The sequence below is a fragment of the Streptomyces sp. NPDC007088 genome, assembly GCF_042869355.1.
Taxonomy (GTDB): Bacteria; Actinomycetota; Actinomycetes; order Streptomycetales; family Streptomycetaceae; genus Streptomyces.
Genome location: NZ_JBIAFO010000002.1, coordinates 451213 through 508883 on the forward strand (window position 1 = coordinate 451213; position 57671 = coordinate 508883).

Below are 57671 nucleotides of genomic sequence, written 5' to 3' on the forward strand. Positions count from 1 at the left end.
CCCAGTACGGCGGCGTCGACGCGGGCTACGACAAGTCCGGTCACGCGGTGGCCATCTCGTCGTTCAAGTCGGCCGACATCACCGACATGTGTCAGTCGGTCGTCACGCCCGACGTCCCGCTGGTCGGCACCATCACCCTGCAGCTCAAGGCGGGTGGCAAGGGCACTCCGGTGCACGCCGACAACCTGTACATCGACGTCGCCGACCTGAGCGCCGACGCCGAGTTCAGGAACATCGACATCGGCGTGGCGACCGGCGCCGCCAAGAAGGGCCCGGAGGTCCGGGATCAGGTCAACCCCAACGGTTTCGCGCAGCAGGCCGACGAGGCCACGCTGAAGAACGTGAAGCAGACCGCGTGGGCCACCACCGCCGGGACCTTCAAGCTGAGCGGGCTCAGCATGAAGCTGCACAAGGGCGTCAAGGAGTGCTACTGAGCACCCGCCCCCGGCGGACGCTCCCGGGCTTCCGCCCCGGGCCGACGGGCCGTTGAGCGGCCCCTCGCCCTCGGCGGGCCAGGAGCCCGCGGCGGCCTTCCCGGGCCTCATCTCCCGGGGAGGCGGCCGGGCGGCCGTCCGCCTCCCCTCCTTCTTCCACGCACAGCCGGTTCCAGGGAGCTGTTTTTCATGAGCGCCGAGTCCCCAGGGCTGAGCCACCGAATCCACCACTGGCGTCTCAGGTTCCGCGCCTGGCGCGGCACTCGCCCGTTCTGGGCGGGGCTGCTCACGCTGCTGGGCGGGATACCCATCGCCTACCTGCCCTACAACGACCTCAAGCTCGGGCAGCTCACCCTCAGGATGGCCACCACCGCGGGTGCGGGATCGCTGATCATCGGCATCCTGCTGATCACCCTCGGACTGACGATGTGGTACCACCACATCGTCCGGGTGTTCGCCGGGGTCGCGGCGATTCTGCTGGCCCTCATCTCCATCCCCGTCTCCAACCTCGGCGGGCTGTTCTTCGGCTTCCTGCTGGCCATGGTGGGCGGCGCGCTGTCGCTGTCCTGGGCGCCCGCGAAGCCCCCGTCCGACGAGGTCACCCCCGCCGGCCTGGCGGCGCCCGCTCCCGGCGGCACCCCCGGCCCGCCGCCCGGCACGCCCGGCGGCCCCGCGCCCACGGGCGGCGACCCCCTCCCCGGACCGGAGCGTGGCGGCCCCGCCGGGCCCGCGCCCGCCGGTGACGACGGCCGCCCGTTCGCGCAGGTGTCGGGTGACGGCGGGAGGCACCGTGCGGAATGAGGAACCGGTGGCCTCCGGGCCGGACCGGCCCGGCAGAACCGGCCCGCGCCACGCGGCGCCCAGGAAGTCCCTGCTGACCAAACTGCAGATACCCGCCGGCAAGGCGATGGCCCTGGCCGCGATGCCGACGGCCGTGTTCGTGGGGATCGGCCTCACGCCCCGGCTCGCCCTCGCCGACGACAAGGCGGAGCTGCCCTTCGCCCCCGGCCCCTGCGTCACCCGCTCCGACGAGCCCGCCACCGAGGAGCCCTCGGCGACCCCGAGCCCCTCGGCCTCCGCGTCCGCCTCCCCCTCCGCCTCGCCGAGCCCGGACGCGGGCGGTACGCCGAAGCCCTCGGCCACCCCGGACGCGCCCGCCGACGGCTCCGACGGGGCCACGGACGGTGCTGACCCGAAGGACACGAAGGACCCGAAGAGCCCCGAGGACGAGAAGGCCCCGGAGGACTCCGCGGCCTCCGCCCCCACCGGCGCGCAGGACTCCGGGCGGAGCGCCGGGCCGGAGACGAAGTCCGCCCCCCAGCCGTCCTCGACCCCCTCGCCCTCGGCCTCCGAGACGACGAACCCGCTCGACCCGCTGGGCGTGGGCAAGGCGCTCAAGGACCTCCTGACCCCCAAGGAGAAGAAGGAACAGGAGGAGAAGGAGGCGGCGGACAAGGCCGCCCAGGACAAGGCCGGGACCGACGAGAGCGCCGGCCCGACCGCCGAGGACGACAAGGCCGACCAGGCCGCCAAGGGCGAGAAGGCCGCCGAGGGCGAGAAGGGCGATCAGACCGCCAAGTCCGGCAAGGGCGACGAGAGCGGTACGGCGAAGGGCTCCGCGACCACCGCCCCCCGTACCCTCAAGGACGACATCACCGACGCCGCCCGCGGGGCCGGGGCCGCCGAGAAGGACATCGCCGAGGGCGCCCGCTCCGCCGCCGAGAAGAACGCGGCCGGACCGCGGGCGGAGAAGGCCGGGGAGGACGACCCGGAGGCCGGGGACCCCGAGCCCGACGGCACCGAGCCCTACCCCTGCCCCACCCATGACGCGAAGGCCCTCGCCGACGCCGACGTGGACGAGTCCTACCCGAGGGTCGCCGACGAGCCCTGGCGCCTGGAGACCACCAAGCTCAGCCTGCACGGGCTCGGCTACGACGGGATCGTCAAGGTCCGCACCTCCAGCGGCACGGTCAAGAACGTCCTGAAGTTCACCGCGACCGGACTCGACATCAAGGACCTGCACCAGCTGACCGTGGGTCCCGACGGGAAGACCGGCCACGTCAAGGGCGCTCCCGGCTCCACGTCGACGATCCGCGACGGAAAGATCACGATGTACACGGAGCGGCTCAAGGGGAACCTGCTGGGCCTGATCCCGGTGGACTTCACCCCCGACAGCCCGCCGCCGCTGACCCTGCCCGAGCTGTTCTTCACCAAGGTGACGGTCGTGCAGGCCGCGCAGTTCGGCGGAACCCTCAGCATCCCCGGACTGCGCAACTACTACGACACGGACGCCGGGTGACCGAACGCGTACGGCCGTAGGACGGAGGAACGGCGAGAGGGGCACCCCGCCCGGGGTGCCCCTCTCGCCGTTCCTCGTGTGCGCCGTGCCCCGGGGTCAGTCCCGGCGGCCGCCGCCCAGGTGGTGCACGCGCACCATGTTGGTCGTGCCCGGGACGCCGGGAGGCGAACCGGCCGTGATCACCACGGTGTCGCCGTCCTTCAGCTTGCCCATCTTGACGACCTCGGCGTCCACCAGCTCGACCATGTCGTCGGTGTTGTCCACGTGCGGGGCGAAGTGCGCCTCGACGCCCCAGCTCAGCGCGAGCTGGTTGCGGGACGCCTCGCTCGTCGTGAAGGCCACGACCGGCTGCGCCGTGCGGTAGCGGGAGAGCCGGCGGGCGGTGTCCCCGGACTCGGTGAAGGCGATGAGCGCCTTCGCGTCCAGGAAGTCGGCGATCTCGGCGGCCGCGCGGGCCACCGCACCGCCCTGCGTACGGGGCTTCTTGCCGGGCACGAGCGGCTGGAGGCCCTTGGAGAGCAGCTCCTCCTCGGCCGCCACGACGATCTTCGACATCGTCTTGACGGTCTCGATCGGGTAGGCGCCCACGCTCGACTCGGCGGAGAGCATGACCGCGTCCGCGCCGTCCAGGATCGCGTTCGCGACGTCGCTCGCCTCGGCGCGCGTCGGACGCGAGTTGGTGATCATCGACTCCATCATCTGGGTCGCCACGATCACCGGCTTGGCGTTGCGCCGGCACAGCTCCACGAGGCGCTTCTGCACCATCGGGACCTTCTCCAGCGGGTACTCGACGGCGAGGTCGCCACGGGCCACCATCACGCTGTCGAAGGCGAGGACCACGTCCTCCATGTTCGCGACGGCCTGCGGCTTCTCGACCTTGGCGATGACCGGGAGGCGGCGGCCCTCCTCGTCCATGACGCGGTGGACGTCCTTGACGTCGTTGGCGTCGCGCACGAAGGACAGCGCGATCATGTCGGCACCGACCCGCAGCGCGAAGCGCAGGTCCTCGATGTCCTTCTCGGACAGGGCCGGCACGTTGACGGCGGCACCGGGCAGGTTGATGCCCTTGTGGTCGGAGACCACGCCGCCCTCGATGACGATCGTGTGCACCTTCGGGCCCTCGACCGAGGTGACCTTCAGCTCGACGTTGCCGTCGTTGATGAGGATCGGGTCGCCCTTGACGACGTCACCCGGCAGGCCCTTGTAGGTCGTGCCGCAGATGCTGCGGTCACCGGCCACGTCCTCGGCGGTGATGGTGAACTCGTCACCGCGCACCAGCTCGACGGGGCCCTCGGCGAAGGTCTCCAGGCGGATCTTCGGCCCCTGGAGGTCGAAGAGCACCCCGACCGCGCGGCCGGTGTCCTCGGCGGCCTGGCGGACCCGGCGGTACCGCTGCTCGTGCTCCTCGTGGGAACCGTGGCTCATGTTGAAACGGGCCACGTTCATACCGGCCTCGATCAGAGCTTTGAGTTGCTCGTACGAGTCGACGGCGGGGCCGAGTGTGCAGACGATTTTGGAACGGCGCATGAGGCTGATCCTATCGGTTTGTTTCGGGGCGGGATTAACGGACTGTCGGAACATACAAATGGGCGCGGTGGTGCTCAGGTGGTGCCCTCCCGCACCGTGTCCTGACCGTTCACCAGCCCGTAGGTCTGCGTCGCGATCTCCAGTTCCTCGTCGGTCGGTACCACGGCCACCGCGACCCGCGACCCGGCCGGCGAGATCAGCCGGGGCGTCCTGTCGCGTACGGCGTTCAGCCGCGGGTCCACCACGAGACCAAGGCCCTCCAGGCCCTCCACGGCAGCCAGCCGCACCGCCGCCGCGTTCTCGCCGACCCCGGCCGTGAAGGTCACCGCGTCCACCCGGCCCAGCACCGCCGTGTAGGCGCCGATGTACTTCTTCAGCCGGTGCACGTACACCTCGAGGGCCAGCCGGGCGGCCGGGTCGCCCTCGTCGGACCTGCGGGTGACCTCCCGCATGTCGTTGTCCCCGCACAGGCCGAGCAGCCCGCTCCTCCGGTTGAGCAGCACATCCACATCCTGGGCCGACATGTCCGCGTTCCGCATCAGGTGGAAGACCACGGCGGGGTCGATGTCCCCCGACCGGGTGCCCATCACCAGCCCCTCCAGGGGGGTCAGCCCCATCGAGGTCTCCACGCTGCGCCCGCCCCGTACGGCGGCGGCCGAGGCCCCGTTGCCCAGGTGCAGCACGATCGTGTTCACCTCGTCGTAGGGACGCCCCAGCAGCCGCGCCGTGGCCCGCGAGACGAAGGCGTGCGAGGTGCCGTGCGCGCCGTAGCGGCGGATGTGGTGCGCGTCGGCCGTCTCGGCCTCCAGCGCGTAGCGCGCCGCCGCCTCCGGCATGTGCGCGTGGAAGGCGGTGTCGAACACGGCGACCTGCGGCAGGTCGGGGCGCAGCGCCCGCGCCGTGCGGATGCCCGCGAGCCCGGCCGGGTTGTGCAGCGGGGCGACCGGGGCGAGCCGCTCGATCTCCTTCTCGACCGCCGCGTCCACCAGGGTCGGCGCGTCGAACAGCCGACCCCCGTGCACGATGCGGTGGCCGACGGCGGCCAGCTCGGGGGAGTCGAGGCCGAGCCCGTCCGCGTCGAGTTCGGCGGCCACCGCCCGCAACGCCTCCTCGTGGCCGGCGATCCGCCCCTCGCGCTCCCGGGTCCGCGCCCCGTCCTCGGTGAGCCGGGTGTACTCGACGCGCGAGGTGCGCTCGCCGATCCGCTCGACCAGACCGGCCGCGAGCCTGGTGCGGTCGCGCATGTCGAGCAACTGGTACTTCACCGACGAGGAGCCGGAGTTCAGGACGAGCACACGGGTGCGGGCTTCAGCCACGGGTACGAGCACTTTCTACGCGGAGAGAGGGACGGGCGTACGGGGCGGCCGGGGGCGGGGACCCGGGGCGCCGGGAGGCCGCCGGCCGGGCCGGGGCGGGCACGGTACTCACTCCGCCTCCCCGGCCTGCGCCTGGATCGCGGTGATCGCGACGGTGTTCACGATGTCCTGCACGAGCGCCCCGCGCGACAGGTCGTTGACGGGCTTGCGCAGCCCCTGGAGGACCGGGCCGACCGCGACCGCCCCGGCCGAGCGCTGCACCGCCTTGTACGTGTTGTTGCCGGTGTTCAGGTCGGGGAAGATCAGCACGCTCGCCCGCCCCGCGACCTGCGAACCGGGCAGCTTGGTCGCCGCCACGGAGGGCTCGACGGCCGCGTCGTACTGGATGGGCCCCTCGATCAGCAGCTCCGGACGCTCCCGGCGCACCAGCGCGGTCGCGGCGCGGACCTTGTCCACGTCGGCGCCGCTGCCCGAGGTCCCCGTCGAGTACGAGAGCATCGCGATCCTCGGCTCCACCCCGAAGGCCGCCGCCGTCGTCGCCGACTGCGCCGCGATGTCCGCGAGCTGCTCGGCGTCCGGGTCCGGGTTGACCGCGCAGTCCGCGTACACCAGGACCTTGTCGGCCAGGCACATGAAGAAGGCCGAGGAGACCAGCCGCGCGTCCGGACGGGTCTTGATGATCTCGAAGGCCGGGCGGATCGTCGCCGCCGTCGAGTGCACCGCGCCCGAGACCATGCCGTCGGCGAGGCCCGCGCGCACCATGAGCGTGCCGAAGTAGTTGACGTCCGCGACCACGTCGTACGCCAGCTCCACCGTCACCCCCTTGTGGGCCCGCAGTCGCGCGTACTCCTCGGCGAATCCCTGACGCAGCTCCGAGTCCTGGGGGTCGACCAGCTGGGCGCCCGAGAGGTCCACGCCGAGGTCGGCGGCCTTCTTGCGGATCGTCCCGACCGGGCCCAGCAGGGTCAGCTCGCACACCGAGCGCCGCAGCAGGACGTCCGCCGCGCGCAGTACCCGCTCCTCGGTCCCCTCCGGCAGTACGACCCGGCGCGGCAGCGCCCGCGCCTGCTCCAGCAGCTTGTGGGCGAACATCATCGGCGTGACCCGCTCGCTGCCCGAGACCTGCACGCGGCTGAGCAGCCCGGGACCGTCGGCCCAGCGCTCGAACAGGCCGAGCGCCGTCTCCGCCTTGCGCGGGGTGGCCGCCCCGAGCCTGCCCTCCAGGGTGAACAGCTCGGCGGCGGTCGGGAAGCTGTTGCCCGGGACCGAGACCACCGGGGTGCCCGGCGCCAGCCGCCGGGCGAGCGCCAGCACCCCCGCGTCGGGACGCTCGCCCAGCGTCAGCAGCACCCCGGCCAGCGGCGGGGTGCCCGCCGCGTGCGCGGCCAGCGCCCCCACCACCAGATCGGCCCGGTCCCCGGGCGTGACGACGAGAGTGCCCGGGGTCAGCGCCTTCAGGAAGTTCGGCAGGGTCGCGCCGCCGAACACGAAGTCCAGCGCGTCGCGCGAGAGGCCCGCCTCGTCCCCGAGCAGGACCGTTCCCCCCAGGGTGTGGGTGATCTGCGCGACGGTCGGCGCGGACAGCGCCGGATCGTCCGGCAGGACGTAGCAGGGCACCGGCAGCCGGGCCGCGAGCCGCTCCTCGATCAGGTCCCGGTCGGCGGGCGCCACCCGGTTCACGACCATCGCGAGCACGTCGCAGCCGCGCGTGGCGTAGGCCCGGTACGCGTTGGCCGCCTCGTCCCCCACCGAGTCCGCCGACTGCTCGCGACCGCCGACCACCGGCAGCACGGCGGCCCCGAACTCGTTGGCCAGCCGCGCGTTCAGCCCGAGCTCGTCGGGCAGCTGGGTGTGCGCGAAGTCCGTCCCGATGACCAGCACCGCCTCGTAGGAGGCGGCGAGCCGGTGATAGCGGTCCACGAGGGCGGAGACGAGTTCGTCGGAGCCCTGCTCGGCCTGGAGGCTCGCGGCCTGCTCGTAGTGCATGCCGAAGACCGACTCCGCGGGCTGCGACAGGTGGTAGCGCTCGCGCAGCAGCTCGTACATCCGGTCGGGGCCGTCGTGCACGAGCGGGCGGAACACGGCGATCCGGTCGACCCGGCGGGTGAGGAGTTCCATCATCCCCAGCTCGACGACCTGACGCCCGTCGCCCCGGTCGATACCGGTCACGTAGACACTGCGCGCCACCTGATTTTCTCCGTTTCGACGCTCTTCGTCTCTCAGACGCTCTTCGTCACCCATAGGACAGAAACACCCGATCTGCTGAGCATTTCCTCTTGACACTACCCATGAGGATGGATAGTGCGCCCGTCCGTGGGGTAGGGGCGCGTCCGTGCGAGGCACACCCCTCGTGGGACGGGTGACCGCTCCCGGGAGGATCAACCCGGACGACCGCCCACGCGGGCCGCCGCGGCAGGGGCCGCCGGAGCCGCCCAAAGACCGTGACAGAATCGGCCACAGCTCACGCGCGGAACTAGTAGCGAGCAGGAGACCAGCACGATGCGCATCGGAATTCTCACCGCAGGCGGCGACTGCCCCGGCCTCAACGCAGTGATCCGGTCGGTCGTGCACCGTGCCGTCACGCATCACGGCGACGAGGTCATCGGCTTCGAGGACGGCTACAAGGGCCTGCTCGACCGGCGGTACCGCCCGCTCGACCTGGACGCCGTCAGCGGCATCCTGGCCCGCGGCGGCACCATCCTCGGTTCGGCCCGCCTGGAGCGCGGCCGGCTCGCGGAAGCCTGCGCGAACGCGCGGGAACTCTCCCGCGAACTCGGCATCGACGCCCTCATCCCGATCGGCGGCGAGGGCACGCTCACCGCGGCCCGGATGCTGTCCGACAGCGGGATGCCGGTGGTCGGCGTGCCGAAGACGATCGACAACGACATCTCCTCCACCGACCGCACCTTCGGCTTCGACACCGCCGTGGGCGTGGCCACCGAGGCCATCGACCGCCTCAAGACCACCGCCGAGTCCCACCAGCGCGTCATGGTCGTGGAGGTCATGGGCCGGCACGCGGGCTGGATCGCCCTGGAGTCCGGGATGGCGGGCGGCGCGCACGGCATCTGCCTGCCCGAGCGGCCCTTCGACCCGGCCGACCTCGCCAAGATGGTCGAGGAGCGCTTCGCGCGCGGCAAGAAGTTCGCCGTCATCTGCGTCGCCGAGGGCGCCCACCCGGCGGCCGGCACGATGGACTACGGCACGGGCGAGATCGACCAGTTCGGGCACGAGCGCTTCCTCGGCATCGGCACCGCCCTCGCCTACGAGCTGGAGTCCCGCCTCGGCAAGGAGGCCCGGCCCGTCATCCTCGGCCACGTCCAGCGCGGCGGCACCCCCACCGCGTACGACAGGGTGCTCGCGACCCGCTTCGGCTGGTACGCCGTCGAAGCCGTGCACCGCGGCGACTTCGGCAACATGACCGCCCTGCGCGGCACCGACGTCGTCATGGTCCCGCTCGCCGAGGCCGTCACCGAACTCAAGCGCGTCCCCAAGGAGCGCATGGACGAGGCCGAGTCGGTCTTCTGACCAACGGCTAACCAACGGCGCGACCAGGAGGGGCGACCGGCCCGGCACCCGCCGGCCGCCCCTCAGCCCCGCGCCGACCAGCGGTAGTGCAGTTCGGGGCGGCCCACCTGCCCGTACCGCGGCTCCTTCGTCACGAGCCCCTGCTCGACCAGATGCTCCAGATAGCGCCGGGCGGTGATGCGCGAGAGCCCCGCCGCCCCGGCGAGCGCCGCCGCCGTCAGCCCCCCGGGCGCCGCCCGCAACGCGCCCGTCACCCGGTCGAGGGTCGGCGCGCTCAGCCCCTTCGGCAACTGCGCCGGTCGCGGCGCGCGCAGCGCCGCGAGCGCCCGGTCCACGTCCTCCTGACCGGCCGCCTCGCCCGCCGTCGCACGGAACTGCGCGTACCGCACGAGCCGGTCCCGCAGCGTCGCGAAGGTGAAGGGCTTGAGCACATACTGCACCACCCCGAGCGAGACCCCCTCCCGCACGACGCCCAGATCCCGCGCCGAGGTCACCGCGATCACGTCGGCGCGGTGACCGGCCGAGCGCAGCGCCCGCACGAGTCCGAGACCGTGCCCGTCCGGCAGGTACAGGTCGAGCAGCAGCAGGTCCACCTCGACGCGTTCCAGTTCGCGGTGCGCCGCGGCGGCCGAGTGCGCGACGCCCGCGACCCGGAAGCCGGGCACCCGCTCGACGTACAGCCGGTGCGCGTCCGCCGCGACCGCCTCGTCCTCCACGACGAGCACCCGGACGGGGCCCGGCCCCGCGGTCGCCTCCCCGTTCTCCGTGCGGCCGTTGGTCATCCCGTCGTCACCCCTTCGTCCGCCGGGCCGCCCGCCCCGGCCGGGGCGGTGTCCAGCGGCAGCCGTACGGTGAACTCCGCGCCGCCCCCCTCGCCGGTGCGCGCCGTCACGCTGCCGCCCGCGCGCCGTACCGCCTGCTGTACGAGGGCGAGGCCCAGCCCGTGCGCGCCGGGCTCCGCCGACTTGGTGCTCCAGCCCTGCCGGAACACGTCCTGCGCGTGTGCGGGGGACAGGCCGGGGCCGTTGTCGGCGACCCGCAGCAGCAACTGCCCGCCGCCGTCCGCCCGAGCCGTGACGGTGACCCGCGCGCCCGGCGCCCCCTGCGCCGCGTCCACCGCGTTGTCGACGAGGTTGCCGAGCACCGTCACGAGATCACGGCCCGGCAGCGAGCGCGGCAACAACCCGTCGTCGATGCGGCTGTCCTCGCTCACGACGAGTTCGACGCCGTGCTCGTGCGCGTACGCCGTCTTGCCGAGCAGCAGCGCGGCGAGCATCGGTTCGTCGACCGCGCCCACCACCCGGTCGGTCAGCGTCTGCGCGAGCTCCAGTTCGGCCGTCGCGAACTCCACCGCCTCCTCGGCGCGGCCCAGCTCGATGAGCGACACCACCGTGTGCAGCCGGTTCGCCGCCTCGTGCGCCTGTGAGCGCAACGCCCGGGTGAACCCCCGCTCGGCGTCCAGCTCGCCCATCAACGACCGCAGTTCCGTGTGGTCCCGCAGGGTGACCACGGTCCCCGAGCGCTCCCCGCCGCGCACCGGCGAGGTGTTGACGACGAGCACCCGCTCCCGCGTGAGGTGCACCTCGTCCACGCGCGGCTCCGAGGCCAGCAAGGCGCCGGTCAGCCCGCGCGGCAGGCCCAGGGAGGCGACCGGGCGCCCCACGTGCCGGCCGGGCCCCAGCCCCAGCAACTCCCGCGCCCCGTCGTTGATCAGCGCGACCGCCCGGCCCCCGTCCAGCATGAGCAGCCCCTCGCGCACCGCGTGCAGCGTCGCCTCGTGGTAGTCGTGCACCCGGCTCAGCTCGGTCGCGTTCATGCCGTGCGTGTGACGGCGCAGCCGCGCGTTCACGACGTACGTCCCCGTACCGCCGAGGACCAGGGCGGCGGCGGCCACCGCGAACAGCGCCGCCATCTGCTCGCGCACCCGCTCGCTGATCGTCCCCACGTCGATCCCGGCGCTCACCAGACCCACGATCCGCCCGCCGTCCCTGACCGGCGTCACGACCCGCACCGAGGTGCCGAGCGTCCCCTTGTACGTCTCCGAGAAGGTCCGCCCGCGCAGCGCGGGGCCGGTGTGCCCGAGGAAGCGTTCGCCGATCAGGGCGGGTGTCGGGTGGGACCAGCGGATACCGGCCGGCGACATGATCGTGACGAAGGTGAGGTCCGCGTCCACCCGGACCCTCTCCGCGTACGGCTGGAGCCGCACCGTCGGCGCGGGGGTGCGGATCGCCTCGCGCACCGAGGGGGAGTCCGCGACGGCCCGCGCCGCGGCGGTCACCTGCTGCTGCGCGGAGCGGCGCGCCTGGGACCGGTCGCTCAGGTAGGTGAACAGCGCGCAGCCCGCCACGACGAGCGCCACCAGGACGACCTGCATGGCGAAGAGCTGGCCGGCCAGGCTGCGGGGACGGAACAGACGCATCCGCACAGTGTGCCCCCGGGCGCGCGCCGGGCGCCGCCCCGTCGTGAACTCAATGAACACAAGGGTGACGCGGCTCACAGGCTGCGGAATCATCGCGGCAGCCCGGGACGCGTGGATGCCAAGCCGCGATCACCACCAGCGTATCCGGGCGGACCGGACCGCCTCAGCCCTTCCGCCGAATCCGCCGGGTCCCACCGGCCGGGGGCGTGAGCGGGGTGGCCCGGTGAGCCGCAGAGCCGAAGAGCCGATGACGTCTTCAAGGAGGCACCCCGTGTCAGCAACCGAGGCACCCGAGGGACCGCGGGCGCCCGCTGCCCGGCGGGACCGGACCCACTACCTGTACCTGGCCGTGATCGGGGCCGTCGTCCTCGGGATCGTCCTCGGCTTCGCCGCCCCCGGCGTGGCCGTCGAGCTGAAGCCGCTGGGCACGGGGTTCGTGAACCTCATCAAGATGATGATCTCGCCGATCATCTTCTGCACGATCGTGCTGGGCATCGGTTCGGTGCGCAAGGCCGCGAAGGTCGGCGCGGTCGGCGGGCTCGCCCTCGTCTACTTCCTGGTGATGTCCACCGTCGCGCTCGCGATCGGCCTCCTGGTCGGCAACTTCCTGGAGCCGGGCCAGGGCCTGCACCTGACCGAGGCGGTGCGGCACGCCGGTGAGGCGCAGACGGCGGGCGACTCCGAATCGCTCACCGACTTCGCGCTCGGCATCATCCCGGCCACCATGGTCTCCGCCTTCACGAGCGGTGAGGTGCTCCAGACCCTGCTGATCGCGCTGCTCGTCGGCTTCGGCCTCCAGGCCCTCGGCCGCTCCGGCGAACCGGTCCTGCGCGGGGTGGGGCACCTCCAGCGGCTCGTCTTCCGGGTCCTCGCGATGATCATGTGGGCGGCCCCCGTCGGCGCGTTCGGCGCGATGGCCGCCGTGGTCGGCGAGACCGGCGTGGACGCGCTCAAATCGCTCGCCGTCATCATGATCGGCTTCTACGCGACCTGTCTGCTGTTCGTCCTCGTCGTCCTCGGCGCGATGCTGCGCTTCTTCGCGGGCGTCAACATCCTGCTGCTGCTGAAGTACCTGGGCCGTGAGTTCCTGCTCATCCTCTCCACCTCCTCCTCCGAGTCGGCGCTGCCCCGGCTCATCGCGAAGATGGAGCACCTCGGGGTGAGCCGTCCGGTCGTGGGCATCACCGTGCCGACCGGCTACTCCTTCAACCTCGACGGCACGGCGATCTACCTCACGATGGCCTCGATCTTCGTGGCCGAGGCGATGGACCAGCCGCTCTCGGTGGGCCAGCAGATCTCGCTGCTCGTCTTCATGATCATCGCCTCGAAGGGCGCGGCGGGCGTCACCGGCGCCGGCCTCGCGACCCTCGCGGGCGGCCTCCAGTCGCACCGGCCCGAACTGGTCGACGGCGTCGGCCTGATCGTCGGCATCGACCGCTTCATGAGCGAGGCCCGCGCCATGACCAACTTCGCCGGCAACGCGGTGGCCGCCGTCCTCATCGGCACCTGGACCAAGGAGATCGACAAGACCCAGGTCGACGAGGTCCTGGCCGGCCGCAGGCCCTTCGACGAGACGACCCTCGTCGACGACCACGGCCCGGCGGGGGAGCCCGAGGCCGATTCCGGGGTACCCGGGCAGCACGAGCGGACGCCCGTACCGGCCGTGGACACGCGGAAGGTCTGAGCCGGGCGGCACACGACCCCCGTCCCCAGGGAAGCGAGCGGCACCGGACAGACCGCGTCTGTCCGGTGCCGCTCGTCTTCCGGCGCCCCCCGTTCCCCCGCGCGGGCGTGCCGGGCCGTGGCCCGGGACAGGCGAGAGGGTGACGAGGACCGGGACCCACGAGAGGATGGTCCGGGCCCGCGAGCCGGCGGCCGGCCCCGCGTCGGGCCGACGGGCCGGTGGGCCGCCGGATCGGCGGGCCGCCGGATCGGCGGGCCGGCCGAGGGCGACTGCGACGACTACGACGACTGCGACGACGAGGAGGCAGCGCACCGATGAGGATCGCGCTCGCACAGCTCACCACGGGACCCGACCCGGCGCGGAACCTGGACCTGATCGAGGAGTACACGCGCCGCGCCGCCGACGGGGGCGCCCGGCTGGCCGTCTTCCCCGAGGCGTCGATGGCCTGCTTCGGCGTCCCGCTCGGCCCCCTCGCCCAGCCGCTGGACGGCCCCTGGGCCGAGCGGGTCCGCGCACTCGCGGCCCGGTACGGGATCGTCCTCGTCGTGGGCATGTTCACCCCGGCGCCGGACGGCCGGGTCACCAACACGCTGCTGGCCACGGGGCCGGGCGTCGAGGCGGCCTACGACAAGATCCACCTGTACGACGCCTTCGGCTTCCAGGAGTCGCGTACGGTCGCGCCCGGTTCCGAGGTCGTCACGATCGAGGTCGACGGTGTCCGTACCGGTCTCGCGACCTGCTACGACGTGCGCTTCCCCGAACTCTTCCGCGCGCACGCCGACGCGGGTGCCGCGCTGACCGTCCTGCCCGCCTCCTGGGGGGCCGGCCCCGGCAAGCGCGAGCAGTGGGAGCTGCTGGTGCGGGCACGGGCCCTGGACGCCACGCTGTGGGTGGCCGCCACCGGGCAGGCCGACCCGGCGCACGGCGCGCCCGGGGGGACCGCCACCTCCGGCGCGGCGCCCACCGGCATCGGGTACAGCCTCCTCGCGGGCCCCGACGGCACGGTGCGGGCCGCGGCGAAAGCCGCCCCCGAGCTGCTGTTCGCCGAGGTCGACCCGGGCGAGACGGAAGCGGTGCGCGAGGCGATCCCGGTCCTGGCCAACCGCCGCCTGCCGCGGGCCTGAGCGCCGTCCTTGCCCACCGCCCCCTCCGCCCCGAGCCGGGGCGCCGCGCTGGCCTTGACCCCGGCGTCAAGGACTACGTTCCTGTCATGCCAAGCGGTGAGATGCGTATCGGTGTACTGGCCGCGCGGGCCGGGACGACGACCCGGACCCTGCGCTACTACGAGGCGCGCGGACTGCTGCCCGCGCGCCGGGACGGCAACGGTTACCGGACCTACGGGGAGGAGGACCTGCGGCTCGTGCGGCAGATCCGGACCCTCCAGGACTTCGGCTTCGGGCTGGAGGAGACCCGGCCCTTCGTGGAGTGCCTGCGCGCCGGACACCCCGAGGGGGACTCGTGTCCGGCCTCGCTCGGGGTCTACCGGCGCAAGCTCGGCGAACTCGACGAGCTGATCGAGCGGCTGGTCGCCGTACGGGCGGCGGTCGGCGGTCAGCTGGAGCGCGCCGAGCGGGCGGTACGCACGCTCGCCGAGGACGTGGCCGGACCGGGAACCCCCGGCCCGCGATGCGAACTGACAGGAGAGGTGATCCCCACATGACGGCGACCCGGCTGAACGAGGTGCCCGAGGTGAGCGACGAGGACTTCGGGGCGGAGGTACTGCTGTCCCCCCGCCCGGTCCTGGTCGAGTTCACCGCCGACTGGTGCCCGCCGTGCCGGCAGATGGCGCCGGTGCTCTCCGCGCTCGCCGAGGCGGAGCGGGAGTGGCTCAAGGTGGTCCGGCTCGACGTGGACTCCAGCCCGGAGACGACCCTGGAGTACGGCGTCCTGTCCATGCCGACCCTCATGGTCTTCCGCGACGGGGAGCCGGCCGGCTCGGTCGTCGGCGCCCGCTCGGGCCGCAGGCTGCGCGAGGAACTGGACCGCTTCCTGGGCCGAGGAGCCGAGGGGCCGAGGAGCTGAGGGACTGAGGCGGAGAGCGAGGCCGAGCGACGGGCCCGCGCCGGCCGTCCGAGGTGACCGGCCGTCGGAGGTGAAGGGGAAGAGCGCACAAAAAATGCCCTGGCCGCTTGAGGCCGGGGCATGTGGCTGCGTATATTGGTCAGTTCTGTGTGTCGGATAATTCCTCACACAGCGACCTTCTCTTTACACTTTATCCGGCGAGGAGCTGCATTGTCAACCGAGGCACACGAGGCGACCGAGAACGGCGGCGGGGCCGCGGAACTGCGGGCCGAACAGGAGTACGTCGATCTTCTGCACGCCTGTCTCGACGCCCTGCGCGCCCGCGCCGAAGGCTCCGCCCAGGCCGCGCTCGGACAGGTCGGGCAGGGGCACCAGGCCAAGCTGGAACGCGACGTCGCCGCCTTCGAGTACCGCAGGACGGCCGCCGAACTCGGCGGGGTCGAGGACGGGCTCTGTTTCGGCCGCGTCGACCTGCGCGGCGGTGAGAGCCACCACATCGGGCGGATCGGCCTGCGCGCCGAGGACCGGGAACGCACCCCGCTGCTCATCGACTGGCGCGCCCCGGTCGCCCGCCCCTTCTACCTCGCCACCGGGCACACCCCGATGGGCGTGCGCAGGCGCCGGCACCTCACCACGAAGGGCCGTACCGTCACCGCCCTGCACGACGAGACGCTCGACCTCGACGGCGCGGTGCCCGGGGAGTTTGAGAACCCCAGCGGGGACGCCGTGCTGCTCGGCGCGCTCAACGCCGCCCGCACCGGCCGCATGAGCGACATCGTGCGCACCATCCAGGCCGAGCAGGACGAGATCATCCGCGCCCCGCACCAGGGCGTACTGGTCGTCGAGGGCGGCCCCGGCACCGGCAAGACCGCCGTGGCCCTGCACCGCGCCGCCTACCTGCTCTACACGCACCGCGAGCGGCTCTCCCGCAGCGCCGTCCTGATCGTCGGCCCCAACGGCGCCTTCCTCAACTACATCGGGGAGGTCCTGCCCTCCCTCGGCGAGACCGGCGTCTGGCTCGCGACCCCCGGCGAGCTGTACCCGGGCGTCCGCGCGACCGGTACCGACACCCCGCGCGCCGCCGCCGTCAAGGGCGCCGCCGCGATGGCCGGGGCGCTCGAACGGGCCCTCGCCGACCGCGAGGCGCTGCCCGACCCCGTCCTGGAGATCGCGCACGAGGACTACGGCATCCTCACCCTGGACCGGGCCACCGCGGCCGAGGCCAGGGACGGGGCCCGCGCCGCCCTGCTGCCGCACAACCTGGCCCGCCCGCACTTCGCCTTCCGGGTCATCGACGCGCTCACCGCCCAGCTCGCCGACCGCATCGGCGCCGACCCCTACGGCGGGCCCAACCTCCTCGACCCCACCGACATCGCGGAACTCGGCAAGGAGATCGCCGCGAGCCCCGCCGTCCAGGAGGCCATCGAGACGCTGTGGCCCCGGCTGAGCCCCGAACGCTTCCTGACCGACTACCTCGCCGAGCCCACCCACCTGCCCGACGCGGACGCCGACGCGATCCGCCGCGCCCCCGGCACTTGGTCCGGCTCCACCTTCACGCCCGCGCCCTGGACCCCCGCCGACGTACCGCTCCTGGACGAGGCCGCCGAACTCCTCGGCGAGGACGACAGCCTGCGCCGCGCCGAGACCGAACGGCGCCGCCGCGAGGACGTCGCCTTCGCGCAAGGCGTCCTGGACGTCGCGCACGCCTCCAGGACCTACGAGTTCGAGGACGAGGAGTCCGAGGTCCTCGGCGTCCAGGACCTCATCGACGCCGAACGCCTCGCCGAACGGCACGAGGAGGACGACCACCGCAGCGCCGCGGAACGCGCCGCCGAGGACCGCACCTGGGCCTTCGGGCACATCATCGTCGACGAGGCGCAGGAACTCTCCGCGATGACCTGGCGGCTCCTCATGCGCCGCAGCCCCAATCGCTCGATGACCCTGGTCGGCGACCCCGCGCAGACCGCCGACCCGGCCGGCCTCGGCACCTGGGACGCGATCCTCGCCCCCTACGTCGGCGACCGCTACGCCTTCCACCGGCTGGACGTCAACTACCGCACCCCCGCGGAGATCATGGACCTGGCCGCCGCCTTGCCGCGCTCCCGGAACCCCGCCTTCGAGCCCCCGCGCTCGGTGCGCTCCACCGGCGTACGGCCCTGGGCCCGTGCCCGCACCACGGAGACCCTCGCGGACGCCGTGGCCGAGGCGGTCGCCGAGGCCCTGCCCCGCGAGGGACGGCTCGCGGTCCTCGCCCCGCGCGCACTGCACCACACCCTGGTCACCCGGCTGCCCGAGGTGTCCGCCGGCACCTCGCCCGACCTCACGAGCCCCGTCGTCCTGCTCGACCCGCGCCAGGCCAAGGGCCTGGAGTTCGACGAGGTCCTGGTGGTCGAACCGCAGCGCTACGCCGACAGCGACCTGTACGTCGCGCTGACCCGCGCGACGCAGCGACTCGGCCTGCTCCACACCGAACCGCTCCCGGACGCGCTGGCCATAGCGCTGAAGGCGTAAGGGGAAGGGGGAACGGGGGACGGGGGCGGAGGTGACGGACCGCGGTCACGAGGCCGGTCCGTCACCTCCGTCCACCCGCACGAGGCCGCACTGGACGGGCCGCCCCTGGCAGGATGGGAAGCACCGGTCGACTCCTGGGAGCACACGTGCCGCACTTCGAGATCGTCACGGCCCTGTCGGCCCCGCCCGAGCGGGTGTTCGCCGCGTGCCTCGACGTGGAGGCGCACACCCGGTCGATGGCCTCCTCCGGCGAACAGGCCGTCGGCGGCACCACCTGGGGCGCCCTGACCCTCGGCCAGTCCGTCACCTTCCGGGCCCGGCACTTCGGCCTGACCTGGCGGCTCACCGCCCGCATCACCTCCTGGGAACCGCCGAGGCACTTCGTGGACGAGCAGGTGTCCGGCCCGTTCAGGAAATGGCGCCACGCCCACACCTTCGAGCCGGACGGCGGGGGCGGCACCGTCATGACCGACACCGTCGAGTTCGCCTCCCCCCTGGGCCTCCTCGGCCGCGTGGCCGACCGCGCCGTTCTCGGCTGGTACATGCCGCGGCTGATCACCTCGCGCAACACCTATCTGGCCGCGAGTCTCTGACTGGCTCCCCGCCAGAGGAACTACGCGTCCTGGTGGGACGACCTTCGTACGGCTCTCGGCAGTCTCGCAGCGGTACGGACCGACCGCATGGCCGTACGGCAGGCTTATCCGGACCGCGCGATGCCGCAGTACCTAGGCTTCCTGAGCGGCCCGGTGCCGACGACGCCGCCCGAGTGGTCCACCGCACACGGTGACCTGCACTGGGCGGACCTCGCCGGACCCGCACTCGTGATCCTGGACTGGGAGGGGCGGGGCATCGCCCCGGCCGGTTACGACGCCGCCCTCCTGCACGCCTACAGCCTCGCGGTGCCCGAGACCGCCGGGCGCGTCCGCCAGGAGCTGTCCGTGCATCTCGACACCGAGTCGGGGCGCTTCGCGGAGCCGGCGGTCATCCCGGGACTTCTCCGGAGCGCCGAACGAGGGGGCAGGCCCTGGGCTTGTACCGGCCCTCAAGGAGTGGGCTGCGACGGTGTGAAGCCGGCTGCGTCCCGCGTGATGAGAGGGCGGGCCGATGTCCGCGACCTGCCCGCCCTCTCACCTCATTCCCGCTCTCACACCGGCCGCAGCCACACCGTCGCGAGCGGCGGCAGGGTCAGGCGCAGGCTCGCCGGGCGGCCGTGGGCGCCCGTGGGTTCGGTCTTCACCGGCTGCGGGGCGGTGACGCCGGAGCCGCCGAAGCGTTCCGCGTCCGTGTTCAGGACCTCCTGCCAGGCGCCGAACTCCTCCGGTACGCCGAGCCGGTAGTCCTCGCGCACGACCGGGGAGAAGTGGCTGACCGCGAGCAGTGGGGCGCCCTCCTTGTCGTAGCGCAGGAAGGCCAGGACGTTGTCCTCGGCGGCGTCGCCCGCGATCCACGAGAAGCCGCCCGGGTCGGTGTCCCGCTGCCACAGGGCCGGCGCCGCCCGGTACACCGCGTTCAGTTCGCTCACCAGATCCTTGACGCCCCGGTGGTCGGCCTGGGCCGGGTAGTCGGGGTCCAGCAGCCACCAGTCCGGGCCGCTCGCCTCCGACCACTCCGAGCCCTGCGCGAACTCCTGCCCCATGAACAGGAGTTGCTTTCCGGGGTGGGCCCACATGAAGCCGAGGTAGGCGCGTACGGTGGCCCGCCGCTGCCACCAGTCGCCCGGGATCTTCGACACGAGCGATCCCTTGCCGTGCACGACCTCGTCGTGCGAGATGGGCAGCACGTAGTTCTCGCTGTACGCGTACACCATCGAGAAGGTCATCTCGTGGTGGTGGTACTTGCGGTGCACCGGCTCCTTCGCCACGTACTCCAGCGAGTCGTGCATCCAGCCCATGTTCCACTTCAGCCCGAAGCCGAGCCCGCCGAAACCGCCGGGGCCCGACTGGTCGGTGGGCCGGGTCACCCCGTCCCAGGCCGTGGACTCCTCGGCGACCGTCACGATCCCCGGGTTGCGGCGGTAGACCGTCGCGTTCATCTCCTGGAGGAAACGCACCGCGTCCAGGTCCTCCCGGCCGCCGTACACGTTCGGCGACCACTGGCCGTACTCGCGCGAGTAGTCGAGGTAGAGCATCGAGGCGACGGCGTCCACCCGCAGCCCGTCGATGTGGAACTCCTCGCACCAGTAAGTGGCGTTCGCGACGAGGAAGTTGCGCACCTCGGTGCGGCCGAAGTCGAAGACCAGCGTGCCCCAGTCGGGGTGCGCCGCGCGCCGTGGGTCGCCGTGCTCGTACAGCGGGAGCCCGTCGAACTCGGCGAGCGCCCACTCGTCGCGCGGGAAGTGCGCCGGCACCCAGTCCATGAGGACCCCGATGCCCGCGCGGTGCAGCGCGTCGACCAGGAAGCGGAAGTCGTCCGGGGTGCCCAGGCGCGAGGTCGGGGCGTAGAAACCGGTGACCTGATAGCCCCAGGAACCGCCGAAGGGGTGCTCGGCCACCGGCATCAGCTCGACGTGCGTGAAGCCCGTCTCCTTGACGTAGGCGGGCAGTTCCTCGGCGAGCTGCCGGTAGGTGAGCCCCGGCCGCCAGGACGCCAGGTGCACCTCGTACACCGAGAAGGGCGCCTCGTGCGGGGGCCGGTCCGCGCGGTGCGCGAGCCAGTCCGCGTCCTGCCACTCGTAGTGCGAGGCGTCCACCACGGAGGCCGTCGCGGGCGGCACCTCGGTCCTGCGCGCCATCGGGTCGGCCTTGCGGGAGAGGGAACCGTCCGGCCGGGTGATCTCGTACTTGTACAGCTCGCCCTCGCCGACCCCGGGCAGGAACAGCTCCCACACCCCGGTCGCGCCGAGCGAGCGCATCGGATGGCCCACGCCGTCCCAGTAGTTGAACCCGCCGATCACCCGCACACCCCGCGCGTTCGGCGCCCACACCGTGAACCGGGTGCCCGTCACCCCGTCGACCGTCATGATCCGCGCGCCCAGCGCCCGCCACAGCTCCTCGTGCCGGCCCTCGCCGATCAGGTGCAGGTCGAGGTCGCCGAGCGCGGGCAGGAAGCGGTACGGCTCCTCGCACAGCAGCGGCTCGTCCCGACCCGGGTAGGTCACGAGCAGCCGGTGGCGGGTGGGGCCGGGCAGCGCCGCCGAGAAGAAGCCGTCGCCGTCGGCGTGCAGCTCGATGCGGGTGCCGTCCTCGTCGACGGCCGCCACGGCGGTGGCGTGCGGCTTCAGCGCCCGTACGACGCAGCCCGTACCGTCCGGCGCGGGATGCGCGCCGAGCACCGCGTGCGGGTCGTGATGGGTCCCGGCCAGCAGCCGCCGCCGGTCCCCGTCCGGGACGGTGGCGGGCGAGGGGGCCCCGGCGGGCCCGGCGGTCGCGGCCGGGGTCAGGGCGAGCGCCGCTTCGCCGGGCTCCTCCTTGGGCGCGGGCAGAAAGGCCGGCGGCTTCTGCGGCTTGGCCTTCTTGGGGATCTTGCGGGAGGACGACGAGCGGGGGGTCACGGGAGAAACCTCCTCGGAGACGGGGCGGACGGACGGACAACAACGGGACGTACGGAACGGGACGGACAGCAGGGTGGGACAGACGCGGGGGCGCGGCGGGCCGGCCCCGGAGCGAGCCTGGCACGGACCGGCCGCCCCCGCCGCGCGGCCCGGCGCGAACGCTCCACGCGGCCCGGCACGAGCGCTCCGCGGGCCCGGCGCGAGCGCCTCGGGCCGCTCAGCGACAACGCCTCGGGCCGCTCAGCGAAAACGCGTCGGGCGGCGGCCAGGCCACGGTTCGCCGCGCGCCTCGGCCGCCTCCTCCCGGCCGCGGGTCCCCGGCCGGCCCGGGGCGGGGACGGGCTCCGGGGGGCCGCCGGGCGGCGAGAGCCGGCCCGTGCCGCCCGCGAGCCGCTCGATCGCCGCGAGCGGCACCGGCAGCCAGTCGGGGCGGTGCCGTGCCTCGTACAGCACCTCGTACACGGCCTTGTCGGTCTCGTAGGCGCGCAGCAGATCCGCGTCCTGACGCGGGTCCTGGCCCGAGACCTCCGCGTAGCCCGCGCAGTAGGCGGACCGGCAGTCGTTCGCCCACTCGGGTGCCCACGGCTCGTGCGAGCGGGCCGCGTAGTCGAAGGAGCGCAGCATTCCGGCCACGTCCCGCACCGGCGGGAAGGGCATCCGGCGTTCGGCGAGCGGCCGGGCCGGTTCGCCCTCGAAGTCGATGACCGACCAGTAGCCCTCGGCGGACCGCAGGCACTGGCCGAGATGCAGATCGCCGTGCACCCGCTGCGCCGTCCAGGTCCTGCCCTCCTCCCCGGCGCGGCCCAGCCGCGCGAAGGCGTCCCGCAGGCCGGGCACGTACGGGCGCAGCTGCGGTACGGCCGAAGCGGCGCTCTCCAGCCGCTGCTCCATGGCGGAGGCCAGCGCGGTGAGCTGCGCCCGGCCCAGGGTCACGGTGGGCAGCGCCTCGGCGAGCGCGGTGTGCACCTCGGCGGTCGCGCGGCCCAGGGCATGCGCGTCGGCGGTGAAGTCCTCGCCCGCCGCCAGCCTGCGCAGCGCCCTCTCCCAGCCGTCCTCGGAGCCCTTCAGGAAGGGCTGGAGCACCCCGAGGACGTACGGCTCGGCCTGCTGCCCGGCCGGCACGTCCCGCGGTTCCGCCTGCATCCAGGCGACCGGGGCCGGAACCCGGGCGCAGCCCTGACGGGCCAGCACCATCGGCAGTTCCAGATCCGGGTTGGCGCCCGGCACGACACGGCGGAACAACTTCAGGATGAGGGTGTCCCCGTAGATCAGGGAGGAGTTGGACTGCTCGGAGCCCAGGGCCCTCGGGGACAGGCCGACCGGGATGGCGGCCCGCGAGTCCCGGCCGAACCGCAGATCGCCCTGACGCCCCGGCAGCCGCATGCGTTCCAGCAGCAGCTCGGCCGGGCGCGGGTCCTGCAACGCCTCGTACACGGTGTACCCGGCGAGCGGGCCCTGCTCCAGGCGGCCGATCAGGGCGGACGCCAGCCGCGGGGGCAGTTCGCGGCGCACCCCCAGCAGCAGCTGGTAGCAGTCGGCGCTGAGGTCGCCCTTCAGCCCGGCGGCGGTCTCCGTGGAGTGCTGACCGGCGCGCACCAGCAGGTGCAGCAGCCCCGGCGTGCCCGAGTCGCCGCCGTGGGGCAGCAGTTCGGTGGCCGAGACGAGGTCGAAGCCGGTGACGGGGCGGCCCTTGCCCGCGAACCAGCGCTGCCGGGGCAGCCAGGCACGCAGTAAGGGGTCGAGGGAGGCGAGCAGTTCCCCCGGTTCCGGAGTGGGCTGGGGGGAAGGAACGAGCGTGCTGGGAGCATCCGACATGGCGGCGGTCGCGTCCTTTCCCCGGGTACACCTGCAGGATCGCGCGCCCGTGCCCCGGAATCGGCATCCGGCGAGCGGACAGTGCGCGCAGCCCCACGGTGACCGGCGGGGCAGTAGGGAAGTGGTCCGTACGGGCGACGAGCCGAAAAGAGATACGACCCGTCCGGTGGTACCGGTATCCGGGAGGGTGCCCAGGGTCGGACACAGTATGCGGGTCGGGGCCCATCGGACGTCCGGCTCGTGTACGGGATTTCCCTGGCCGAAACCATACGGGTACGCGGGGGACGGGGCGACCGCAGCCGCCCCGCCCGCCCGCGTGTCGCGGCCCCGGTGCACGGGCGGCGCGACGGCCGTACTACAGCGGCGCGGCGTCCTTGCGCAGCCGGAACCAGTAGAAGCCGTGGCCCGCCAGGGTCAGCAGGTACGGCAGCTCGCCGATGGCGGGGAAACGCACCCCGCCGATGAGTTCCACCGGATGGCGGCCCGCGAAGGACTGCAGGTCCAGCTCGGTCGGCTGCGCGAAGCGAGAGAAGTTGTGCACGCACAGCACGAGGTCGTCGCTCTGGCCGTCGGCCGAGGGCAGCTCGCGCAGGAACGCGAGCACCGCCGGGTTGGAGGACGGCAGTTCCGTATACGAGCCGAGGCCGAAAGCCGGGTTCTGCTTGCGGATCTCGATCATCCGGCGGGTCCAGTGCAGCAGCGAGGCCGGGGCCGACATCGCGGCCTCGACGTTCGTCACCTGATAGCCGTAGACCGGGTCCATGATGGTCGGCAGGTAGAGACGGCCCGGATCGCAGGAGGAGAACCCGGCGTTGCGGTCCGGGGTCCACTGCATCGGGGTGCGCACCGCGTCCCGGTCACCGAGCCAGATGTTGTCGCCCATGCCGATCTCGTCCCCGTAGTACAGGATGGGGGAGCCGGGCAGGGACAGCAGCAGCGCGGTGAACAGCTCGATCTGGTTGCGGTCGTTGTCGAGCAGCGGGGCCAGGCGCCTGCGGATGCCGATGTTGGCCCGCATCCTGGGGTCCTTGGCGTACTCGGAGTACATGTAGTCGCGCTCTTCGTCCGTCACCATTTCGAGCGTCAGCTCGTCGTGGTTGCGCAGGAAGATGCCCCACTGGCAGCCCGAGGGGATCGCCGGGGTCTTCGCGAGGATCTCCGAGACCGGGTAGCGCGACTCGCGCCGCACCGCCATGAAGATGCGGGGCATCACCGGGAAGTGGAAGGCCATGTGGCACTCGTCGCCCCCCTTCGAGAAGTCCCCGAAGTAGTCGACGACGTCCTCCGGCCACTGGTTGGCCTCGGCGAGGATCACCGTGTCCGGATAGTGCGCGTCGACCTCGGCCCGCACCCGCCGGAGCATCTCGTGGGTGCGCGGCAGGTTCTCGCAGTTCGTGCCCTCCTCCGCGTACAGGTAGGGCACGGCGTCCAGCCGGAAGCCGTCGATGCCGAGGTCCAGCCAGAACCGCAGCGCCGCGAGGATCTCCTCCTGCACCGCCGGGTTCTCGAAGTTGAGGTCGGGCTGGTGCGAGAAGAACCGGTGCCAGTAGTACTGCTTGCGCACCGGGTCGAAGGTCCAGTTGGACGCCTCCGTGTCGACGAAGATGATGCGCGCGTCCTTGTACGCCTTGTCGTCGTCGGCCCAGACGTAGTAGTCGCCGTACGGGCCGTCCGGGTCCTTGCGGGACTCCTGGAACCACATGTGCTGGTCGCTCGTGTGGTTCATGACGAAGTCGATGATCACACGCATCCCGCGCTGGTGCGCGGCGTCCACGAACTCCACGAAGTCCGCGAGGTCCCCGAACTCCGGCAGCACGGCCGTGTAGTCCGAGACGTCGTACCCGCCGTCACGCAGCGGGGACTGGAAGAAGGGGGGCAGCCACAGGCAGTCCACCCCCAGCCACTGGAGGTAGTCCAGCTTCGCCGTGATGCCCTTGAGGTCGCCGATTCCGTCGCCGTTGCTGTCCTGGAAGGACCGCACCAGCACTTCGTAGAAGACGGCGCGTTTGAACCAGTCGGGATCGCGGTCCTTGGTGGGTGTGTCCTCGAACTTGTCGGGGACGGGTTCGTTGACGATCATGATGCGGGTGACCCTCCGATCAACGGGGACGGTCGCAGGGCGAAGACGTGCGCGGGCGTGACGCCCGGCTCTAGGCGCACGTAGTTGGCCCTGCCCCAGTGGTATGTCTCGCCGGTGAGCTCGTCGCGCACCGGAACGGTCTCGTGCCAGTCGAGGCCGAGTGCCGGCATGTCCAACGAGACCGTGGCCTCCTGGGTGTGGTGCGGGTCGAGGTTCGCGACCACCAGTACGGTGTCGCCGCCCGCCCGTTTGGAGTAGACGATCACCTCCTCCTTGTCCGCGTGGTGGAAGTGGACGTCCCGCAGCTGCTGGAGCGCGGGGTGCCTGCGGCGGGTGCGGTTGAGCTTGGTGATCAGCGGCGACAGGCTGTCGCCGGAACGTTCCGCCGCCTCCCAGTCCCGGGGCTTGAGCTGGTACTTCTCGGAGTCCAGGTACTCCTCGCCGCCCGCCTTGAGCGGCGTGTTCTCGCACAGTTCGTACCCGGCGTAGATCCCCCAGGTGGGCGAGAGCGTGGCGGCGAGCACCGCCCGCGTCTCGAAGGCCGGGCGCCCGCCGTCCTGGAGGTAGCCGGGCAGGATGTCCGGGGTGTTCGCGAAGAAGTTCGGACGCATGTACGAGGCGGCGTCACCCGACAGCTCCGTCAGGTACTCCGTCAGTTCCCGCTTCGTGTTGCGCCAGGTGAAGTACGTGTACGACTGCTGGAAGCCGATCTTCCCGAGCGTGTGCATCATCGCGGGCCGGGTGAACGCCTCCGCCAGGAAGATCACGTCCGGATCGGTGCCGTTGATGTCCGCGATGACCTTCTGCCAGAAGACGACCGGCTTGGTGTGCGGGTTGTCGACCCGGAAGATCCGCACCCCGTGGTCCATCCAGAACCGCAGTACCCGCGTGGTCTCCGCGATCAGCCCCGGCATGTCCTGGTCGAAGGCGATCGGGTAGATGTCCTGGTACTTCTTCGGCGGGTTCTCCGCGTACGCGATCGAACCGTCGGGCCGGTGCTGGAACCACTCCGGGTGCTTCTGCACCCACGGATGGTCCGGGGAGCACTGGAGCGCGAAGTCCAGCGCGATCTCCAGCCGCAGCTCGCCGGCGCGGCGCACGAAGGCGTCGAAGTCCTCGATCGTCCCGAGGTCCGGGTGCACCGCGTCGTGCCCGCCGTCCGGCGAACCGATCGCCCAGGGCACGCCCACGTCCTCGGGCGCCGGGTCCAGGGAGTTGTTGCGGCCCTTGCGGAAGGTCGTGCCGATCGGGTGGACCGGCGGCAGGTAGACCACGTCGAAGCCCATCGCGGCGACTGCGGGCAGCCGGCGCGCGGCCGTCTCGAAGGTCCCCGAAACCGGCGGCCTGCCGGCCTCGACCACCGCGCCCTCGGAGCGCGGGAACAGCTCGTACCAGGAGCCGAACAGCGCCCGGCGCCGCTCGACCCGCAGGGGCAGCGCCTTCGAGGAACTGACCAGTTCGCGCAGCGGGTACCGGCCGAGGACCGTGTCCACCTCGGGGGTCAGGGCGGCGGCGAGCCGGGCGGCGGGGGAGCGGGAGGTGTCGCGCAGCGCGTCGGCCGCCTCCAGCACCGTCTCCCGCCGGCCCTCCGGCTTCGGCACCCGTTTCGCGGCCCGCTCGTACAGCAGCGCGCCCTCCTCCAGCACGAGTTCGGTGTCGATACCGGCCGGGATCTTGATCCCCGCCGTGTGGCGCCAGGTGGCGACCGGATCGCTCCACGCCTCCACCTTGTACGTCCAGCGGCCCTCCACGTCCGGGGTGACGTACGCGCCCCAGCGGTCGGTACCGGGCGCCAGCTCGCGCATCGGCGTCCACGGGCCGCTGCGGCCGTCGGGAGAGCGCAGGGCCACGTTCGCCGCGACGGCGTCATGGCCCTCGCGGAAAACGGTCGCGCTGATCAGAAAGGTCTCGTGGACCACCGCCTTAGCGGGGCGGCGGCCACAGTCGACGAGAGGGGACACATCCAGCACGGGGATGCGACCGATCGGGGATTTCACGGCATCACCTGAGGGCAGTACGGGTGCGGGGGCAGAGACGTCGTCCGAGGACTTCGCCTCGGACCGGTGTATCGGCACCGGGGACGGCGCCATTGACTGGTGGTTCGCTCGCTTCCTTCGCTGGCGCGCTGTGGGCATGACCGCTCCTGTCCGCGTTCACCCGAATGGGCGGATGTGGGGGAGCTGCTGGGGTCCTGCGGCGGGTTACCGCTGGAGCCTTCCCCTGCAATCCGTATGGGCAACCCGACGCTGTGTTAACTACTCGCGCGTAAGGACGCACACGTTTCCGGTCCCGTCACACAGCGACGGGACCGGAAACGGAATCCGTCACCCGATGATCGCTCCCGTACCTGATGATTCTTCAGGGACGGGCGGCGGTCTGCGAGCGGAACTGGGCAAAGAGGTTAGGACGAGGTGAATCTTTCGGGCTCGGTCCGTCTCCCGCCGCTCCCGCCCCCGGCGCGCCCCCAGGCCCACCAGCCCCCGGGGTGCGCCGTGGCCCGCCCCGGGGTGCTGCCGCTAACGTCGGTGGCCGTGGGGCGGACGTCCGCTTCGTCCCTGACCGCGTACGTCCCCTGCGAAGGTGGAAACGTGAAGGCCATCCGTCGATTCACCGTACGTCCCGTGCTTCCCGAACCGCTGCGGCCACTGGGCGCGCTGGCCCGCAATCTGCGCTGGTCCTGGCACACGGAGACCCGAGAACTCTTCCGCGACGCCGACCCCGGGCTGTGGGCGGCCTGCGGCGGCGATCCGCTGCGGCTGCTCGCCGCGCTCCCCCAGGACCGGCTCGCCGGACTCGCCGGCGACCCCGCCTACCTCGGCCGGCTCGCCGCCGCCGCCGAGCAGCTCGACCACTACCTGACCGGTCCCCGCTGGTACCAGGCCCAGGCCCAGGCGCAGAGCGCGCTGCCGAAGGCCGTCGCCTACTTCTCGCCCGAGTTCGGCGTCACCGCCGCCCTGCCCCAGTACTCCGGCGGGCTCGGCATCCTCGCCGGCGACCACCTCAAGTCCGCGAGCGACCTCGGCGTCCCGCTCGTCGGGGTCGGACTGCTCTACCGGCACGGCTACTTCCGCCAGTCCCTGTCCCGGGACGGCTGGCAGCAGGAGCAGTACCCCGTCCTCGACCCCAACGAACTGCCGCTGAGCCTGCTGCGCGAGGCCGACGGCACCCCCGCCGAGGTGAGCCTCGCGCTGCCCGGCGGCCGCAGCCTGCGCGCCCGGATCTGGCAGGCCCGGGTCGGGCGCATCCCGCTGCTGCTGCTCGACTCGGACGTCGAGGACAACGACCGGGCCGCCCGCGAGGTGACCGACCGGCTCTACGGCGGCGGCAGCGAGCACCGTCTCCTGCAGGAGATGCTCCTCGGCATCGGCGGCGTCCGCGCCGTCCGCGCCTACTGCCGGCTCACCGGCCACCCCGCGCCCGAGGTCTTCCACACCAACGAGGGCCACGCCGGCTTCCTCGGCCTTGAACGCATCCACGAACTGGGCGCGGCCACCGAGGACGGGCCCGGCCTCGACTTCGACACCGCCCTGGAGACCGTCCGCGCCGGGACCGTGTTCACCACCCACACCCCCGTCGCCGCCGGAATCGACCGCTTCGAGGCGGACCTCGTCGCCCGCCACTTCGGCCCCCAGGGCGAACTGCCCTCGCTCGACGTCGAGGACGTCCTGCGCCTGGGCCGCGAGACCTACCCGGGCGGGGCGCCGCACCTGTTCAACATGGCCGTCATGGGGCTGCGGCTGGCCCAGCGCGCCAACGGCGTCTCCACCCTGCACGGACAGGTCAGCCGGCAGATGTTCGCCGGACTGTGGCCGGGATTCGACGCCGAGGACGTGCCGATCACCTCGATCACCAACGGGGTGCACGCCGCGACATGGGTGGCCCCCGAGGTCGCCGCGCTCGGCGCCCGCCACATCGGCGCCGCACGCGCCGAGGAGGCCATGGCCGTCGGCGGCTCCCCCCGCTGGGACGCCGTCGCCGGCATCCCCGACCAGGACATCTGGGAGGTCCGCCGGGAGCTGCGCGGGCAACTGGTCACCGAGGTCCGCTCCCGGCTCGCCGCCTCCTGGCGCCAGCGCGGCGCGGGCGAGGCGGAACTCGGCTGGATCGACGGCGTCCTGGACCCGGACGTCCTCACCATCGGCTTCGCCCGCCGCGTCCCCTCCTACAAGCGGCTCACCCTCATGCTGCGCGACCCGGAACGGCTCACCCGGCTCCTGCTGCATCCCGAACGCCCCATCCAGATCGTCGTCGCCGGCAAGGCGCACCCCGCCGACGACGGCGGCAAACGCCTCGTCCAGGAACTCGTCCGCTTCTCCGACGACCCCCGGGTGCGCCACCGCATCGTCTTCCTGCCGGACTACGGCATGGGCATGGCACAGAAGCTCTACCCGGGCTGCGACGTGTGGCTCAACAACCCGCTGCGCCCGCTGGAGGCGTGCGGCACCAGCGGGATGAAGGCCGCGCTCAACGGCGCCCTGAACCTGTCGGTGCTCGACGGCTGGTGGGACGAGTGGTACGAGCCGGACTTCGGCTGGTCCATCCCCACCGCCGACGGCAGCGCCGCCCTCGACGAGGACCGCCGCGACGAACTGGAGTCCCGCGCCCTCTACCAGCTCATCGAGGAGCGGGTCGCACCCCGCTTCTACGACCGCGAGCAGGGCGGTCTGCCGCGCCGCTGGATCGAGATGGTCCGCTCGACCCTCACCTCGCTGGGGCCCAAGGTCCTCGCCGGGCGCATGGTCCGCGACTACGTCGAGAACCTCTACGCCCCCGCCGCCCGCGCCCACCGCGCGCTCGGGCCGCGGAACGCGCTGGAACTCGCCGAGTGGAAGCGGCGGGTGCGGACGGCCTGGCCGCAGGTGAGCGTGGAACAGCCCGAGACCTCCTCGGCCGGGTCCGGCGCGGAGTACGGCGCGACCCTCGCGCTGCGGGTGCGGGTCGCGCTCGGCCCGCTCGCCCCGGAGGACGTCGAGGTGCAGACCGTCTCCGGCCGGGTCGACGCCGACGACCGCATCACCGACGCGCGCACCGCTCCGCTCAAGCCGGTCGGCGGCCCCGACCTCGAAGGACGCTGGACCTACGAGGGCCCGCTCGCCCTCGACCGGACGGGCAGCTTCGGCTACACCGTGCGGGCCCTGCCCGCGCACCGGCTGCTCGCCTCGCCCGCCGAACTCGGCCTGCTCGCGGTTCCGCCGGAGGCCGGCGGGGAGGCGGCGGGGGTCCTCCTGCGCTGACCCGCGACACGGCGGGGGCCGTGAAGCCCGGGGGGAGGTGACGCTCGCCCGGGACACGCCACAGGGGTGGTGCGCCGAGGCCGGCGCACCATCCCTGTCCGTTGCCCGCCGGGGCCTCAGCTCACGTTGATCCCGGCCCACGCGGCGGCCACGGCCGCGTACTCGTCCGAGTCCGCGCCGTACAGGTCGCCCGCCGCGCTGAGCGTCGCCTCCCGGGCGTCCGCGTAGTCGGTCGTCGAGGTCATGTACTCCGTCAGCGCCTTGAACCAGATCTGCTCGGCCTTGTCGATGCCGATGCCGGTGACCTTCGAGCCGTCGTAGGTCGGCGAGTCGTAGCTCACGCCGTTCACCGTCTTCGCGCCGCTGCCCTCCGACAGCAGGTAGAAGAAGTGGTTGGCCGGCCCCGAGGAGTAGTGCACGTCCTTGTTGCCGAGCCCCGCCGACCAGTAGTCGTCGGAGGCGCCGTCCTTGCTCGGCTTGTCCTGGTAGCGCAGCGGGGAACCGTCCCCGTTGATGTCGATCTTCTCGCCGATGAGGTAGTCGCCCGGGTCCTCGGCGTTGCCCGCGTGGAACTCGACCGCGGTCGCGAAGATGTCACTCGTCGCCTCGTTGAGGCCGCCGGACTCCCCGCTGTAGATGAGGCCCGCCGTCGCCGCCGTCACCCCGTGCGTCATCTCGTGCGCCGCGACGTCGAGCGCGGTCAGCGGCGCCTTGTTGCCCGCCCCGTCGCCGTACGTCATGCAGAAGCAGGAGTCCTGCCAGAAGGCGTTGACGTAGTTGTTGCCGTAGTGCACACGCGAGTAGGCGCCCTTGCCGTCCCCGGCGATCCCGGAGCGGCCGTGCACCTCCTTGTAGTAGTCCCAGGTCTCGGCCGCCCCGTACGCCGCGTCCACGGCGGCGGTCGCCGGGTCGTTCGTGGTGCCGTCGCCCCACTTGTCGTCGGCGTCGGTGAACAGCGTGCCGGTGCCGCTGGAGCCGTTCTTCAGGTCGTACGTCTTGTGGCCGCCGCGTTCGGCGTCGGTCAGCTCGTAGCCGCTGCCCGACTTCGTGGAGCCGACGGTGACGGTGCCGCTGAACTGGCTCTCGCCGGTGCCGGTGTGCACGCCGTCCCAGCGCGCGAGCCGCTTTCCGCTGCTCGCGTCGGTCACGGTGTGCAGCTCGGAGGGGGTGCCGTCCTTCTTGACGCTCTCGGTGACCGCCTCGTAGGCGAGCGCGGGGGTGCCCGAGGCCGCCCAGACGATCTTCCGCGCGTTCTTCGGGGCGCCCTTGAGCGTGGCCGGGGAGGTGTCCACGGCGAGCTTCGCCGAGGTCGCCTTCGTCACGCCGAGCCGCTTCCCGCTCTTCGCGCTGTGCACGACGAGATCGCCGCCGATCACCGGCAGCCCGTCGTAGGTGCGCTCGTAGCGGGTGTGGACGGTACCGTCACGGTCCTTGACGACGTCCCGGACCACGAGCTTCTCCTCGGCGCCCAGGCCGAGTTGTCTCGCGGTGGCCGGGGCGCCGGCCTGCGCGTCCCGCACCAGCCCCGCGCGCAGCGAGGCGGTCATCTTGAGCGGGGTCGCGGCCGGGACGGGCTCGGCGGCGCCGGCCGGAGCGGCCAGTCCCGAGGCGAGCAGCGCGGCGGAGGCGACAGCGGTACCTACGGCCAGGGACGTTTTCGATATACGGGACAACACGCGGGCTCCCAGTCGTTCGTTTCCGGTGGGGGGACGGTCCGGGCGGCTGTGGGGGCCGACTGGACCGCGAAAGCGCTGAACGAGTAGCCGTGCGGGGCGAGTGGGGCGGGGTGTACGCACTCGGTGCGGAGCGTCGAGCGCGGGGTGGGGAATGCCGTGCGGCGGTGGGCCGGTGGTGCGGTGGCGCGGGAGCAAGGCTTCCATCCGGGGCCTGTACATGTCATGACCACGGAGCCACCTTGGCCGGAACCCGTCCGCCTGCCGTGCGCCCGGGTCCGCTATCCGGAAGGGGTTCACGGGGCGCCCGCCGGTTACGGGCCGGTAGCCCACGGACCTTGCGGAAGAAGGGCCGTGGGGCGATCCCGGGATGAGAACCGGCCCCCGGCCGGGCCAGGTCCCGCACGCAGGAGCCGTATTCGGCTGGATGGCCGGAAAGTGACGTGGTGGTGGCCGCCGGGGAGCCGGTGAGGGGCGTAAGGGTGCGTGTGGCCGGGTCGCTGTCCGTGTGGGTGCGTGCCGGCTGGACGGCCGCCCGTGTGGGTGCGGGGCGGGGGGCGTGTGGCCGGGCCGGGCGCACGGGTGGGCGGGCCCGGCCTGTCGGCGCGGGTGCGCGGGTTCGGTTTGGCCGTGCGAGCGTGCGGGCCCGGCTTGCCCCGGCGTGCGCGTGGTGGAGGAGTTCGCGGACGAGCAGCCGAGGGCAGCTCTCCAGGACCCTGACGAGTTCCTCCGAGCTGGTGCCGCAATGCCGGGCGGTGACGAGTGGTTCACGGGCGATCAGCGACAGGCGGCTCGCGGTCCGTGCTGTCGGCGACGACGGCGAAGGCCGGCCGCGGCCGGCCGTGTCCGAGGAAGAGACCGCCCCGGTCGTCCGCCGTCCGCCGTCCGCCGTCCGCACGAGAGGCGCTGTCCGCTCCCGCGCCCCATCCGCCAACTCGCCACGCCGCACCGTGCCGGCAGGACCCGGCGGCAACGCGGCCGGGACGATCCCCTGCCCTCTGCGCGCGCCGCCCCCCGACTGAAGCCCCGTTCCGTCCCGTGGCCCCGGACCCCTCCGGTCCGTTCGGGAGACCGGTTGTCGGCCCCGGCCTACGCCAGGCTCTCCCGCCATGTGCGATGCAGTCCGGCGAACGTGCCGGTGCCCGCGATGAGTTCGGCGGGGGAGCCGTCCTCGACGACGCGGCCCGACTCCATCACCAGGACCCGGTCGGCGATCTCGACGGTCGACAGGCGGTGGGCGATCACGACGGCCGTACGGCCCCGCAGCACCGTGGCCATCGCGTCCTGCACCGCGCGCTCCCCGGGGATGTCCAGCGAGGAGGTCGCCTCGTCCAGGATCAGCACGGCCGGGTCGGCGAGCAGGGCCCGCGCGAAAGCCACCAACTGGCGCTGGCCGGCCGAGATCCGGCCGCCGCGTTTGCGGACGTCGGTGTCGTAGCCCTCGGGCAGGGAGTCGATGAAGTCGTGGGCGCCGATGGCCTTCGCCGCCTGCTCGATCTCCGCGCGGCTCGCCTCCGGGCGGCCGATCGCGATGTTCTCCGCGACTGTCCCCGAGAACAGGAACGCCTCCTGGGTGACCATGACCACGCCGCGCCGCAGCTCGGGCACCGACAGATCGCGCAGGTCCGTGCCGTCGAGCAGGACCCGGCCCTCGGTCGGGTCGTAGAACCTGGCCAGCAGCTTGGCCAGCGTCGACTTGCCCGCCCCCGTCGAACCGACGACCGCCACGGTCTGCCCGGCCGGAAGCGACAGGCTGAAGCGGGGCAGGACCTCGCCGCCGGTGCGGTACGCGAAGCGGACCTCCTCGAAGTCGACGCGGCGGCCCGGCAGATCGGTGGCCAGGGGCGGCAGCTCGCGCGGGGCCACCGGCTCGGGCACCCCCGGCTCCTGGGCGAGCAGACCGGCGATCTTCTCCAGGGAGGCCGCCGCCGACTGGTACGAGTTGAGGAACTGGCCGAGCCGGTCGATCGGGTCGTACAGCCGTCGCAGGTACAGCGCCGCCGCCGCGAGCGCGCCCAGCTCCATCGATCCGTCCGCGACGCGGTACGCGCCCCACAGCACGATGCCCGCGACCGCCGTGTTGGCGGTGAGCCGGGAACCGATCACATAGCGGGCCATCTCCAGGAGCGCGTCCCCGTTGCTGCGTTCGTGCACCCGGTTGAGCCGGTCGAACTCCGCGTCGTTGACGTCCTCCCGGCGGAAGGCGCGCACCGGGCGGATGCCGTTCATCGTCTCGGCGAACTTCACGATGACCCCGGCGACCGCCGTCGAACGCCGCGCGTACACCCGGCCCGCCCGGCGCCGGTAGGCCCGCACCAGCAGGTACAGGGGCAGGAAGGACAGGACGGCCACCGAGCCGGTGCGCCAGTCCAGCCACAGCAGGAGCACCGAGATCGAGAGGAAGGAGAGCAGGACCGTGATCAGTTCCTGCAGCCCCTCGTTGAGCAATTCCCGCAGGGACTCGACATCGGTCGTGGAACGGGAGATGAGCCGGCCCGAGGTGTACCGCTCGTGGAAGTCGACGCTCAGCGACTGCGCGTGGCGGAAGATCCGGCCGCGCAGGTCGAGCAGTACGTCCTGACTGACCCGGCCGGACAGCTTCGTGAAGGCGAACTGGAGGATTCCCGAGGCCAGCGCGCACAGCACGTAGCCGGCGCCGAGCGCGATGAGCGGGCCGTAGTCGTCCCGGCGCAGGGCCGGGACCCCGCTGTCGATCGCGTACGCCACGATCAGCGGCCCCGCCTGCACCGCCGCCTGCTGGAACAGCAGCAGGAGACTGACCCCGGCGACCCGCCCCCGCATCGGCGCGAGCAGTGAACGCAGCAGGTCCCGGGTCGCGCCCTTCGGTGTCGGCAGGTCGTCCTGGTCGAATGGGTCCGGGGGCGGTGTCCCGCGCGGCGGCTCAGCTCCGGCGTGCGGCGCCCCCGCCGTTTCCGGAGCAGGTTCCGCCGCCGGCGGTGCGGCGAGATCGCCGTGCGGGGGACCCACGAGAGGCACGGGAGCGGGGGCGGCAGGGGCCGGTGCCGTGCGTTCCAGGACCTCTGCCTCGAAGGCGCTCTCCGTGAGACCGCCCTCGGCGACGGCACTCCTGGCCGGTCCGCCCTCGGCCGGCTCCTCCCCAGCCTCCCCGCCCCCGGTGGCCGGGCGCTCCGGTCGCGTCGTCATTCTCGTCCTTCCCGATCCCCGGCACCCGCCGCGGCGGGTGCCTCCGGCCGGCCGGTCCGGCCCGCCCCGTCAGCCCCGGCAGTGCCGTCAGTGCCGTCAGTGCCGTCAGTGCCGTCCGCACCGGACATGAGCCACGCGTACTCCGCGTTGTCGCGCAGCAGTTCCTGGTGGGTGCCGACCGCCGTGATCCGGCCCCCCGACAGCAGCGCCACCCGGTCGGCGAGCTGCACCGTCGACGGGCGGTGCGCGACGACCAGCGCCGTCGTCCCCTCCAGGACCCGGCGCAGAGCCGCCTCGACCGCCGCCTCCGTGTTGACGTCCAGCGCCGAGAGCGGGTCGTCGAGCACCAGGAAGCGCGGGCCGCTCACGACCGCGCGGGCCAGGGCCAGCCGCTGGCGCTGACCGCCCGACAGGCTCAGCCCCTGCTCGCCCACCTCGGTGCGCTCCCCGTGCGGCAGTCTGCCCACGAACTGCGCCTGGGCCACGTCGAGCGCCTGCTCCAGCTCCTTCGGCCCGGCCTCACGCCCGGCGCCCATCAGGACGTTCTCCGCGACGCTCGCCGAGAACAGCGTCGGCTCCTCGAAGGCCACCGCGACCATCGAACGCAGCCGCTCCCTGGGCATCGCGGTGATGTCCCGCCCGTCCAGGGTGATGCGCCCGGAGGTCGCCTCGTGCAGGCGGGGGACCAGTGCGGTCAGCGTCGTCTTGCCGCTGCCGGTCGCACCCACCAGGGCCAGGGTCTCGCCGGTCCTGACGTGGAGGTCCACCCCGCGCAACAGGGGAGGGGAGTCCTCCGGGGCGTCCGGATAGCGGAAGGAGACGCCCTCGAAGCGCAGACCCGCCCCGGCCGCCGTCACCGCTTCCGGCTCCTGGCCGCGCGCCTCCCGCGTCCCGTGCGTCTCCTGCTCGACCTCCTCGTCCATCACCTCGAAGTACCGCTCCGCCGCGGCGGCCGCGTCCTGCGACATCGCGAGCAGGAAGCCGATCGACTCGACCGGCCAGCGCAGCGCGAGCGCCGTGGACAGGAAGGCGACGAGCGTGCCCGCCGAGAGGTCGCCGTCCGCCACCCGCACCGTGCCCAGCACCAGCGCCGCCGCGATGGACAGCTCGGGGAGCGTCGTGATGACACCCCAGATCGCGGCGAGCAGCCGGGCCTTGTCCAGCTCGGTGCCGCGCAGGGCGCGGGTCAGCTCCCGGAAGGACTCCGCCTGACTGCGGTGCCGTCCGAAGCCCTTGACGATGCGGATGCCCAGGACGCTCTCCTCGACCACCGTCGTCACGTCCCCCACCTGATCCTGGGCGCGCCGTGCCGCGACGCTGTAACGCCGCTCGAAGTACGAGCACAGGAAGACCAGCGGGATCAGCGGGGCCAGCAGGACCAGGCCGAGGGTCCACTCCTGCGCCAGCAGGATCAGCACGCCCACCAGGATCGTCACCCCGTTGACCAGCAGGAAGGTCAGAGGGAAGGCGAGGAACATGCGGAGCATCATCAGGTCGGTCGTGGCCCGCGACAGCAACTGACCCGAGGCCCAACGGTCGTGGAAGGCGATCGGCAGTCGCTGGAGCCGGCCGAACAGGTCGCGGCGCATCGCCGCCTCGACCCGCGCGAGCGGACGCGCCACCAGCCAGCGGCGCAGACCGAACAGCACCGCCTCCACCACCCCGAGCAGCAGCAGGCCCAGCGCGCCGAGCCACACCCCGCCCGGGTCGTGCTCGGTCACCGGGCCGTCCACGAGGGCCTTGAGCACCAGCGGGATGACGAGTGCCACGCAGGAGGCGACGATCGCCACGAGGGCGGCGGTCGCGAGCCGGGCGCGTACGGGCCGCACATAGGGCCACAGGCGCAGCAGGGTCCGCACCGCCGAGCGGCCCCGCGACTTCGTGAGTGATTCATCCATCACGGGGGAGGTTACGTTCCGCCACCGACAATGCCCATCGGGTTTTCCGCCGCCCGTCGTCTTCCGGCCCTTTCCCGTGCCTCGGCGAAGGCGGCGGTGAGTGCGTCCGGGCCACCGGCGTCAACCGATCGGCTGACGCCGGGAGGAGCGGTTCGGCGGATACCACGCCACGCCGTACCGCCGCGATGCCCACGGTACGACCGGCACCGCAAGCGCCGCCGGCCGCGCCGGGCACTCCGCTCGTCGAAGTCCGTGACCTGCGCAAGAGCTACGGTGGGCGCCCCGTCGTGGACGGCGTGGACTTCACCGTCGCGGAGGGTGGGATCTTCGGCGTCCTCGCCCCCAACGGCGCGGGCAAGACGACGACCGCCGAATGCGTCGAGGGGCTGCGCCGGCCCGACTTCGGCGGCGTCCGGGTCGCCTGGCTCGACCCCGTCGCCGACCACGAACGGCTCGCCCCCGTCCTGGGCACCCAGCTCCAGGAGATCCGGCTCCAGCCGGAAATCACTGTGCGTGAGGCCCTGGAGTTGTACGCGGCCTTCTGCCCGCGCCCCGCCGACTGGCGCGCGCTCGCCGAACGCCTCGGCCTCGACACGGTGTTCACCCCCCGGTTCGCGCAACTCCCCGGCGGCCAGAAACAACGGCTGTTCCTCGCGCTCGCCCTCGTCGGCCGCCCCCGTCTCCTCGTCCTCGACGAGCTCACCACCGGACTCGACCCCCGCGCCCGCCCCGCCACCGTGCCGGCCGCACGAGTGGAGAAGCCGCGTGAGCGGACCGGTCCTCGTCCCCGCCCGGCCCGGCGGCGCACGCGCGCTGCGCGCCCTGCTCACCGCCGAGGCACGGCTCTTCCTGCGCGAACCGGGCGCCGACTTCTGGATCTTCGTGTTCCCGAGCCTGCTCGTGGCGATCCTCGGACTCGTGCCCGCCTTCCGCGAACGCGGCGAGGGGGCCGTCAAGACCCGTCTCACCCACGTCTACGCCAAGCTCGGCGTGAGCGACCGGGCCGCGGCCGTCGCCGTCGGCTACGACCGGGGCATCCTCGGACCGGGCGGGACGGACCGGTCCGCCGGCTGAGACGGAGCCGTCCGCCGGCCGGGACAGCGCCGGGACCGCCTGCGGTCCGCCTGCCGGTCTGCCGTGCGGGCCACGTAGGATTCCTCATCGGGCCGGGCGCCGTTCGCCCGGCCGTGGCCCGCCCGCAGCGGCGGCACGGGACCCGGGAGCGGAGCGGAGGCACGGCCCATGCGGCGAATACGGCGGAGGGCCGCGCTCGCGCTCGGCCTCGGCGCCCTCCTCACGGGCACCGCCGCGTGCTCCGCGAACCCTTTCAGCGACCCGCACCCGGTGTACGGCAAACCCCTCGGCCGGCAGCTCGACGCGGCGGCCCGCGCCACCCAGGAGGCGCTCACCGCCTCCTTCACCTCCCGCCTCGTCTACGGCTTCGGGCCGGACACCGCGACCGACACGACGACCGGCCGGGTCGACTGGGACCAGGACACCGGGTACGCGGACCGCGCCGTACGCGTGCCCGCCGCCCTGCCCGAGCGGGACGCCACCGCCATCGGCGGACGCACCGGCCCCCGCGACTGGAACCAGACGTACGCGCTGCGCGGCGGGGGCGGCGTCTACGTCCGCGTCGACGGCGCCGAGCAGCGGACGTGGCTGCGCTTCAGCGCCGCCGAACGCAAGAAGTTCGGCATGACCGGCGACCACGACATCAACCGGCTCAACGGCGCCGTCCTGCCTTACGGCGGCACCCTCGCCGAAGTCCTCACCGCCGCCCGGCCCGTCGGGAAGCCGGAGGGGGTGCCGGGCGGGGGCCGCCGCTACACCGTCGAGGTGCCCGCCTCGCACGCCGCCGACGTCCTGCCCGCCGCCCTCGCCGGACCGGTGCGCGGCGCCGACCGGCTCGGCCACGGCAAGGGCTTCCGGGCCACCGTCGAACTCGACGGACAGGGCAGGCTGCTGCGCATGAGCGCCGACCTCGCCCCGCAACTCGGCCTCCTGCACGCGGCGGGGCTCCTCGACGACGTGCCCGCGCTCCACGCCGACCTGCGCCTGACCCGCCTGGGCAAGTGGCAGCGCGAGTCCTTCCCCGGGGCGCACCCCGTCGTCCTGTCCGGTGAGGTCCTCGTCCCGGCGCGCGGGCTCAAGGACGGCCGGTGTGCCGACACCCAGCTCCTCGGCCGGGGCAGCCGGGTCCTGTTCCCCGTCAACTGCGCCGACCCGCACGACCTGTGGAAGTACGAGGGCGCCCCCGTCGAGCGCACCGTGCGCGAACCCGTGGCCGCCGACTACGACGAGCGGCGCTGGGGCACCGAGTCCTGCCGCGCCGCGCTCCGCGAACACCCCTCGGCCACCGCCGACCCGGCCACCGTGGTGCCGATCGGCGAGACCACCTTCGCGGTCACCGGCGGGAAGAAGAAGTTCACCGGCGAACCCGGTCCGGGCCGCTCCCTGCCGCCCGGGGCCCGGCTGAGGATCACCGGCTCCTACGACTGCCTCGTCTCCACGGAGCGCACGGCCCCCTGAGCGGGCGGCCCCTGCGGTCGTGCCCGCAGCAGCAGGAAGGAACGGTCCGTCACCTCCAGCCGGGCGCCCGCCGCGTGCACCGTCCCCGGTGGCTCCTCCTGCTGTTCGGCCGCCGTGTCCACGAGGACCTCCCAGGCGACCGCCCACGGCCGGTCCGGGAGCGTGAAGCCCGCCGGTTCGGCGCCCGCGTGCAGGACCAGCAGGAAACTGTCGTCCAGCACCCGCGCCCCGCGCTCGTCCCGGCCGGGGATGTCCCGACCGGACAGGAACATGCCGAGCGTCGGCGCCGGGGCGAACCAGTCGTCCTCCGTCATCTCCGTACCCCGCGCCGTGAACCAGGCCAGGTCCCGCAGCCCCTCGGCGAGGACCGGACGGCCCGTGAAGAAGTCCCGCCGGCGCAGGACCGGATGCTCGCGGCGCAGCCGGATCAGCCGCGCCGTCAGCGCGCACAGCTCGCGCCAGCCCGGCTCCCGCAGCAGCGACCAGTCCACCCAGCCGATCTCGTTGTCCTGGCAGTACGCGTTGTTGTTGCCGCCCTGGGTACGGCCGAGTTCGTCACCCGCCACGAGCATCGGCACCCCGGTCGACAGCAGCAGTGTCGACAGCAGATTGCGCAACTGGCGGCGCCGCAGAGCCGTCACCTCGGGCTGGTCCGTCTCGCCCTCGACCCCGCAGTTCCACGAGCGGTTGCCGGAACTGCCGTCGCGGTTGCCCTCCCCGTTCGCCTCGTTGTGCTTGTGGTCGTAGCTCACCAGATCGCGCATAGTGAACCCGTCGTGCGCCGTGACGTAGTTGACGGAGGCCTGCGGACTGCGCCCGCCCCAGGCGTACAGGTCGCTGGAGCCGGAGAGCCGGAAGCCCAGGTCGCGCGCGTCGGGCAGGGCCCCGCGCCAGAAGTCCCGCGCCGCGTCCCGGTAGCGGTCGTTCCACTCGGCCCACAACGGCGGGAAGGCGCCCACCTGATAGCCGCCGCTGCCCACGTCCCAGGGCTCGGCGATGAGTTTGACGCGGCGCAGCACCGGGTCCTGCGCTATCACCGCGAGGAAGGGCGAGAACATGTCCACGCTCTGCTCCGCCCCGTCCCGGCCGGCCCGCGCGAGGGCCGCCGCGAGGTCGAAGCGGAAGCCGTCCACGCCCATCTCCGCGACCCAGTAGCGCAGCGAGTCCGTGATCAGGCGCAGCACGTGCGGCTGCACGACGTTGAGGGTGTTGCCGCAGCCCGTGAAGTCCGTGTAGTGCCGCGGGTCCTGCTGGAGGCGGTAGTAGCCGCGGTTGTCGATCCCGCGCAGCGACAGCATCGGGCCGCGCTCGTCGGCCTCCGCCGTGTGGTTGTAGACCACGTCGAGGATCACCTCGATCCCGGCGGCGTGCAGGGCGCGCACCATGTCCCGGAACTCCCCGACCTGCTCGCCCCGGCTGCCGCGCGCCGCGTACCCGGCGTGCGGGGCGAAGTAGCCGATCGAGTTGTAGCCCCAGTAGTTGCGCAGGCCCCGCTTGAGCAGGTGGTCCTCGTGCGCGAACTGGTGCACCGGCAGCAGCTCGACGGCCGTCACGCCCAGGCGCGTCAGGTGCTCGATCGCCGCCGGGTGCGCGAGCCCCGCGTACGTCCCGCGCAGGTGCTCGGGCACCCCGGGGTGGCGCCGCGTGAAGCCCTTGACGTGCACCTCGTACAGCACGGTGTCCGCCCAGGGCGTCTTCGGCCTGCGGTCGTCGATCCACTCCTCGGCCGGGTACTCGTCGTGCACGACGACGCCCTTGGGGACGTGAGGGGCCGAGTCCCGGTCGTCGCGCACGGTGTCCGCGACATGCTGCTCGGGCCAGTCCCGCACGTGCCCGTACACCTCGGGCGGCAGGCTGAACTCCCCGTCCACCGCCCGCGCGTACGGGTCGAGCAGCAGTTTGGCCGGGTTCCAGCGCGCGCCCGTCCACGGGTCCCAGCGGCCGTGCACCCGGAAGCCGTACCGCGTGCCGGGCAGCACCCCGGGGACGTGGCCGTGCCATATCTGGTTGGACTGTTCGGCCAGTTCGCAGCGGGTCTCCCGGCCCTCGTCGTCGAACAGGCACAGGTCCACGCCCTCCGCCCCGCCCGCCCACAGCGCGAAGTTGGTGCCGGCCGCGCCGCCGGGGCCCGCGTGGAACCGGGCGCCCAGCGGGGTCGGCGCGCCCGGCAGAGCCGTCCCGCGAGCCACCCCGGCCCCTGAGCCGGGGCCGGGCGGTCCCGGGCCCTCGTCGGGGGTGCCGGCCGGGTGCTGAGCGGGTGCCCGCTCCAGGTCCTGCTGCTCGGCTGCGCTCGTCACCTGTCGGCCTCCTGCGGCTCCGGGTCACGGGTGGGCGTCGTGCGCGTCGCGCGCGGCGTGCGGCGTCCCGGCCGCGTCTCCCCGTGGTTGTGCCTCCTCTTGTTCTTCCCCCGCGCGGCGCCCGGATCACCTCCCGGGCCCCGGGCCCGTCAGGTTCGCCCGGTGCGGGGAAAAGCCAGGTCGCGGGGGGAGTTGGCCGGACAGGTTGGAACGTAACGGTGACATTCGCGAGGGTCTCGTACGCCGAGCGGTGTGGTTATCTGACGCGGGGCGCGGGTGGACGAGACCCGGGCGGTCCGAGGGGAGACACACGACAGTGAACGGGCGACCGATGACCACGGCGCGCACGGGACGGCGCGGCGGCCGAAGGGCTCTGTCGGCCCTGCTGCTCGGCATGTCGCTGACGCTGGTGACGGCGTGCGGGGGCGGCAGCGGCGGCGACGGGGCGGACGGCAAGAACGGCGACCGCGAGCCCAAGGGCGGACAGGCGAGCGCGGCGGCCTCGCGGGCGGTCGTCGAGGTGGCGCCCAAGGACGGCGCGAAGGACGTGGACACGAGCGGGGCGCTGCGCGTGGGCGCGAGCCGGGGCCGGCTCACCGAGGTGAAGGTGACCGACACCAAGGGCAATCCGGTGCCCGGCCGGATCACCAAGGGCGGCACGGCCTGGGAGCCGGCGCTGCACCTCGCGGCGGCCACCGAGTACAAGGTGCACGTCGTCGCGGAGGACTCCGCCGGCCGCGCGGCGGCCAAGGACTCGACCTTCAGGACGCTCGTCCCGAAGAACACCTTCGTCGGCTACTACACGCCGGAGGACGGTTCGAAGGTCGGCGTCGGCATGCCGGTCTCGCTGCACTTCACGCGCGGCATCACCGACCCCTCGGCGGTCGAGCGCGCCGTCACGGTGACCTCGAAGCCCGCGGTCGAGATCCGGCACAAGTGGTACGGCAACGACCGGCTGGACTTCCGGCCCGAGAAGTACTGGGCGCCCGGCACGAAGGTCACCCTCAAGCTGTCCCTGGACGGCGTCGAGGGCAGGCCCGGCGTCTACGGCAAGCAGTCCAAGACGGTCAGCTTCACGGTGGGCCGCAGCCAGGTCTCCGTCGTGGACGCCAAGAAGCACACGATGCGGGTGGAGCGGGACGGCAAGCCGCTGCGGACGATCCCGATCACCGCGGGCGGCCCCGGCACCACGACGTACAACGGGCAGATGGTCATCAGCGAGAAGTACCCGGTGACCCGGATGAACGGGGAGACCGTCGGCTTCGGCGGCGAGTACGACATCAAGGACGTCCCGCACGCGATGCGGCTGTCGACCTCGGGCACCTTCATCCACGGCAACTACTGGTCGGGCGCGGGCACCTTCGGCAACGCCAACGCGAGCCACGGCTGCGTGGGCCTGCTGGACACGCGCGGCGGCGGCACCAGCACCCCGGCCGCCTGGTTCTACGCGCACTCGATGATCGGCGACGTCGTCACGGTCAAGAACTCCGCCGACAAGACCATCCAGTGGTGGAACGGCCTCAACGCCTGGAACCTGCCCTGGGACCAGTGGGAGAAGTGAGCGGTTCCGCCTGAGACCGCGAAGGTGCCCCGCGGGGCGCCGCGGCCGTCGCCGGGGACCCACGTCGCGACGTGGGCGAACAGACACCTCCGGGACGGCCGCGGCGCCCCGTCCTGCGTCTAGGGTGCCGTCATGACTGTGCATTTCGAGGTCGGCGACGGAGTCGGCACCATCCGCCTGGACCGTCCGCCCATGAACGCGCTCAACGTCGCGATCCAGGACCGGCTGCGGGAACTGGCCGAGGAGGCCGGCCGCCGCGACGACGTGCGCGCCGTCGTCCTGTACGGCGGCGAGAAGGTCTTCGCCGCCGGGGCCGACATCAAGGAGATGCGGGACATGGACCACACGGCCATGGTCCTGCGCTCCCGGGCCCTCCAGGAGGCGTTCACGGCGATCGCCCGCATCCCCAAGCCCGTGGTCGCCGCCATCAACGGCTACGCCCTGGGCGGCGGTTGCGAACTCGCGCTGTGCGCCGACTACCGGATCGCCGCGGAGGACGCGAAGCTCGGGCAGCCCGAGATCCAGCTCGGCCTCATCCCCGGCGCCGGCGGCACCCAGCGACTGGCCCGGCTCGTCGGCCCCTCCCGCGCCAAGGACCTCATCTTCACCGGCCGCCACGTCCGGGCCACCGAGGCGCTGAGCCTGGGCCTCGTGGACCGTGTCGTGCCCGCCGAGGAGGTCCACGAGAAGGCCCACGCCTGGGCGGCGCGGCTCGCGAAGGGACCGGCGCTCGCCCTGCGCGCCGCCAAGGAGGCCGTGGACGGCGGCCTGGAGACGGACATCGAGACCGGGCTCGCCCTCGAACGCACGTGGTTCGCCGGGCTGTTCGCGACCGAGGACCGCGAGAGGGGCATGCGCAGCTTCGTCGAGGACGGCCCCGGCAAAGCCACCTTCCGCTGACCCCGCGCGCACGGTGGGACCTTATCCCTGCCTTAAGCGCGCCTTAAGGAAACAGGTGATCACTTCCCTGTGATCGGCCGTGAGCGGGGGGTGAGCGCGGGCGCGGACCGCGACGGAGCGCCTTGTTTGCCCACGGCATATGCCGCACGTGACCCCCGGGGGAACCCCTCCCGGGGGTCATATTCCTGCGGAACGCCCACGCGCCACCCCCTCGCCCGCCATGATGGAGGGCATGTCGGGGCTGGAGGGTATCGAGCAGTCGAAGCGGATGGGCAGTGCGGCCGCCGCGCGGTGGACGCCGACCGCACAGGACGAACACGCGCTCATGGCAATGGAGTTGTACGGAAACCCGGCGGAGACCGAGATCCGGGTCCCCTCCCAGCCGGAGGCGGCCTGTGAGGCCAGGAGTCTGGCGGCCCTCGTCGTGACGGCCGAATGGGGGCTGTCCGCGGCCCTCGCCGAGACGACGGCCCTGCTCGTGTCCGAACTCGTCGGCAACGCCGTACGGCACACCGGCGCCCGCCACTTCGGCCTGCGCATGCACCGCCGGCCCGGCCGGGTCCGCGTCGAGGTGCGCGACCCCTCCCGGGGGCTGCCCTGCGTCATGCCCTCCTTCGGGACGGCGGTCATGAGCGGCTACGGGCTGATGATCGTCGAGAGGCTGGCCGAACGCTGGGGCGTCGACCTGCTCCCGGTCGGCAAGAAGACTTGGTTCGAACTGCGCGTCGGCGACCGCTGAGCCGGGCGGGCCCCCGGGCGCGACGGGTGTGCCGGGGCCGGGAAGCGCCGACGGCCGGGGCGCCTGGCGGGGCCGGGAAGCGCCGACGGCCGGGGCGCCTGGCGGGGCCGGGAAGCGCCGACGGCCGGGGGCGCGTGAGGGTCTGGCGCGCGCCTCCCGGCGTACGCCTACTGTCCTCAGGTCGTTCCGGGGCATCGGGCCCGCCCGGACTTTCAATGAGCCCATGACGACCCTCCACCGCCGCCGGCTACTGACCGCCGGGGCGGGACTCGCCGTGTTCCCGTCGCTGCTCGCCACGGGCTGCTCCCCGTCCTCCGAGACCTCCGAGGAGTTCGCGCCCTCCGCCTCCTCCGGGACGACCACCCGGGCCGCCACCGCCGTCCCGGCGAGCCCGCTCGCCGGGGGCACCGCGGGGCCGGCCCGCCCCGTGGGGGGAGCCACCGCCGTCAGCCGCTCCCCGCGCCGGCTGCCGGGGCAGCCCGAGCAGATCGAGCACGGCCCCCGGAGCCGGCCCCGCGTCGCGCTCACCTTCGACGGCGACGGCGAGCCGAGGACGGCCCGCGCCATGCTGCGCACCCTGGCCGAACACCGCGTCCACGCGACCGTCCTCGCCGTCGGCACGTGGCTCGGCGCCGACCCGGGGCTGGCCCGCGCGATCCTCGACGGGGGCCACGAACTGGGCAACCACACCGAGCACCACCGCGACATCAACGCGCTGCCCGAGGCCGAGGCGCGCGCCGAGATCGAGGACTGCGCCCGCAGGCTGCGGCGGCTCACCGGCGGCATCGGCGCCTGGTTCCGGCCCTCCCGCGCCCACGACGCGAACACCGTCGTACGCGCACTCGCCCGCAAGGCGGGCTACCCGCACGTCCTGTCGTACGACATCGCCCCGCTCGACTACCGCGACCCGGGCTCCGCGGCCGTCACCCGCCGGGTGCTCGACGCGGCCAGGCCCGGCGGCATCATCACCCTGAACATGGGCCGCGCCGGCACCCTCGAAGCCCTCCCGGACATCCTCGACGGACTCGGGCGGCGCGGACTGGACGTCGGCACCGCGAGCGCGCTGCTCGTCTGACCCGAGGGCGTCAGGGGCGGGGAGCCGGAGGCGGGGCGTCAGGGACGCAAGAGCCGGAACGCGGGCCCAGACCGGCACCGGGCCCGCCGCGCCGCGCCCCCCCGCCGGTACGTCCGCCCGCGTGACGGGCGCCGCCCGGCGCCCCCCACCGGTAGGTCCGCCCCCGTCGGGCGCCGCCCGTCACGCTCACCGCCACAGCAGCACCTCCGCGCCCACCGGCCGGTACCCGGCGGCCTGGAAGGCCCGTACGCTGCGCGCGTTGCCCGGTGCCTGCTGCGCCCACACCACCGCGCCCTCCGGCACCAAGTGCCGGGCGGCGCCGGCCAGCGCCCGGCCCAGGCCCGGACGGTGACCGGCGCCCACCGGCTCGGCCACCTCGATCGCGGCCTCCCAGCGCCCCGCGAGCCCCCGGCCCAGCACGAGCAGCCCGCCGTCCGCCGCCCACACCCGTACCCCGTCGCGCCGCCGCAGCGCTCGCGCGACCCTCGGATGGTCCGTGCCGGTGACCTCCCGCAGCGGCAGCGGGGGAGGGCCCGGCAGGGCCCCCGCCACCGTCAGCAGGTCGACCGTGTCCATGTGCCGTCCCGTACGCTCCGTCAGCGCGCCCAGGAACGAGGGGTGCAGGCTCGCCGCGAGGGGATCGCAGTCCAGGCCCGCGAGCGTCCGGCGCACCCACGCCGGGTCCTCGTCCACGAACACCACGGAGTGCGCCGTGAACGCGAGCACCCCCGCCTCCCGGCGCCCGCTCTGCGGCAGCACCGTCGTCGAGCCGTCCGGCACGGGGAACACCCCGCGCGCCACCGCGTCCAGCACCCGTGCCACGGAGTCCGCCACGGTCCGCGCTCCCTTCTCGCCTCGTGCGCCCGCCGTACCCCCGGCCGGCCCCGTCCGGGGGCCGGTTAATCTGACCAGCGACACGAAGCACCGAGAAGGGGTGGATGCGCCGATGGCGGACATCGAAGAGGCACGCAGGACGTTCGAGCAGTTCGACGCCGACGGGGACGGCTTCATCACCGCCGACGAGTACAAGTCGGCCCTGGCCCGGATGGGCAACTTCTACGTCACCGCCTCGGTGGCCGAGGCCGTGATCGGCGCCAAGGACACCAACGGGGACAAGCTGCTGTCCTTCGACGAGTTCTGGGCCGGCGTCAACAAGTAGCAGGGCGCCTCGCCCCGGGCCCGCCGCGCGGCGGGCGGCTCTCAGCGCCGCCCGCGCGCCGCCGTCCGCACGCTCCAGCGCCCCTCGCGGTGCTCCAGCGTCACCGGATGCCCGAAGCACGCGCTGATCCGCTCGCTCGTCAGCACCTCGCCGACCGGCCCCGAGGCGAGCGTGTGCCCGCCGCGCAACAGCAGCGCGTGCGTCGTCCCCGGCGGCAGCTCCTCCAGGTGGTGGGTGACGAGGACCGAGGCCAGCCGGGGCCGCTCGGCTGCCAGCGTCCCCAGGCTCTCGATGAGCTGTTCCCGGCCCGCCACGTCCAGACCGGTCGCCGGCTCGTCTAGCAGCAGCAGCCGGGGCTCCGGCATCAGGGCCCGCGCGATCAGCGCGCGGCCCCGCTCGCCCTGCGACAGGGTCGGCCAGCGCGCCCCGGCCCGTTCGCCCAGACCGAGCGTCCCGATCAGCTCCACGGCCCGCTCGCGCTGCTCTTCGGTCGGCGTCCAGCGCGGCGGCCGCTCCAGACTGTTGGTCAGCCCGGTCAGGACGACGTCCCGCACCGTCGGCGAGGAGCGCAACGGATGGCGCGGGTTGACGTGCCCGACATAGGAACGCAGCTCGCGCAGGTCCACCCGGCCGAGCTGCCGTCCCAGCACCTCGACCCGGCCCCGCGTCGGATGGACCAGCGCGCCCAGCAGGCTCAGCAGGGTGCTCTTGCCCGCCCCGTTGGCGCCGAGCAGCGCCCAGTGCTCACCGGGACGCACCGTGAGGGACACCGCGTCGAGGAGCGTCGCGCCCTCGCGTACGACGGCCACCTCCCGCGCGCGCAGAACAGGGTCGCCGGGGCCGGCGGCTGAGGGCGCGGCCCCGGTCGCGGTCCCCGTTTCACCGGAGCCGGAGCCGGAGCCGGAGCCGGTCCCGGTGTCGGTGCCGATGTCAGTCCCGGCGGTGGCGGTGGCGGTGGCGTCGGCGCCGGTCTCGGCGCCCGTGGTGGTCGTCGTCATAACCCTCGGCACGCTACTCCACCCGCCGCCCCGGCGCCGCGCCGCCGAACGGGCGACGTCCGCGAACGGGCGGAATATCCGCGCCCGGGGCCCCGTTGGGCTCCCACGACAGGCGCGTGGCCGCAACGAGGCAGCGCGGACGCGGGACACCAGCAGGGAGAGGTTCCGGTATGAGGATCGGCATCATCGGCGCGGGGAACATCGGCGGCCAGCTCACCCGTCGTCTCACCGCGCTCGGCCACGAGGTGGCCCTCGCCAACTCGCGCGGCCCGCAGACCCTGTCCGAGCTGGCGGCCGAGACCGGGGCCACCCCCGTCGAGGCGGCCCACGCGGCGGACGGGGCCGAGGTCGTCGTCATCACCATCCCGCTCAAGGCCGTACCCGACCTGCCCAAGGGTTTCCTGGACGGCGCCGCAGACGGGTTCGCCGTGATCGACACCGGCAACTACTACCCCCGGCAGCGCGACGGGCGCATCGCCGAGATCGAGGAGGGGCTGACCGAGAGCGAGTGGACCGCGCGGCAGATCGGCCACCCCGTGATCAAGGCGTTCAACAACATCTACGCGCACCTCATCACCGAACAGCCCGCCGCGCCCGGCACCGAGGGCCGCTACGCCCTGCCGGTCGCCGGGGACGACGAGGAGGCCAAGCGCCTCGTGCTGCGCCTGGTGGACGAGATCGGTTTCGACGCCGTGGACGCGGGCGGGCTCGACGAGTCCTGGCGCCAGCAGCCCGGCAGCCCCGTGTACGGGCTGTCCGCCGACGTGGCCGGTGTGCGCGCCGCGCTCGCCGAGGCGTCCCCGGAGCGCCCCGCCGACTTCCGCGCCTGAACCGCCACGGCCGGGCCGGTCCGCTGAGCGGCCGGCCCGGCCGACGGGAGTACGGCGGGGCCCGGCCGGGCGAGATCAGCCGCGCGCCCACTCCCGCAGGTCGTCCGCGTCCTTGAAGTCCGCGACGTTCCTGTCCAGCGGGCTGTCGGTGTACTGGTGGATGCGCCAGTCCGCCTTGATGCGCGGCTTCCCGGCGTCCACGTAGTCCGCGATCCACAGGCCGTCCCCGGCGTACGAGGTGGTGTCGTGGTTCAGCCAGAAGGTCCGGTTGCAGTAGAGCAGCACCCGGTGTCCGGGACGCTTCTTCTTCACCGCGCGGATGAACTGGTCCTTCTCCTTGTTGCTGGCGCGCGTGCCGTCCCCCGTCGTCTCCCAGTCGACGGCGAGCAGATCACCCTCCTTCTCGGGCGTCTTGCCCAGGAAGTGCTCGACCTGCTCGTCGACGTCGCCCGGCCACAGGAAGTGGTAGAAGCCGACCACGCAGTCGGCGTCCCTGGCCCGTTTGACCTGTGCGGACACCTTGGGGTTGGTGTACGAGCGGCCTTCGGTCGACTTGATGACGACGAAGTCCAGCTTCTCCGTGACGAAGGACTCCTGGAACGCGCTGACATCGATGCCGTGAAGCATGAGGGGCTGCCTCCTGGGGCGGTAGCGGAACGTTCCCTCCGGCCGGCGCGGGCGCACCGGAAAACGGGGGACAGCATTCCTCTTCCCGTCGGCCGGCCCTCGCATACGGGACGGCCCGCGTTCCGTGATGCGCTGTTTTGTCCGTGCCCTCACCCGGGAGTGCGGCGCTCCCGCGAGGGACCGGCCGCCGTGGGCGCCGTACCGCGTCCCGTCACGGGGCGCGGGCGCCGGGCGCGGGCCGGGCCCGGCGCGTGGCTACCGGGTCAGCAGCGCCGTACGGTTGTCCCGCCAGCGCTCCAGCAGGACGGCGGCGAGCCGGTCCTCCAGCAGCGTGTGGGCCTCGATCCCGAGGACCACGTCCCGCTCCAGCTCGGGCTCCCGGGCGAGCAGGGCGCCGATCACGTCGGCGCGCACCGTCTCCTCGTGGTCGGCGCCGGTCGCCGCCCGCACCTCGTGGAAGCGCACGGCGCTCTGCCCGGCCCCGGTCCTGCGCAGCGCCTCGGACAGCCGCCGCGAGGCCGGCGGAGCGGTGATCTCGATCGCCGCGAACCGGCCGGTCGCCGCCCCGCGCAGCGAACGGTGCAGCCCGAACAGCGAACCCGCGTTCACCACCGCGAGCAGTTCCCCCGGCGCCACGTCGGCATAACCGCCGTACGCCGGATCCAGGCCCAGCTCCACCATCAGCTCGGCGTACAACCGCGCCCAGCCGTCCGCCCCGCCGGGACCGCCCGCGCTGTCGTACAGCGAGCGCACGAGCCCCGAGCGCGGGGCGCCGTACAGCCGGGGCAGCGTCCACGCGTACGCGTCGCCCTCGCGCAGGTGGCACGGCGAGCGCAGCGCCGTGTACTCGCGCAGCTGCCACGCCTCGCCCTCGCGGCTCAGATAGTGGCTCACGCTCGTCGGGTCGAAGCCGGCCGGCTCGGCCAGCAGGTCCGCGAGCGCCCCCGCGACGTCCTCGTCGCCCCGGGTCGTACCGCGCAGCGCCTCCAGGAAGCGGCGCTCCAGCGCACGCCGCAGGCCCAGCAGGTTCGGGTCCCACTCCAGAGTGTCGGGGAGCCCCTCGAAACCGTGGTGGTGCAGTGCGTACAGGACGTACAGGGCCAGTTGCAGATCCTCGCCCAGGGCGTCGGCGCGGGCCGCCTGCGGGCCCCACGGCGGGGCCTCCCGGCCCGCGCGCAGCGCCGCGAGCAGATGCGCGGACAGGTCGCCGCGCGGCTCGGGCAGCGCGGGCCGCGCAGGGCCCGGCCCGGCGGAATCACGTGTCACCGTCGTCATGCCCCAACCCTCCGACGCATCGCCCGCCCCCACCACTCGGCCGCCGCGCCCGGCGGGCCCGTCACCCGGTTGGCGCCCGGCGGGCCGGACGCCCCCGCGCCCAGGCGCGCCGGCCGGCCGGTGCCCCCGGGGCCCGCCGGCACGCGGCCCGGGAGCCGCCCCCCGCCCCGCCCTCCCCGGTTGGCAGGTGTCCCTCAGGGGCCGCCAGGTGCGCGAAATGTACGGTTTGACGGTCTCTGTCGGGGGCGGGGCGCGGCCCCGTTCCGTACTCCTCCGCGCCGCCTGGGGGCCGCCGTGCAGCCCACCCTGATCGCCGTCGTCGGCATCGTCGCCGTGGTCCTGGTGGCCGCCTTCTCCGGCCGCCTGGGACTGGCCGCGCCCCTCAGCCTCGTCGTGTTCGGCGCCGCCCTCGGTTTCGTGCCGGGGGTGCCGCACCTCGTGCTCGAACCCGAGTGGGTGCTCGCCGGGGTCCTGCCCCCGCTGCTGTACTCCGCCTCCGTCACGATGCCCGCCCAGGACTTCCGGCGGAACTTCAAGCCCATCACGGGGCTCGCCGTGTTCCTCGTCGTCGTCACGACCCTGGGCGCCGGCTGGCTCTTCCACGCGCTCCTGCCCGGCCTCGACCGGCCCACCGCCTTCGCGCTCGGCGCCGTCATCAGCCCCACCGACGCCGTCGCCGCGACCAGCGTGGGCCGCAGACTCGGACTGCCCGGCCGCCTGCTGACCGTCCTGGAGGGCGAGGGGCTGGTCAACGACGCGACCTCACTGACCCTGCTGCGGTCCGCCGTCGCCGCGACCTCCTCGACCGTCTCCCTGTGGTGGATCGGCGGGGCCTTCCTCTACTCGGTGGCCGTGGCCATCGGCGTCGGGGCCGGCGTGGGACTGCTCAACGTACGCGTTCGCTCCCTGCTGCCCGACACCGTGCTGAACACCGCCGTGTCCTTCGTCGTCCCCTTCGTCGCCTACCTCCCGGCCGAGGAACTGCACGCCTCCGGGGTGCTGTCCGTCGTCGTCACCGGCCTCATCACCGGCCACCAGTCGCCGCGCTTCCTGCCCGCGCAGGACCGCATCAGCGAGGCCACCAACTGGCGCACCCTGGCCTTCCTCCTGGAGAGCGCCATCTTCCTGCTCATGGGCCTGAGCCTGGAGCCGCTCCTGGACGCGGTGCGCGGGGACGGGCTCTCGGTCGGGCGGGGCGTCCTCATCGGGCTCGCCGCCTCCGGCCTGGTGATCCTCGCGCGGATCGTCTTCGTCGCCCCGCTCGTCGCGGGGCTGCACCAGGACGCCCGCCGCGCCGCGAAGGCCGAACCCGAGGTCGAGCGGCTGCGCAAGGCCCTGCACGAGGTGCCCGAGCTGAAGGACGGGCACGCCGGACGGCGGGCCCGGCACCGGGCCCGCCGCATCACGCAGGCCGGCGCCGACCTGGACTTCCGGCTCACCCAGACGCTCGGCCGGCGCGGCGGCACCGTCCTCGCGTGGGCCGGGATGCGCGGCGCGGTGACCCTCGCGGCGGCCCAGACCCTGCCCGCCGACACCCCCGCACGGCCGCAGCTCATCCTGGTCGCCTTCGTCGTCGCCGTCACGACGCTGCTCCTGCAAGGGCTCACCCTGCCCACCGTGATCCGGCTCGTGAAGGTGCCGGGCGACGACCCGGAGCGGCTGCGCGAGGAGTACGGACGGCTCCTGGAGGAGCTGTCCCAGGCGGCCGAGTCCGCCCTCGACGCGGCGGTCCGCGCCGAGGACCCGCCCGAGCGGGAGGTCGTGGACAAGGTCCGCTCCGACAGCCTGTTGCGCGCCGGACTGCGTCGCGGGGCCCCCGAGGAGGGCGGGGAGGAGGAGTGGCGACAGCGCCGCGCCTCGCGGCGCGAGCAGTACCGTCTGCTGCGCCTCGACGTCCTCGCCGCCGAGCACGACACCCTCCAGGCCGCCCGCTCGACCGGCGTCTACAGCTCCCGAGTCATCACCCGCGCCCAGCGCGCCCTCGACCTGGAGGAGGCCCGGCTGCGGCAACTCGCCGAGAAGGCCGAGGAGGCGTGAGCCGTACGGTCCGGTACCCACAGCCCCGGGCGGTAGGGCGAGCGGGGGCCTCGGGTCCGGTCCGGGAAGACCGCGGACGAGGGCGAGCGGCCGCAGGGGCACCGCGAGGCGCCGAGACCGTCGCACGCCGGTGCGCGGGGCCGGCCGAGCGCCTCACCCACTCCCACCACGCGAGCCTCGCCACCGAGGAGTGATCCCGGAAAGCCCCGCCCCCGCTCCGGCACCCTGGGCCCGGTGCACCCGACCCGGCCCAGGCACGCCGGTGGGCCCCTGAACACGGTGTTCTAGCATGTCCCCATGGCCACGACGAGAGGGCGCCGCACGGGAGCGGGCACGACACCCGGAGCCCGCCGCAACGTGGGGATGAAGGACGTGGCCGCCCTCGCCGGGGTCTCCCCGAAGACCGTGTCGAACGTGATCAACGAGTTCGTGCACGTCACCCCGGCGACCCGGGAACGGGTCCTCGACGCGATCCGGGTCCTCGACTACCGCCCCAACAGCGCCGCGCGCAACCTGCGCAGGGGCCGCACCGGGATGGTGGGGCTCGTCGTCCCCGAGATGGACAACTCCTACTTCGCCGAACTCTCCCGCTGCTTCCTGCGCGAGGCCGAGGGCACCTGCACCATCCTCATCGAGCAGACCCTCGGCGAGCGGCGCCGCGAGCAGGACGTGCTCACCGCGCTCGGCGAACGGGTCGTGGACGGCATCGTCCTCAACCCCCTGACGCTGCGCGGCAAGGCCCTCGCCGACCACCTGCGCGACATGCCCGTCGTCCTCATCGGGGAACGCCCGAGCAACGGCCTCAGCGACCACGTCGCCGTCGACAACGTGCGTGCCGCCCGCGAGGCCGTCGAGCACCTCATCGGCCTCGGCCGCCGCCGGATCGCCGCCATCGGCCTCCAGCGGGACACCGAGGTCGGCACGCCCCAACTGCGCTCCACCGGCTACCAGGAGGCGCTGCGCGCCGCCGGACTGCCCGTCGACACCGGCCGCGAGGGCGAGACGATCGGCTACCACCGCAGCGACGGGGCCCGCGCCATGGCCGCGCTGCTGGAGCGGCCGCAGCCGCCCGACGCGGTGTTCTGCTTCAACGACCTGCTCGCCCTCGGCGCGTTGCGCGTCCTGCACGAGAGGGGCGTGCGCGTGCCCGAGGACATCGCGGTGATCGGCTTCGACGACGTGGACGAGGGCCGGTTCAGCGTGCCGAGCCTCAGCAGCGTCGCCCCCGACAAGGACGCGATCGCCCGGACCGCCCTGCGCCTGCTCCGGGAACGCATGGACGACCCCACGCTCCCGGCCCGCGAACACGTCGTCGGTCACCGCCTGCGCGTCCGCGAGTCCACGGCAAGCCGCGCCCGGTCCGGCCTCGGGGGATAACGGGAGGTGACCTACCGGTCACCGCACGTCCCCGGGGTGCGGGAAACCCCCGGAACGCAAGAAAAAATTCCCTCCCCGAAAACTCGGGGAGGGAATTTCGCCGGAGCGCTGGGCAAGCCTTGCACTTGCATCTCCCCGCAGGAAGCGGGGCGTCTTTCCTTGGACCACCAACGCGCGAGCCGTGAACGGGATATGGCCGTTCGCTCAAGATCGATAGTAGCCGAGAAACGGGGCGAGGGCGAACCGGCGAGGCGCACTCCCGGTGCGGGGAACGGCACGCGGCGTACCGGCCGAAGGAAGTCGCCTTCCGGCCCGACCGCCGCCCGAGATGCGGGCGCGGGACATGGGGAGCACCGTGGGAAGAGGCGTTGGACCGGTCGGCCGGGAGCCTCTGGCGAGGGTCCCGGCGCGGTACGGCGGGTGCGGCGAGCCGCCCCCCTGGCCTGACAGGCCCGTGCGTACGCGGGCGGACAACTATCGTAGTGAAGAGGTGCCGCCAATGTTGATCATTGGCCTCCTGCTGGCAGCGGCAGCCGCGGCGTTCACCGCACTGCTGATCGCCTTCAACCTCTCCGGAGGACCGGACTACACCGTCTCCCTCTTCGGCAGCGATCCGTTCACCATCAGCACGCTCGGTGCGTTCTGCGGCGGACTGGCTCTCGCGCTGATCTTCGGTCTGGGGGTGTGGATGATGATGGGCGGCGCGGCTCTGTTCGCGCGCCGGACCAAGAAGAAGCACGAGGCGCGGGACGCGGTCTCCGAACGCGACCGTCTTCGCGGACAGCTTGACGACGAGCACCGCGAACGCGCCGCGCGCGACGAACACCGGGAACAGGCCAATGGCGGCCGCGGTTCCTCGCCCACGGCGAGGCCGGCCCAGCCCGCCGGTCACGGGCGCCGTCTCCACCTGCACGGGCACTGACCCGCGCCACGGAGACCGTGAGGGGCGATGCCACCGGCATCGCCCCTCACGCCGTGCCCGGCGGGGACGCCGGAGGGCCCGGGTCCACGGACCCGGGCCCTCCTCGTGCGCGAAAGGTGAGGGTGTGCGTCGGCTCAGAGGCGGATCCGCTTCTCCCGCCGCTTCCTGAGCGCCCTGATGACCAGCCAGAACACCACCACCTGGACGATGCCCCCGATCGCCTGCACCGAGGGCGTGTAGACATCCGGGCCGGGGTCGTAGTCGTCGTAACCGACGACCACGGCGGCGAGGAGGAACAGGACCGTCGTCACGATGTTCGAGGGGAACGTGAGGACGGAGAGGACCACGGTCGCGAAGTCCATGCCCTGCTCGACGCTCAGGTAGTCCAGGCCGAAGACGATCGCCAGGTAGACCAGGGCAAGCGTCAGGAGCGCTCTGGAGGACGGAAGGTTCATCGCTCGGCTTTCCGGGCCTGCCACTGTCAGCCCATGGTGTTGATGTAGTGGGTCAGGTCCTTGAGGTTACTGACGAGTTTGGCCCAGGTGCTCTTCGCCTTCTTCACGTAGTTGCCCTTGCCGATGAACCAGGCGTCCGCTCCCGGGGGAACGTTTCCGTGGATGGTGATCCTCATCTGCCCGCTCTTCAGACGGGTGAAGTAGAAGGAGATGAAGCCCGGGTAGTCGGGGTGACCCGCACGGGTGTTGAAGCGCCAGCCGTTGGAGGTGATGCTCTTCACCACGACCGGGAAGCCTATCTTTATGCCGAAGATCTTCACCCAGAGGTTCATCTTCTGGCCGACGTGGCTGAGCTTGGACGGATGCCCGCCGATCGGGAAGACCCAGTTGAAGTTGTCCCGGAACTTCTGGAAGTACCGGTGCGCCGACATGTGCGGGTTGCCGACGTTGTACTTCAGCCAGTAGTCGAACGTCCCCGTGGTGTCCGTGCAGTTGACGGGGTCGCCGGAGCAGTAGCCGTACGCGTTGTCGCCGCCGCCGGCCAGCGGGTCCGTCTGCAGAAACGTGCCGGTGGCCGGGTCGTAGCCCCGCTCGCCCATCATGAGCAGTCCGCCGGGAGCGTCGGCGCCGCGCGCCGAGGTGCCCAGCCAGCCGTAGCGGGCCGTCGCCGTGGAGGCGTCGGGGGCACCGTACTCGTCGTAGCGCTGAACGGTCGGCTGGGAACCCTGGGCCAGCGGCAGCCGGACGCTGACGTCACCGTGGAGATTGGACAGCTGGAGGACGGTGTCCCCGCTCGCGCTCGTGACAGCGGTCAACCCGCCGGTCAGGTCGCCGACATTGCGGCTCACCGTCGTGGTGCCGCTCGCCACGACGCTGCTCCACGCGGGCGTGTCGGCCCCGGAGCGGTAGTGCTCGGTGGTGCTGGACGTCGTGTTCCAGGCGCCGTCCGCCGCCCTGGTCTCCGCGACGATGCTCGCCTGCCGGCCTGCCACGTCCAGGCCCCACGTCGTGCGCGCGGAGCCTTGGGTGACCTGCCGGACGGTGTCGCCCGTGTAGTAGGCGACCGCCGTGCCGTCCACTCCCGCGGTGCGACGGCCGAAGGCGTCGTACGTCGCGTCGGTGGTGGTCGCGCCCCGCGTCGCCGAGACCAGACGGTCGGCGCTGTCGTAGGCGTAGGAGGTGCTGTCGGACGAGGGCTCCGCGGACGAGGCGCAGTCCTCGCCGAGCGTGGACGTGGTCAGGCCGGTGCGGTTGCTCCGTTCGTCCCCGAAGGTGTAGACGCGCCTCGTGCAGGACGAACCGGTGTCGTCCTGGGCGGAGGTCAGATGGCCGGTCCTGTCGTAGCCGTAGCTGCTGACGAGGGTGCCACCGTCGGTCTGGGCGTGCGAGGCGAGTTGCCCCGCGACGGTGTAGGCACCGTGGTCGGCCAGGACCGTCACGCCGTTCGCGTCGGTGTACTCGCGGCCGGTCTCGCGTCCACTCGCGTCGTAGTCGAGGGTGAGGACGGTGCCGTTGGGCAGCTTCTCCTTCACGAGTTGCCCGTCGGCGTCGTAGGTGCCGGTGAACGTGCCCGCGACCGAATCGGTGAGCGTGGTCGGCAGGCCGCGCGGGTCGGCCGTGGTGTCGTAGGCGTACGTCGTCGTGGAGGGTGCGGAGTCGGTGATGGTCAGGGCCCGGTTGAGAGCGTCGTAGGTGGTGCGGGCGGTGCTGCCCGTTCCGTCGTCGTAGGAGATCTCACGGCCGAGCCGGTCGACGGCCGAGGTGATCGCCCGTCCGCCCGAGGTGACCTTGGTCT

41 protein-coding genes and 1 pseudogene (2 of these 42 only partly in view) are annotated in these 57671 nt (G+C 73.1%); 23 read left to right on the plus strand and 19 right to left on the minus strand.

Annotated elements, in window-relative coordinates; translation table 11 throughout:
- The 3 genes from ACFYMP_RS05115 to ACFYMP_RS05125 all read left to right on the plus strand — a co-directional run.
- Positions 1-434: the 3' portion of a DUF6230 family protein gene (locus ACFYMP_RS05115; protein ID WP_388850655.1), read on the plus strand. The gene continues 181 nt to the left of window position 1, outside the view; 434 of the gene's 615 nt are visible here — the last part of the coding sequence; the start codon falls outside the window, past its left edge; the stop codon is at positions 432-434.
- Between the two features lie 189 nt (positions 435-623).
- Positions 624-1235, plus strand: coding sequence for a DUF6114 domain-containing protein (locus tag ACFYMP_RS05120; RefSeq protein ID WP_388850658.1), 612 nt, complete (start codon positions 624-626; stop codon positions 1233-1235).
- A complete protein-coding gene (locus ACFYMP_RS05125; RefSeq protein WP_388850661.1) occupies positions 1225-2733 on the plus strand; it encodes a hypothetical protein in 1509 nt (502 codons plus the stop codon). Before ACFYMP_RS05120 ends, ACFYMP_RS05125 begins: the two co-directional genes overlap by 11 nt.
- 96 nt (positions 2734-2829) lie before the next feature.
- On the opposite strand, the gene pyk is transcribed toward ACFYMP_RS05125, so the two are convergent.
- From pyk to pta, 3 genes are all read right to left on the minus strand, one after another.
- On the minus strand, positions 2830-4260 hold the full coding sequence (gene pyk, locus ACFYMP_RS05130) for a pyruvate kinase (protein WP_388850664.1): 1431 nt from the start codon (positions 4258-4260) through the stop codon (positions 2830-2832).
- 74 nt (positions 4261-4334) lie between these two features.
- Complete coding sequence (locus tag ACFYMP_RS05135; protein WP_388850667.1) at positions 4335-5576, minus strand: acetate kinase; 1242 nt, start codon at positions 5574-5576, stop codon at positions 4335-4337.
- 108 nt (positions 5577-5684) lie between these two features.
- Positions 5685-7763, minus strand: a complete 2079-nt coding sequence (gene pta / locus ACFYMP_RS05140) for a phosphate acetyltransferase (protein ID WP_388850670.1) — start codon at positions 7761-7763, stop codon at positions 5685-5687.
- A 312-nt stretch (positions 7764-8075) separates the two neighbouring features.
- Here pta and ACFYMP_RS05145 point away from each other — a divergent pair, with 312 nt between their 5' ends.
- Positions 8076-9101 (plus strand): ATP-dependent 6-phosphofructokinase, encoded by a 1026-nt coding sequence (locus tag ACFYMP_RS05145; RefSeq protein WP_388850672.1) that lies wholly within the window; start codon positions 8076-8078, stop codon positions 9099-9101.
- 62 nt (positions 9102-9163) lie between these two features.
- Here the strand turns inward: ACFYMP_RS05145 and ACFYMP_RS05150 are convergent, their stop codons facing one another.
- Both ACFYMP_RS05150 and ACFYMP_RS05155 read right to left on the minus strand, forming a co-directional pair.
- Positions 9164-9883: a response regulator gene (locus ACFYMP_RS05150; protein ID WP_388850674.1), complete on the minus strand. Its 720-nt coding sequence runs from the start codon at positions 9881-9883 to the stop codon at positions 9164-9166.
- Positions 9880-11520 carry an ATP-binding protein gene (locus ACFYMP_RS05155; protein WP_388850677.1) on the minus strand — a complete coding sequence of 547 codons (1641 nt, stop codon included), beginning with the start codon at positions 11518-11520 and terminating at the stop codon, positions 9880-9882. Before ACFYMP_RS05155 ends, ACFYMP_RS05150 begins: the two co-directional genes overlap by 4 nt.
- 271 nt (positions 11521-11791) lie before the next feature.
- On the opposite strand from ACFYMP_RS05155, the gene ACFYMP_RS05160 reads away from it, so the two are divergent.
- The 6 genes from ACFYMP_RS05160 (at position 11792) to ACFYMP_RS05185 (ending at position 18330) form a co-directional block, all read left to right on the plus strand.
- Entirely contained in the window at positions 11792-13204 is a 1413-nt protein-coding gene (locus tag ACFYMP_RS05160) for a cation:dicarboxylate symporter family transporter (RefSeq protein ID WP_388850680.1), read from the plus strand.
- A 314-nt stretch (positions 13205-13518) separates the two neighbouring features.
- Positions 13519-14328 (plus strand): carbon-nitrogen hydrolase family protein, encoded by an 810-nt coding sequence (locus ACFYMP_RS05165; RefSeq protein ID WP_388850683.1) that lies wholly within the window; start codon positions 13519-13521, stop codon positions 14326-14328.
- Positions 14329-14429: 101 nt separating this feature from the next.
- Positions 14430-14864: a MerR family transcriptional regulator gene (locus tag ACFYMP_RS05170; protein ID WP_388851025.1), complete on the plus strand. Its 435-nt coding sequence runs from the start codon at positions 14430-14432 to the stop codon at positions 14862-14864.
- Entirely contained in the window at positions 14861-15226 is a 366-nt protein-coding gene (locus ACFYMP_RS05175) for a thioredoxin family protein (protein ID WP_388850685.1), read from the plus strand. Before ACFYMP_RS05170 ends, ACFYMP_RS05175 begins: the two co-directional genes overlap by 4 nt.
- A 261-nt stretch (positions 15227-15487) precedes the next feature.
- Positions 15488-17737 (plus strand): HelD family protein, encoded by a 2250-nt coding sequence (locus ACFYMP_RS05180; RefSeq protein ID WP_388851028.1) that lies wholly within the window; start codon positions 15488-15490, stop codon positions 17735-17737.
- Between the two features lie 146 nt (positions 17738-17883).
- A complete protein-coding gene (locus tag ACFYMP_RS05185) occupies positions 17884-18330 on the plus strand; it encodes an SRPBCC family protein (protein ID WP_388850688.1) in 447 nt (148 codons plus the stop codon).
- A 551-nt stretch (positions 18331-18881) separates the two neighbouring features.
- Here ACFYMP_RS05185 and glgB read toward each other — a convergent pair.
- From glgB to ACFYMP_RS05205, 4 genes are all read right to left on the minus strand, one after another.
- A complete protein-coding gene (gene glgB, locus ACFYMP_RS05190) occupies positions 18882-21227 on the minus strand; it encodes a 1,4-alpha-glucan branching enzyme (RefSeq protein WP_388850691.1) in 2346 nt (781 codons plus the stop codon).
- Positions 21228-21467: 240 nt separating this feature from the next.
- Positions 21468-23042, minus strand: coding sequence for a maltokinase (locus ACFYMP_RS05195; protein ID WP_388850694.1), 1575 nt, complete (start codon positions 23040-23042; stop codon positions 21468-21470).
- A 355-nt stretch (positions 23043-23397) separates the two neighbouring features.
- Positions 23398-25122 carry a maltose alpha-D-glucosyltransferase gene (treS, locus tag ACFYMP_RS05200; RefSeq protein ID WP_388850696.1) on the minus strand — a complete coding sequence of 575 codons (1725 nt, stop codon included), beginning with the start codon at positions 25120-25122 and terminating at the stop codon, positions 23398-23400.
- Entirely contained in the window at positions 25119-27119 is a 2001-nt protein-coding gene (locus ACFYMP_RS05205; protein ID WP_388850699.1) for an alpha-1,4-glucan--maltose-1-phosphate maltosyltransferase, read from the minus strand. The genes treS and ACFYMP_RS05205 overlap by 4 nt, the downstream gene beginning before the upstream one ends.
- Before the next feature lie 591 nt (positions 27120-27710).
- On the opposite strand from ACFYMP_RS05205, the gene glgP reads away from it, so the two are divergent.
- Positions 27711-30356: an alpha-glucan family phosphorylase gene (glgP, locus tag ACFYMP_RS05210; protein WP_388850702.1), complete on the plus strand. Its 2646-nt coding sequence runs from the start codon at positions 27711-27713 to the stop codon at positions 30354-30356.
- 116 nt (positions 30357-30472) lie between these two features.
- Here the strand turns inward: glgP and ACFYMP_RS05215 are convergent, their stop codons facing one another.
- From ACFYMP_RS05215 to ACFYMP_RS05225, 3 genes are all read right to left on the minus strand, one after another.
- Positions 30473-32251, minus strand: a complete 1779-nt coding sequence (locus ACFYMP_RS05215) for a M4 family metallopeptidase (RefSeq protein ID WP_388850704.1) — start codon at positions 32249-32251, stop codon at positions 30473-30475.
- An 867-nt stretch (positions 32252-33118) separates the two neighbouring features.
- Positions 33119-35194 carry an ABC transporter ATP-binding protein gene (locus ACFYMP_RS05220; protein ID WP_388850706.1) on the minus strand — a complete coding sequence of 692 codons (2076 nt, stop codon included), beginning with the start codon at positions 35192-35194 and terminating at the stop codon, positions 33119-33121.
- Complete coding sequence (locus ACFYMP_RS05225) at positions 35191-37092, minus strand: ABC transporter ATP-binding protein (protein ID WP_388850709.1); 1902 nt, start codon at positions 37090-37092, stop codon at positions 35191-35193. The genes ACFYMP_RS05220 and ACFYMP_RS05225 overlap by 4 nt, the downstream gene beginning before the upstream one ends.
- 185 nt (positions 37093-37277) lie before the next feature.
- Here ACFYMP_RS05225 and ACFYMP_RS05230 point away from each other — a divergent pair.
- The 3 genes and pseudogenes from ACFYMP_RS05230 to ACFYMP_RS05240 all read left to right on the plus strand — a co-directional run.
- Positions 37278-37829, plus strand: a pseudogene (locus ACFYMP_RS05230) (ATP-binding cassette domain-containing protein); the annotation flags it as partial.
- Positions 37830-37857: 28 nt separating this feature from the next.
- Positions 37858-38166 (plus strand): hypothetical protein, encoded by a 309-nt coding sequence (locus ACFYMP_RS05235; RefSeq protein ID WP_388850712.1) that lies wholly within the window; start codon positions 37858-37860, stop codon positions 38164-38166.
- Between the two features lie 168 nt (positions 38167-38334).
- Positions 38335-39624 carry a hypothetical protein gene (locus ACFYMP_RS05240; RefSeq protein WP_388850715.1) on the plus strand — a complete coding sequence of 430 codons (1290 nt, stop codon included), beginning with the start codon at positions 38335-38337 and terminating at the stop codon, positions 39622-39624.
- Here the strand turns inward: ACFYMP_RS05240 and glgX are convergent.
- Positions 39585-41813 (minus strand): glycogen debranching protein GlgX, encoded by a 2229-nt coding sequence (gene glgX, locus ACFYMP_RS05245; protein ID WP_388851031.1) that lies wholly within the window; start codon positions 41811-41813, stop codon positions 39585-39587. The genes ACFYMP_RS05240 and glgX overlap by 40 nt on opposite strands.
- 439 nt (positions 41814-42252) lie before the next feature.
- On the opposite strand from glgX, the gene ACFYMP_RS05250 reads away from it, so the two are divergent.
- The 4 genes from ACFYMP_RS05250 (at position 42253) to ACFYMP_RS05265 (ending at position 46196) form a co-directional block, all read left to right on the plus strand.
- Positions 42253-43482: an Ig-like domain-containing protein gene (locus ACFYMP_RS05250; RefSeq protein WP_388850718.1), complete on the plus strand. Its 1230-nt coding sequence runs from the start codon at positions 42253-42255 to the stop codon at positions 43480-43482.
- A 132-nt stretch (positions 43483-43614) separates the two neighbouring features.
- Positions 43615-44382, plus strand: a complete 768-nt coding sequence (locus ACFYMP_RS05255) for an enoyl-CoA hydratase/isomerase family protein (protein WP_388850721.1) — start codon at positions 43615-43617, stop codon at positions 44380-44382.
- A 232-nt stretch (positions 44383-44614) separates the two neighbouring features.
- Entirely contained in the window at positions 44615-45121 is a 507-nt protein-coding gene (locus ACFYMP_RS05260) for an ATP-binding protein (protein WP_388850724.1), read from the plus strand.
- 223 nt (positions 45122-45344) lie between these two features.
- Entirely contained in the window at positions 45345-46196 is an 852-nt protein-coding gene (locus ACFYMP_RS05265; protein ID WP_388850727.1) for a polysaccharide deacetylase family protein, read from the plus strand.
- A gap of 186 nt (positions 46197-46382) precedes the next feature.
- Here the strand turns inward: ACFYMP_RS05265 and ACFYMP_RS05270 are convergent, their stop codons facing one another.
- Entirely contained in the window at positions 46383-47030 is a 648-nt protein-coding gene (locus ACFYMP_RS05270) for a GNAT family N-acetyltransferase (protein ID WP_388850730.1), read from the minus strand.
- A 112-nt stretch (positions 47031-47142) separates the two neighbouring features.
- Between ACFYMP_RS05270 and ACFYMP_RS05275 the strand changes: the two genes are divergently transcribed.
- Positions 47143-47355 (plus strand): EF-hand domain-containing protein, encoded by a 213-nt coding sequence (locus tag ACFYMP_RS05275; RefSeq protein ID WP_388850733.1) that lies wholly within the window; start codon positions 47143-47145, stop codon positions 47353-47355.
- A 41-nt stretch (positions 47356-47396) separates the two neighbouring features.
- On the opposite strand, the gene ACFYMP_RS05280 is transcribed toward ACFYMP_RS05275, so the two are convergent.
- A complete protein-coding gene (locus ACFYMP_RS05280) occupies positions 47397-48353 on the minus strand; it encodes an ABC transporter ATP-binding protein (protein WP_388850736.1) in 957 nt (318 codons plus the stop codon).
- A 116-nt stretch (positions 48354-48469) separates the two neighbouring features.
- Here ACFYMP_RS05280 and ACFYMP_RS05285 point away from each other — a divergent pair, with 116 nt between their 5' ends.
- Positions 48470-49183 (plus strand): NADPH-dependent F420 reductase, encoded by a 714-nt coding sequence (locus ACFYMP_RS05285; protein ID WP_388850739.1) that lies wholly within the window; start codon positions 48470-48472, stop codon positions 49181-49183.
- 75 nt (positions 49184-49258) lie between these two features.
- On the opposite strand, the gene ACFYMP_RS05290 is transcribed toward ACFYMP_RS05285, so the two are convergent.
- Positions 49259-49810, minus strand: a complete 552-nt coding sequence (locus ACFYMP_RS05290) for a GH25 family lysozyme (protein ID WP_388850742.1) — start codon at positions 49808-49810, stop codon at positions 49259-49261.
- A gap of 255 nt (positions 49811-50065) precedes the next feature.
- The gene (locus tag ACFYMP_RS05295) at positions 50066-51085 is read right to left on the minus strand and encodes an iron-containing redox enzyme family protein (protein ID WP_388850745.1); all 1020 of its coding nucleotides are present in this window, start codon (positions 51083-51085) and stop codon (positions 50066-50068) included.
- 294 nt (positions 51086-51379) lie between these two features.
- Here ACFYMP_RS05295 and ACFYMP_RS05300 point away from each other — a divergent pair, with 294 nt between their 5' ends.
- The 3 genes from ACFYMP_RS05300 (at position 51380) to ACFYMP_RS05310 (ending at position 55421) form a co-directional block, all read left to right on the plus strand.
- A complete protein-coding gene (locus ACFYMP_RS05300) occupies positions 51380-53122 on the plus strand; it encodes a cation:proton antiporter (protein WP_388850748.1) in 1743 nt (580 codons plus the stop codon).
- 297 nt (positions 53123-53419) lie between these two features.
- Entirely contained in the window at positions 53420-54499 is a 1080-nt protein-coding gene (locus ACFYMP_RS05305) for a LacI family DNA-binding transcriptional regulator (protein ID WP_388850751.1), read from the plus strand.
- 499 nt (positions 54500-54998) lie between these two features.
- Positions 54999-55421 carry a hypothetical protein gene (locus ACFYMP_RS05310; protein ID WP_388850754.1) on the plus strand — a complete coding sequence of 141 codons (423 nt, stop codon included), beginning with the start codon at positions 54999-55001 and terminating at the stop codon, positions 55419-55421.
- Positions 55422-55555: 134 nt separating this feature from the next.
- Here ACFYMP_RS05310 and ACFYMP_RS05315 read toward each other — a convergent pair whose 3' ends face one another.
- Positions 55556-55876 carry a hypothetical protein gene (locus ACFYMP_RS05315; protein WP_388850757.1) on the minus strand — a complete coding sequence of 107 codons (321 nt, stop codon included), beginning with the start codon at positions 55874-55876 and terminating at the stop codon, positions 55556-55558.
- A 26-nt stretch (positions 55877-55902) separates the two neighbouring features.
- A protein-coding gene (locus tag ACFYMP_RS05320) for a DNRLRE domain-containing protein (RefSeq protein ID WP_388850760.1) crosses the window boundary here: on the minus strand, positions 55903-57671 show its 3' end. The gene runs 4486 nt beyond the window's last position; only the last 1769 of its 6255 coding nucleotides appear in the window; the start codon falls outside the window, past its right edge; it ends in the stop codon at positions 55903-55905.

What these genes read in the sequence shown, in the direction of transcription:
- ACFYMP_RS05150 (WP_388850674.1), bottom strand. Translation starts at nt 9,883, where the DNA reads ATGACCAACGGCCGCACGGAGAACGGGGAGGCGACCGCGGGGCCGGGC.
- ACFYMP_RS05250 (WP_388850718.1), top strand. Translation starts at nt 42,253, where the DNA reads ATGACCACGGCGCGCACGGGACGGCGCGGCGGCCGAAGGGCTCTGTCG.
- ACFYMP_RS05120 (WP_388850658.1), top strand. Translation starts at nt 624, where the DNA reads ATGAGCGCCGAGTCCCCAGGGCTGAGCCACCGAATCCACCACTGGCGT.
- ACFYMP_RS05280 (WP_388850736.1), bottom strand. Translation starts at nt 48,353, where the DNA reads ATGACGACGACCACCACGGGCGCCGAGACCGGCGCCGACGCCACCGCC.
- ACFYMP_RS05265 (WP_388850727.1), top strand. Translation starts at nt 45,345, where the DNA reads ATGACGACCCTCCACCGCCGCCGGCTACTGACCGCCGGGGCGGGACTC.
- ACFYMP_RS05170 (WP_388851025.1), top strand. Translation starts at nt 14,430, where the DNA reads ATGCGTATCGGTGTACTGGCCGCGCGGGCCGGGACGACGACCCGGACC.
- ACFYMP_RS05290 (WP_388850742.1), bottom strand. Translation starts at nt 49,810, where the DNA reads ATGCTTCACGGCATCGATGTCAGCGCGTTCCAGGAGTCCTTCGTCACG.
- ACFYMP_RS05175 (WP_388850685.1), top strand. Translation starts at nt 14,861, where the DNA reads ATGACGGCGACCCGGCTGAACGAGGTGCCCGAGGTGAGCGACGAGGAC.
- ACFYMP_RS05195 (WP_388850694.1), bottom strand. Translation starts at nt 23,042, where the DNA reads ATGTCGGATGCTCCCAGCACGCTCGTTCCTTCCCCCCAGCCCACTCCG.
- ACFYMP_RS05240 (WP_388850715.1), top strand. Translation starts at nt 38,335, where the DNA reads ATGCGGCGAATACGGCGGAGGGCCGCGCTCGCGCTCGGCCTCGGCGCC.
- ACFYMP_RS05295 (WP_388850745.1), bottom strand. Translation starts at nt 51,085, where the DNA reads ATGACGACGGTGACACGTGATTCCGCCGGGCCGGGCCCTGCGCGGCCC.
- ACFYMP_RS05275 (WP_388850733.1), top strand. Translation starts at nt 47,143, where the DNA reads ATGGCGGACATCGAAGAGGCACGCAGGACGTTCGAGCAGTTCGACGCC.
- ACFYMP_RS05225 (WP_388850709.1), bottom strand. Translation starts at nt 37,092, where the DNA reads ATGGATGAATCACTCACGAAGTCGCGGGGCCGCTCGGCGGTGCGGACC.
- pyk (WP_388850664.1), bottom strand. Translation starts at nt 4,260, where the DNA reads ATGCGCCGTTCCAAAATCGTCTGCACACTCGGCCCCGCCGTCGACTCG.
- ACFYMP_RS05215 (WP_388850704.1), bottom strand. Translation starts at nt 32,251, where the DNA reads ATGTACAGGCCCCGGATGGAAGCCTTGCTCCCGCGCCACCGCACCACC.
- ACFYMP_RS05145 (WP_388850672.1), top strand. Translation starts at nt 8,076, where the DNA reads ATGCGCATCGGAATTCTCACCGCAGGCGGCGACTGCCCCGGCCTCAAC.
- ACFYMP_RS05165 (WP_388850683.1), top strand. Translation starts at nt 13,519, where the DNA reads ATGAGGATCGCGCTCGCACAGCTCACCACGGGACCCGACCCGGCGCGG.
- ACFYMP_RS05260 (WP_388850724.1), top strand. Translation starts at nt 44,615, where the DNA reads ATGTCGGGGCTGGAGGGTATCGAGCAGTCGAAGCGGATGGGCAGTGCG.
- ACFYMP_RS05315 (WP_388850757.1), bottom strand. Translation starts at nt 55,876, where the DNA reads ATGAACCTTCCGTCCTCCAGAGCGCTCCTGACGCTTGCCCTGGTCTAC.
- ACFYMP_RS05310 (WP_388850754.1), top strand. Translation starts at nt 54,999, where the DNA reads ATGTTGATCATTGGCCTCCTGCTGGCAGCGGCAGCCGCGGCGTTCACC.
- ACFYMP_RS05255 (WP_388850721.1), top strand. Translation starts at nt 43,615, where the DNA reads ATGACTGTGCATTTCGAGGTCGGCGACGGAGTCGGCACCATCCGCCTG.
- ACFYMP_RS05220 (WP_388850706.1), bottom strand. Translation starts at nt 35,194, where the DNA reads ATGACGACGCGACCGGAGCGCCCGGCCACCGGGGGCGGGGAGGCTGGG.
- ACFYMP_RS05305 (WP_388850751.1), top strand. Translation starts at nt 53,420, where the DNA reads ATGGCCACGACGAGAGGGCGCCGCACGGGAGCGGGCACGACACCCGGA.
- ACFYMP_RS05155 (WP_388850677.1), bottom strand. Translation starts at nt 11,520, where the DNA reads ATGCGTCTGTTCCGTCCCCGCAGCCTGGCCGGCCAGCTCTTCGCCATG.
- treS (WP_388850696.1), bottom strand. Translation starts at nt 25,122, where the DNA reads ATGATCGTCAACGAACCCGTCCCCGACAAGTTCGAGGACACACCCACC.